The organism is Methyloversatilis sp., assembly GCF_051861465.1.
Taxonomy (GTDB): Bacteria; Pseudomonadota; Gammaproteobacteria; order Burkholderiales; family Rhodocyclaceae; genus Methyloversatilis.
Window position 1 is genome coordinate 1 of sequence record NZ_JBHYCQ010000015.1, and the last position, 47,320, is coordinate 47,320.

Consider the following 47,320-nt stretch of genomic DNA (forward strand, 5'->3'; position numbering starts at 1 on the left):
GCGATAGTGCCGTGATGGTCGCATTGCAAAGTGCCTATCGCGGCGAGGCCGCCGCTCCCACAAGAGTCGCTCCCGCAGGGGCTGCCGCGTGCGTCGTCATTGTTAATCCTTGCGCCGCTGCGCCCGCGCGCGCCAGCTGCGCAACAGGTGCCAGCGCCACAGGCCCAGCACTGTGACGTAACCGATCGCGGCCAGCGTCACCGCCAGCAGCGGCAGGCCGATCAGCAGCGGTTCGCCGAGTGCCATCACCCAATCGAACAAGGCGCGGATCCAGCCACCGAATCCGGCACCGTCCGGGATGTGCGGTGCGTGGAAGGTCGCGCCCGGTGGCATCGTCAGCCCCAGCAGCGGCATCACCAGCCGGCCGTAGCCCCACGCGAAGGCGTACAGCGGCACGATGGTCAGCGGGTTGCTGTAGAAGGTGACGGCCATCGACAGCGGCAGGTTCACGCGCAGCAGTACCGCCAGCCCGGCGGCCCCCAGCATCTGCAGCGGCCCGGGAATCAGTCCGGCGAACAGCCCGACCGCGACGCCGCCGGCGCAGCTGTGGCGATTCAGGTGCCACAGCCGGGGATGGCCGAGCCAGTCGGCAAAGGGTGCCAGCCAGCGATTGCGGCGCAGGGTTTCGGTGTCGGGGATGTACTTCCGGAAGATTTTTTTCATCGGAGCGGATTATCCGCTGCCGTCGTGACGGCATGGCAATGGTGTGGTTCGAATGACTTTCGGGACGCGTGACGGGATAATCGATCGTCATGATCCTGCCCGTCGCGCTGTCGCTTGTTGCCGGTACCTGGCTCGCTCAGCAGCAGGCCGAGCTGCCCGCGCCTGCAACGCTGTACGGCCTGTCGGCCCTTGCGCTGCTGCTGGCGCTGTCTGCTTCGAGGCCGTGTGCACGCGCAGCCTGTGACACCGCGGTATGTGGCGCGGTTGCACTGGCCGCTTTCGTCTGGGCCAGTGCCGCCGGGCACGCCGCGCTGGCAGACCGCCTGCCGCACGGCCTCGAAGGGCTGGACATCGACCTGATTGGCGTGATCGCGGGGCTGCCGCAGCGGGTGGAACGCGGCCAGCGCTTCGATCTTGCGGTCGAGCAGGCGCCGTCCGGCGTGCCGCGGCGCATCGCCCTCACCTGGTACGACAGTCGCGACGCGGACTCGCCGGCATCCGGAGCGGCGCCGCAGCTGCAGGCTGGCAGCCGCTGGCAGCTGCGGGTGCGCCTCAAGCGGCCGCACGGCAACATGAATCCGCACGGCTTCGACTACGAAGCCTGGCTGTTCGAGCGGGGCATCGGTGCGACCGGCCATGTGCGGGCCGGCGGCGAAAGACGACAGGCGCAGCGGCTGATCGCCGAACGGGCGGGCGGCCTCACCGCATGGATCGACGCGCAGCGCGACGCGGTGCGGTCGCGCTTCACGGCGGTGATGCACGACGACGCGCAGGCCGAAGTGCGCACGTGGCAGTGGGCCGGTGTGCTGATCGCGCTGGCGATCGGCGACCAGCGGGCGATCCCGCCGGCACACTGGGACTTGTTCGAACGCGCCGGCCTGACGCATCTGGTGTCGATCTCCGGGCTGCACGTCACGATGGTCGCCGCACTGTCCGGTCTTTTGCTGTCCGCGCTCTGGCGCCGGGTGCCCGCGCTGGCGCTGCGCTGTGCCGCACAGCGCGCCGGCCTCGTCGCCGGACTGATGGCCGCCACCGCCTACTGCGCGCTGGCCGGCTTCGGCATCCCCGCGCAGCGCACGCTGATCATGCTGGCGGTCGCCGGGGTGGCGTTGCTGGCCGGGCGCTTCTCGTCACTCTTCAATGCGCTCGCGCTGGCGGTGTGCATCCTGTTGCCGCTGCACCCGATGGCGGTGATGAACCCCGGCTTCTGGCTGTCGTTCGGCGCGGTGGCGCTGCTGTTCTACGCGGCCGCCGGCCATCTGGGATCGCCGCATCCGGTGCGCAGCTGGCTCGGCGCGCAGGCCGCGATCACGCTCGGCCTGGCGCCGCCGATGATGGCGCTGTTCGGTCAGGTGTCGCTCGTGTCGCCGCTGATCAACCTGTTCGCCATTCCGCTGGTCAGCGTGCTCATCACGCCACTGGTGCTGATCGCCATCGTGCTGCCGCTCGATGCGCTGCTGTGGCTGGCGCATGCGCTGACCGCCGGGCTGATGTGGGCGGTGCAGTGGCTGGTCGCGCCCGACTGGGTGCTGTGGCATGCCGCGGCACCGGCCGGCTGGGCGGTCGCGTGCGGGGTGCTCGGTGCGGCGAATCTGCTGGCGCCGCGCGGCTGGCCCGGACGTGCGCTGGCCGTGCCGCTGATGCTGCCGCTGTTCATGACGCCGGACACCCGACCGGCCGTTCGCGACATGCGGGTGGTCGTGCTCGATGTCGGTCAGGGGCTGGCCGTGCATGTGCAGACCGCGCAGCACGACCTGCTGTTCGACACCGGCCCGCGCTATGGCGCCGAAGCCGATGCCGGCGGCCGGCTCGTGCTGCCCTACCTGCGGGCGATCGGTGTGCGGCGCCTCGACACCCTGATCGTCAGCCACGCCGACAGCGATCATTCAGGCGGCGTCGCATCGCTGCTCGCCGGCCTGCCGGTGGGCGAGGTGCTGTCGTCGGTTCCCGCGCACGATGGGCTGCGTCTGGTGCGGCCCGACACGCGGGACTGCGCCGCCGGCCAGCGTTGGACGGTGGATGGGGTGCGCTTTGCGATGCTGCATCCGCCGCCCGGCGCCGTTGCACTTGGCGCGCGCAGCAGCAACGCGCTGTCCTGCGTGCTGCGCATCGACAGCGCCCACGGGTCGGCAATGATCACCGGCGATGTGCTGGCCGATGGTGAAGCGGCGCTGCTTGAGGCGGCTGCGCCGCTGGCCGCCGATCTGCTGGTGAGCCCGCATCACGGCAGCCGCACGTCGTCGACGCAAGCCTTCGTGGAGGCGGTCGACGCCAGCGATGTCGTGCACGCCGTCGGCTACCGCAACCGCTTCAATCATCCGCATCCGAAGGTGCAGGCACGCTATGCCGACCAGGGAACTGCCCAGTGGCGCAGCGACCTCCACGGTGCCGTGGCATTCGATTTCACCGCAGACGGCATCCACCGCAGGCTCAGCCGCGAGATCGACGCGCGCTACTGGCACAATCGGTTTCCTGTTCAACCCGAAGGACCGTGATGGGACTGTTCGACCGGATATCGGCGTGGTTAGGCGGCGCGCCGCCTGCACCACGCGACACGGAGCCGCGTCTGCACCGCGTGCAGTGCGCCAATCCGAAGGGGCTGCATCACATGGCCTATGCGGAATGGGGCGACCCGGCGAATCCGCGCGTGCTCGTTTGCGTGCATGGACTGACGCGGGTCGGACGAGACTTCGACTTCCTCGCGCAGCAACTCGCCCGGCACTACCGCGTGGTGTGCCCTGACGTGGCCGGGCGCGGTCGCAGCGACTGGTTGCCGGACGCCGCGAACTACGGCGTGCCGCAGTACGTTGGCGACATGGTGACCCTGATTGCCCGCCTCGGCGTCGAAGAGGTGCATTGGTTCGGCACCTCGATGGGCGGCCTGATCGGCATGGCGCTCGCCGCGCTGCCGCAGTCGCCGATCACCCGCATGGTGCTGAACGATGTCGGACCGGTGGTCACCTCGGTCAGCCTTCGGCGTATCGCGGAGTACGTCGGCAAGGCGCCGAAGTTTGTCAGCCTGGACGAGGCCGACCGCTACATCCGTTCAGTCAGTGCGCCGTTCGGGCCGCTGAATGACGCTCAGTGGCGCCACCTCACCGTGCATTCGACGCGCCCGATGCCCGAAGGCGGCTTCGAAATGGGCTACGACCCGGATATCGCCAAGCCGATGCAGGCCATGCTGTTTCTCGGCGACATCGAACTGTGGAATCTGTATGAGGCGATCCGTTGCCCGACGCTGTGCGTGCGCGGCGCCGATTCGGACCTGCTGACGCGCGACACGCTGGCGCAGATGGCGGCACGCGGACCGAAGGCGCGCACGCTCGAGATTGCCGGCGTCGGGCACGCGCCGATGTTCATGGACACCGCGCAGACTGCGCCGATCGAACAATTCCTGATCGAAGGTTTCACCGCATGACGAAGAACAAAATTACGGACGAAATAACGGACGAGACAACGGACCGAACAAAGGGTGAAACGACGAAGCCGTCTGCGGACGAAGTGATTGCCGCGACGCGCGACTGGCTGGAGAAGGCCGTGATCGGCCTCAACCTGTGCCCGTTCGCCAAGGCGGTGTATGTGAAGGAACAGGTGCGCTATGTGGTCAGCGAAGCGACACATCTCGACGGCTATCTGGAGGATATCGACCGCGAGATCGAATTTCTCGCCGCAGCCGATCCGCAACGTGTGGACACCACCCTGATCATGCATGCGTCGCTGCTCGAGGATTTTCTCGACTTCAATGACGTACTCGATCTGGTCGACGACGCGGTGACCGAGCATGGGCACGAGGGCGTGCTGCAGGTCGCTGCCTTCCATCCGCTGTGGCAGTTCGCCGACACCGAACCGGACGACATCGGCAACTTCACCAATCGGGCGCCGTTCCCGACCATCCACCTGCTGCGCGAAGCGAGTGTCACGCGCGCGGTCGATGCCTTCCCGGAAGCGGAAAGCATTTACGAGCGCAACATCGACACGCTGGAAAAGCTGGGTCTCGACGGTTGGCGCGCACTCGGCCTGCCGGTCGGGCTCCGGTCCGCGCCAGATTCGAAGTCCTGAGCCGCGGCGGCCGGGCCGTCAGCGACGGGCCGGCCAAGTGCGGCGCAACCGCGTGTGGTCCAGTCGGAGGCGGCTCAATCGACTTCCGAAAAGTTCGCCAGTTCGGCGCTCAGTTCCGGCCAGTTGTGCGATAGCCGATGCACGCCGGCTGGCGTGACGACATCGATCGAAAACACCTTCTCGTCGGCACTGACCAGACCGGCGCCGTGGATGGCCGGCTGAGACGCATCCCGGGCGTGGCGCAGCACCACCTTCATCTGGCGGCCCGGCACGGCCGACTCGAGACGCAGCCGGTTCGAGTGATTGGTCAGATCGACGATGTACTGATTGACGTCTACGTCGTTCATGGCAGTCCTCCTGGCGGGTGAAGCATTAGGAAGTCACAGCTTCAATCTAGCACCGCTCGAACACCCGCTCTCCCCAATCGATGCTGCAGTGCAATCGCATGCGATGATGCGCCGCCTCTCCGACGACCCGAACAGACCTGTCCGTGACTGTCTCCCTGCCCGACATTCCGCTTGAAATCATCTATCGCGACGACGTCATGGTCGCGATCAACAAGCCGTCCGGCCTTCTGGTGCACCGCACTGCGCTGGACCGGCACGAAACCGAATTTGCGGTGCAGCGGCTGCGCGACCAGATCGGCCGGCGGGTGTGGCCGGTGCACCGGCTGGATCGCGGCACGTCGGGGGTGCTGGTGTTCGCGCTCGACGCGGTGTCGGCGCATGCGCTGGCGGATCAGTTCGCGCAACACACGCCGGACAAGCGCTACCTCGTGCTGGTGCGTGGCCATCCGTCGGAGGCGGGCGTGATCGACCATCCGCTGCGTCGCTTAATCGACGCGATCGACCCGCGCGCGGCGCGCGAGGGCGCCGAACCCGTCGAGGTGCAGCCGGCGCTGACCCGCTACCGCCGGCTGGAGACGGTCGAACTGCCGGTCATGGTCGATCGCTACCCGAGCAGCCGCTATGCGCTGGTCGAAGCGCTGCCGCTGACCGGCCGCACGCACCAGATCCGGCGCCATATGAACCACATCGCGCATCCGGTGATCGGCGATTCGACCCACGGCAAGGGCGTGCACAACCGCTATTTTGCGTCCGCTTGGGGCGTGAGCCGGTTGATGCTCGCCTGTGTACATATGCAGGTGCGGCATCCGGTCAGCGGTGATCCGATCACGCTGCAATGCGACCCGGGAGAAGCGTTCGGGCGGCTGGCCGAGGCATTCGGCTGGAATCCGCTGCCGAAGTAGCCGGCGGCTGTCCACTTTGGAGCAGAACCTGTTGAAGCGGCGGCCTTGGGGAGCGACGGCCTTTGAGGTTGACCGCTGTGGGAGCGGCGGCCTCGCCGCGATCAGTGCAGCGGTGGTCGATGATCAGCGCGCCGATCGCGGCGAGGCCGCCGCTCCCACAGAAAGCTCCCACAGCAGCCAAACATCAGTCGCAACCCACCTCTGGCCTTCAAGGCTGGCAAACCTGCAGCCGTCATGCATCCAGCCCGCGACATATCCCGGATCCGCGTGATTTCGTGGGTTGATCCACCCTCGAAATGGCGCGGTTGAAAAGTTTTTAGAAAACAAGTTATTGTTTTTAATAACGAAAAAATTAGGGAGCTGAACTGGCACGCAAGCTGCTGAGAGGAAAGCGTCGAGAGCACACCGCTCAACCCGAAACCGGGCGACTGCCTACCCAACCTCAAAGGAGCTTTGCCATGAACAAGATGATCGCTGTCCTGATGTTTGCCGGCCTGACCGTTTCTTCCGCCTCGTTCGCCGGCAGCACGACCACCCATGAGTCCATCTACGAACCCGGTTACCTGAGCAGCCTGTCGGACAAGGGCGCGCTGGGCGGGCGTGCCGAGTCGGGTGATGTACTGGCTCACGAGTCGACGTATGACCCGGCTTATCTTCGGGCGCTGAGCCAGGCGCCGGCCGGCAAGTCGTTTGACGGCATGGTGCTCAACCACGAGTCAACCTATGCGCCCGGCGTGCTGCACAGCTTCACGTCGGCGCGTACGGCGCCGATGCGCAGCGCGCAGGCGTCGACAGATCGCTCCGCCATCTGATGAGGCCTGCGACACCGGGTCGCCGACCGGGCGATCCGGTGTGCAGCGCAACCGCGCTTCAGTGGCGCGTCTTGTCACGGGCCGTCATCGGCGCGTATTTCTTTCCCGGCGACGCGGCGCCGGTGCGCCAGCCGTGATGCGATGCAGCACGAATCGGTGCCCCGGATAGTCCGAACGGACTATGAATGCCCATATTTCATGTCACGGCATGGACATGTTTCGCCCCGACAATCGGCGCTGAACTTATCCCCGCCTGCCATGAAAACCCTGATTGCTCTCGGCGCCTTCGCGGCGCTCATCCCCTCTTTTGCCAACGCCTGGTGGGACGAAGCGTGGACGGCCCGCCGCACCGTTACGCTCGATACCAGCGCCGCGGGCGTGCCGATCGGCGCGCCGCAGAACTCGATTCCGGTGGCGATTCGCCTGCACAGCGGGAATTTCGACTTCCTGAGTGCGAAGGATGATGGCTCGGACATCCGCTTCGTCACCGCCGACGACAAGACGGTGCTGAAGCACCACATCGAACGCTATGACGCGCTGAACGAACTGGCCGTGGTGTGGGTGCAGGTACCGCTGGTGGCGCCGGGTGACACGCCGGCCACGCTGTACGCCTACTTCGGCAATGCAGCCGTCGGCGGCGCACAGGACAGCAAGGCGACGTATGACGCCTCGACCGTCGGCGTGTGGCACTTCTCAGAAGCCGCGCCGCTGGCCGATGCATCCGCCAGTGCGTTGGTGGCGCAGGGCGCGGTGCAGATCCAGAAGGCGGCACTGCTCGGCGACGCGGCCATCTTCGGCGGCACGGCGATCACCGTGGCGGCCGTGGCCCCGCTGGCGACGACCGCCGGCGGCGCCTGGACGATGTCGGCCTGGGTCAAGCCGGCCGCGCTGCCGCAGCAGGCGACGCTGTACGGCCAGGGCGCACTGACCGTAAAGATCGAAGACAGCGCGCTGGCACTGAACATCGGCGCCACGCGCCTGGCCGGCGGCACGCTGCAGCCGGGCGTGTGGCAGCACGTCGCGGCAACGGTCGGCGGCGGCAAGGCCACCCTCTACATCAATGGTCAGCCGGCCGGCAGCGCCGACGTTGCGCTGACCGCGGAGCAGGCCGACGTCGTCATCGGCGACGGCTACACCGGCGAGCTCGACGAAGTGCAACTGGCGAACACGGTGCGCAGCCCGGACTGGATCAAGCTGGCCGCGCTGGGGCAGGGCGCCGACGCGACCTTCGTCGCGGTGCGCGAAGAGGTGGCCGAGGCGGAAGGCGGCCACAGCCACTTCGCCGTGCTGGTCGACAACCTGACCGTCGATGCCTGGGTCGTCATCATCATCCTCGGCGTCATGTTCCTCATCAGTGCGTGGGTCATGGTGGACAAGGCAATGCAGGTGATGCGCATCGACAAGGCCAACCGCGGCTTCATCAATCGCTTCCGCACGGCTGCCAATGACTTCCTGCTGCTCGACAAGGGTGAAACATATGGCGACTCGTCGCTGTTCCGCCTGTATGGCGCCGGCCTGCGCGAAATCCGCAAGCGCTTCGACAGCCAGGGCGAAGCCGCCGGGCTGACCGGTGCATCGATGGACGCGATCAAGGCCGCCATCGATGCCGATCTGGTGCGCGAATCGCACAAGCTCAACGCGCGTATGGTGTTGCTGACCATCGCGATTTCCGGCGGACCCTTCCTCGGCCTGCTCGGTACCGTGGTCGGCGTGATGATCGTGTTCGCGGCCATCGCGGCGGCGGGCGACGTGAACGTCACGGCCATCGCGCCTGGCATTGCCGCGGCACTGCTCGCCACCGTCGCCGGTCTGGCGGTCGCGATCCCGGCGCTGTTCGGCTACAACTACCTCGCGTCGCGCATCAAGAACATCAGCGCGGACATGCAGATCTTCGTCGACGAATTCATCACCCGCGTCGCCGAAGTGCACGGCCGCTGAGGCAGATGATGCGACTTCCACGCTCACTTCGTTCGCTGCCCCCCACGGGGGCTGCTCAGCGCCTTCGGGCGGCCGGGCGACGCTGACATGTCCGCCGACGTCAAGGACGACAACCAGCCGTACGACGAAATCAACGTCACGCCGATGCTCGATCTGGCGTACGTGCTGCTGGTGGTGTTCATCATCATGACCACGGCGTCGGTGCAGGGCATCAAGGTCGAGGCGCCGGTGACCGAGACGGTCGTCAGCCTGGCCAAACCGCAGACGCGAGCCATCACGATCACGGCCGCCGGCGACGTTTTCCTCGACGCCTACCCGGTCGATCTGGCGATGCTCGAAACGCGCCTCGCTCAGCACAAGAGCGCCAACCCGGCGCTGCCCGTGGTGCTCAAGGGCGACGCCGCCGCGCACTTCGAGAAGGTGTCGGCCGTGCTGGAAATCTGCAAGCGGCTGGACATCACCGAAGTCGGGCTGGTGACCAAGAAAGCGGCAGGCTAGGCATGGAGCGGAGCGCGTAATGCAGGTCAATACCGAAGCCAAGCCGTACGACTCGATCAACGTCACGCCGATGCTCGACCTGGCGTATGTGCTGCTGGTCGTGTTCATCCTGATGACCACGGCCGGCGTACAGGGCTTGACGATGACGCTGCCCAAGCCGTCGAACAAGCCGAGCACCGAACAGCACGAAATCAAGATCGTGCAGGTGATGGAAAGCGGCGCGCTGATGGTCAATGGGGTCGGCGTGACGCTCGGTCAGCTCGAAGGCCAGCTCAATGCGGTGCGGGCGCGCGATCCCAAGTTCAGCGTGATGATCCGCGGGGAAGCGCGTGCGCCCTACAGCGGCGTGATCGAAGTGATCGATCTGGTCAATCGCATGGGCATCGAAAACGTCGGCCTCATCACGTCCAGGATCGGTACCTGATGGGCGCGCTGGCCGAAGATTCGCTCGAGGGCGTCAGCACCGGCCGTCGGGTGCGCAACATCCTGCTCGCGCTGGCCGGCATGGGCGTGGTGGGTTATGCCGGCTACTGGCTGAAGTCGCAGTTTTCGACGCCGTCGGCACCGACCCGCCAGGTGACGAAGATTTCCATCATTCCGGATACGCCGCCGCCCCCGCCGCCGCCGCCGCGGGAAGAGAAGCGGCCGGAGCCCAAGGAACAGAAGGACGTCAAGGTCGAGCAGCCCAAGCCGGTCGAGGCGCCGCCGCAGCAGGCCGAGCAGCTGAAGATGGAAGGTGCGGCCGGTGACGGCCCGAGTGCATTCGCGTCGGGTGACGTGACCGATGAATACAAGGGCGGCGACATCGGCAGCACGATAGGCGGCGGCCCGGCCAAGCCCAATCGCATGCAGTACGCCTTCTTCACCAATGCACTGCAGCGCCACATCCAGGACGAACTGGCGCGCAACCGCAATGTGAAGCAGATCGATTACCGCGTCGTGGTGAAGGTGTGGCTCGGCCGTGACGGCAGCATCCAGCGCGCCGTGCTCGACGACAGCACCGGTGACGACAAGGCCGACAGCGCGCTGTCGGCCGCGCTGGCCGACATGCGCGCCTTTCGCGACGCACCGCCGGCCGACATGCCGCAGCCGATCCGCCTGCGCATCACCAACCGACTGACCGGCTGAGCGCGCGCGCACTGCCCAAAGATTCCAGACAGATCCCGGACCGATGTCATGAAGAAATCCCTCCTCCCCGTTGCCCTGGCCGCGCTGTGCGCGCTGCCGGCGCCCGCCAGTGAAGCGGAAACGCTGGACACGCTGCGCCAGACCACGCTCAACCTGATCGATGCCCTGGTCGACACCGGCGTGCTGACGCGCGAAAAGGCCGATGCACTGGTCAAGGCCGCCGAAGCGAAAACCGCCAAGGCGGTGGCCAAGGCCAAGAAGGACACCACGGTGCGCGTGCAGTACGTGCCCGAGTCGGTGAAGGCGGAAATCCGCGACCAGTTGAAGCAGGAAGTGCTGGCGCAGGCACGCAGCGAAGGCTGGGCCACGCCGAATGCCATCCCGGAATGGACCGAGCGTATCAAGATCGAAGGTGATCTGCGGGTGCGTTACCAGAACGATCGCTTCCCCGCCGGCAACACGCCGATCGGCGGTTTCGCGCCCGGCGCCATCGGCAACCCGGCTGCCACCAATGATGACTTTCCGCTCGGCACGCGCTTTCCGCCCGGCGTCGACCTCGATGGAAACGGCTTCCCGAACGGCAATGCCAGCGACGACGTCAACCGTCTGCGGCTGCGCGCGCGTCTGGGCGTGCTGGCCAAGATCAATGACTCCGTCAGCGCCGGCCTGCGCTTCACCACCGGCAACGTGACCGACCGCGTGTCGACCAACCAGACGCTGGGCAGCGGCTTCAACAAGTACAGCTTCCTGGTGGATCGCGCCTACATCAAGATCGATCCGGTCGAATGGGCGTCGTTCACCGGTGGCCGCGTGCCCAATCCGTGGTTCGCCACCGATCTGGTGTGGGACGAAGACCTGAACTTCGACGGTATCGCGGTCAATCTGCGCAACGTCACGCCGACCGCGACACTGCGGCCGTTCGCCACCGCCGGCTGGTTCCCGCTGCGCGCCGACAACCCGCCGAACGCCGACAAGCAATGGCTGGCGGGTGCGCAGATTGGCACCGAATTCGATCTGAATTCGTCGATCAAGCTGCGCTTCGGACTGGCGAAATACCACTACAGCCGTATCGAGGCGCGCACCGACAACAATTACGATGCGCTCAACGGGCCGCTGCAGGGCTACGGACGCTACGAGCACTCGTCCGCATTGCGCGCCAAGGGCAATACGCTGGTGCAGACCAACAGCCCGATCGACAACACCGAAGCGCCGATCTACGGCCTTGCGTCGAAGTTCGAACCCTGGGTGCTCACCGCCACGGCCGACCTGGCGCACTTCGATCCTGTACACGTGCTGCTGTCGGCCGAATACGTGAAGAACACCGGCTTCGACCGCGGCGATATCCAGCGGCGCACCGGTCTGGCGCTGACAGACGGCAAGGACACCGCCTATCACCTGCGCGCGGCCGTCGGCATGCCGTCCGTGCGCCTGGCCAATGACTGGCAGGTGTTTGCGTCCTACAAGTACATCGGCTCCGACGCGGTGCTCGACGGCTTCACCGATTCCGACTTCGGCGCCGGCGGCACCAATCTGAAGGGCTTCGTGCTCGGCGGCAGCTACGGCGTGTATCGCGATACCGCGGTTGGCCTGCGCTGGTACTCGGCAAAGAACATCCAGACCATGACCTACGACCCCACCGCCATCACCGCCCAGCGCTACGAAGTCGACACGCTGATGATGGACATGAACGTGAGGTTCTGATCGTGAAGACCCTGAGCTTCCTTCTGGTGGCGCTGCTCGGCGCCACGTCTGTCCATGCGCAGCAGGCCTCGCGCGAGCAGGAACAGTTGCGTCGTCTGCGCGCCCAGGCGCAGCAGATGCAGCAGGCACTGTCGGCCGAACAGCAGGCGCGCCAGCAGGCGGCCGCCGAAGCCGACCGGCTGAAGCAGGCGGCCGAAGTTGAACTGCCGAAGCTGGAAGAAGAGGCGGCAAGTGCCAAGCGCCGCGCCAGCGGTGCGCAGCGCAAGGCCGATCGGCTCGCGAGCGAACTGGAAGAAGCGCGTGTCGCCGCAGCAGCACAGGCGCAGCAGCTCGACGCGACCCGCAAGCAGCTCGCCGAACGCGAGCGCGATCTGGCGCAGACGCGAAACACCTTGCAGAAGACCGAGCGCGAGCTCGAGGGCGCGCGTACCCAGGGTGAATCGCTGACCGGCAAGCTGGCCCAGTGCACCAAGGACAACGTCGCCCTGTACCAGACCGGCATCGACATGCTCGACCGCTGGCGCGATCGAACAATGGGCGAACGCATTGGCCAGGCCGAGCCCTTCACCCAGATCGGCCGCGTCAAGCTGGAAAACCTCGTCGAAGGCTATCGCGACCGCCTCGAAGACAGTCTGTCCCGGCCGGAGAAGTAAAGGCGGGCTGCGAGTGACCCCCTGGCTGCGCCTCGCCTTTGGAGAGCGTCGACCTGCAGGAGCGGTCCTGTGGATACGGCCGCCTGTGGGAGGGACGACCTGTGGGAGCGGCGGCCTCGCCGCGATCGTCCCGTGACCATCGTTGTGCGGGGTGCGCATCGCGGTAAGGGCGGAGCGGGGGTTTCGGCGAGCACTGCTCGCCGCCCGCGGAGCCGGCTGGCCATGCAGGGCCAGCAGTGGATCGCCGCTCCCATAGTGCTCCCCACCCCGTTCCGCCGCTGCCGCCGATACCGGCCTGCGGTGACTCGGCGTTACACAAATCCTCTGGTGCGCCGCCGCATTTTGCCGGCCTGCTTTACAGCTTTCGGACTACCCACAGCGGCCCTTGCACCCATGCGAGTTGTAACAAACCGACGTTTTCAGGCGATTTTTCGCCTTTACGGACCATTCTCGAAAAGCTTTCCCACAAACGATCTCAGGGCGTCGGATCATTTTAGATGAGCCGTTCGGACTACGGTATGCCACATCGCCTGAAACGGTTTCGTCATCTGCACTCGCTAACGTCGCGTCCAGGTCAACGGACGGAATTCTTTACAGCCAATAGTCCGAACGGCTCATTCATTGGCACTACCCACTTCGGTCGGGTGTAACGCGAGCCCGCCATTCTCGAATCGCTTCCTCGTGGAGCAGGGCGATCCAGCGCAAGCCGGATACCACCCACGAACTTTCCTAGGAGATTTATATGTTCAAAACCAAACTGATGGTTGCTGCTCTGGCTGCCGGTCTGTCGGGCATGGCGAATGCCGCCATCACCCCGACGTCATCCGGCAACGCCGAGTTTGCATTTTCGGCTTTCGTTGGTGATGTCGGCTACACGTACGATCTGGCGGACATCGGTTTCAACAGCGTGTTCGGGTCTGATGTTCGCATGAACAGCCTGATTGGCTCGGGTAACCAGACCCCGGGTAATGCTGCCCAGCTCGCATTGACGTCGATCTCGCTGACGCAGTCAGTAGCCAACGGCATCGTGTTTGACCTCGCGCTGCCCGGCTTCAGTGATTTCATCACACTTGCGGGTGGTGCTGCCGGTGTGCAGTGGAGTCTGTTCAACGGCGAATCGTCTGGTGTTCGTCGCATCATTCAGACCGTCAGTACCACGCCTACGACTCGACTCGTGACGAGCGGAATCAACACCGCAGTCGAAAACGTTGGCAACTATTACGCCGCCAATAATGCCGGTGGTACCCACACGGGCGACTTTGCAGTTGATGGTTACAGAATTACCCAGCGTACCGATCAACTCGCCTTTGCAGGAAATATCGTACCTGCTGCTGCTGCAACTTACGGATCGGTTGGTGCTCTCGACGAAGCCCTCGATATCTACGTCGTTCGCGGCAACACGGCGACGCCAAATACGGGACTTGGTGGTTTTGCGCAGCTCGTAGGTGCCAATGGCGGGGATGTGGTTGCCAAGGTTTACGTCGGCGACGCAGGTGAATACCGCTTCCAGATCGCCGTCGTTCCGGAGCCGGAAACCTACGCAATGCTGCTGGCCGGTCTTGGTCTGATTGGCGTCGCAGCCCGTCGCGCCCGCCGCGCCTGATCCCATTCATAAATGTCGACGCCTGCGCCTCTTGTGCCCGGGCGCGATGACACACGGAGAATACCCATGAAACTGAAGTCGATTGCTGCTGCCTGCGCGCTGATGGCCGCTGGTTCTTCCTTCGCTGCCGGCACCGTCAACATCGGTGGTGTGCCGCATGAAGTCGTCTACCTCGCCGGCGCCTCGGCACCGGACAACTTCCTGGCCGACATCGCCCAGGGCATGCTGACCGGCGTCACGTTCTACACCGCATCCGGCACCAACTACCGTGCTTTCGCGGGTGCAGCCAACGCTGTGCCGGGCATCGCCAACGGCACTCGCGTGCTGTTCATCAAGCGCTCGGCCGGTGGTTCGGTGTTCGGCGTGAATCCGGTTGCCCGCGCCCAGCGCGTGATCACGATTGACGTGAACAACTGCAATGGCGGTGCCGGCACCCAGGCCAGCCCCTTCACCTGCGCTGTGGTGGGTGTCGATCCGGGCGAACAGAATCACGCCCTGCCGACCAATGGCGGCTTGGTGCCTGACTTCGGCGTGTCCGACGTTGAACCGGCTATGTTTCAGGATCCGCTGAATACGGAAAATGACGCACCGGCGCTGGCGCCGGGTGAAGTGGCCCGCCTGTCGGTGACGCCGCTGAATCAGATCATGATGGGTATTGCTGCCACGAATCAGGTTCCCGCGACGACAACGCTGATCCGCTCGGCCTACGGTGCGATGCTGAACGGCCAGATCACTACGTGGGATCAGGTCGATCCGACGCTGTCGGGTGACGTGGCGGTGTGCCGCCGTGTTGAAGGTTCGGGCACGCAGACCTCGTACAACTGGTTTTTCGGCAACTTCCCTTGCGCGGCGAACGAGTTTGGCGCGATTGCTCCGGCTCGCATGACCGACAGTTTCGGCTGGAAGGCAAGCGGTTCGGGCACGTCGGCCGACCCGTACGAAATCGATCCGTCGGCCGGCTACACCGTGGTTGAAAACTCGTCGTCGGGCAATGTCCGGTCCTGCCTGGCTGCCGCCAACGCCGGTACCGATTACAACTTCTCGGCCTTCGATCCGGAAGAAGGCAAGACCAACAACTTCCGCGCAACCTTCTCGAAGTCGGGTCCGATGAAGGCCATTGGCGTCGTGTCGCTGGATTCCTACACGAGCGCCAGCGGCTGGAGCTTCCGTCACCTCGATGGCGCCGGCACCTTCACGGGCGCCACCCAGACCTCGTCGGCCGGTGCAACGGGTATCGCCCCGTCGAAGGCCAACCTGATCAACGGCCGCTACGACTTCGTCGTGGAACTGTCGATCCAGGGCCGCAACGTTGCGGTGACCAACGAACAGGGTGATGTGGTGCCCGCCGCCTCTGGCGTGCAGCAGGCTTTCGCGACGGAATTCACGCGCCGCGCCGGCTCGCCGCAATTCACCGGCAACTTTGAAAACTCGGGTGTTCAGGTCAGCACCCCGTTTGCCTTCGCCTCGCTGCCGCAGAACTTCGCCGGCTTGACGGACAGCAACGGTTCGCCGACCAACAATGAAGGTGTGCGTTACGCCGACCTGTACGTGTCGAAGTACTCGCGCAACGCCAACACCTGCTCGCCGCTGCGTTACATCGGCAACTGAGTGTGATGTACGCCGGGCAGCGCTTTGCGATGCTGTCCGGTTCGTCCTGACGAACGGCCCGCCCCACGGCGGGCCGTTCCCTTGTTTGACCCCGTACTTGTGCCTACATCCTTCGCGGCTTTCATGATCGATACATTCCGGCGCCTTGCCGGCCTGACGGCAGCCACGGTGCTTGCATTCCTGCTCGCCTCGTCCTTGCCTGCGACAGCGCAGGACGCCTCCCGCTTCGACATCTTCGAATTCGAGATCGAAGGCAATACGGTATTGCCGGCCGAAGCGATCGAACGCGCGGTCTATCCCTTCCTGGGCGAAGGGCGCGACGCAGAAGACGTGAACAATGCCGTCGCAGCACTCGAAAAGGCATATCAGGACGCCGGCTATCTGACGGTGGCTGTCGGCATCCCCGAACAGGCGGTGACGACCGGTGTCGTGAAGCTCGAAGTGACCGAAGGCAAGGTCGAGCGCCTGCGCGTGACCGGTGCCGAATACACGTTGCCCAGCCGCGTGCGCGAAGGCGCGCCGTCGCTGGCCGAAGGCGGTGTGCCGCACTTCCCCGAGGTGCAGGAAGACCTGGGCCGGCTGGGTCGCAACGGTGACCTGCAGGTGACCCCGCTGCTGCAACCCGGCCGCGTGCCCGGTTCCGTGGCGGTCGAACTGCGACTCGATGACAAGTCGCCGCTGCATGGCAGCGTCGAAGTCAACAACAAGCGCAGCGCCGACACCGATGCCGGACGGCTCGAGGCGACGGTGCGCTACGACAATCTGTGGCAACGCAGGCATTCCATCGGCGTGACCTATTTCGTGTCGCCGCGCGACCGCGAGCAGGTCGAAGTGTGGGGGCTGAATTATTCGGCGCCGCTGGGCGACGCGATTCTGGCCGCCTACTACGCGCGCTCGAACAGCAATGTGCCGACGCTGTTCGACACTGCGACACTGGGTCGCGGCGATACGGCCGGCGTCCGCTATGTGCGGCCGCTGCCCGACCGCGGTCGCGGCTTCTTCCACTCGATCAGCCTCGGTCTGGATTACAAGGACAACAAGCAGGACACGCTGGGCATCGGCGGTACGCCGTTCACGATCAGCCAGCCGGTGCGCTACTGGGTGTGGTCGGGCCAGTACGGGCTGACCGTACCGCTGCAGTCGGGCGCCCGACTGCGTTTCGGTACCACGCTCAGTGCCGGGTCGAACGCGATGAATGAACGTGAAATCGACTGCGTCGGCACGCGTGTCGAGCAGTTCGAGTGCCGACGTTTCGGCGCCCGCCCGGGTTTCTTCGTGTCGCGCTTCGAATTCGAAGGCGCCTTCCCGCTGCCCGGTGGCTGGGCCGCCAGTGCGCGGCTCGACCTGCAGCGCAGCAGCGATCCGCTGATCAACAGCGAACAGTTCTCGGCCGGTGGTTTCGATTCGGTGCGCGGCTATCTCGAATCGGAGCGGCTGGCTGACGAAGGCGAGCGGGTGCGGCTGGAACTGGCCACGCCCGGCAAGCAGCTGTTCGACAGTGCCGTCGGCCTGTCCGGCCTGCTGTTCTACGACTGGGCCGGGCTGCGCATCCGGCAAGCCTTCCCGGGACAGGACTCACAGTCTTCGCTGGAAAGCGTCGGTTTGGGTTTGCGCGTGAACAGCCCGCGCGGCATCCGGCTGGATGCCGACTGGGCGTATGCGCTGCGCGATGGCGCACCGCTGCCGGGTCGCACGCGCGAAGGCGATCAGCGCCTGCTGGTCCGTGTCGGTTACGAGTTCTAGGCGGCCACCACCGCAGCGGCGCTGCCCGACACCCGTTGAGTGAATTTTTGCATCGGCGCGGCGGCTTTCGCCGCGCCGTCATCGCCGCATCACATCCGGTCGCGAAGCTGCTTCTTCGGGCCCGAGTGACGTGGCCGGCAGGAGATGAACATGAATACGAACCGCTATCGCCTGATCTTCAATGAACTGACCGCAACCTGGGTGCCGGTGGCCGAATGCGTGGCCGCGCGCGGCAAGCGCAGCGCGGGCCGGCTGCAGCGTCGTGTGCTGGCGGCCGCCTGCGCACTGGCCTTCGCCACGCCTCTGAAGGCGGCTGGCGACCTGCCGGTGGCCGCACCCAACTTCGTCGACGGCCGCCTGCCGGGCACCGCCACGATGACGCAGACGGCGAACCAGATGGTGATCCAGCAGACCGGCAATGCGGTCATGCTGAACTGGAACAGTTTCAATATCGGCCGCGGCAATGCCGTGCATTTCGATCAGGCATCGGCGGCGATGCGTGCCATCAACGTGGTGGTGCCGGGTGGGCCGCGCAGCGAGATCGACGGCTCGCTGACCGCACGTGGCCAAGTGTTCATCTTCAATCAGGCCGGCATCCTGTTCGGGCCGGGCGCCAACATCGACGTGGGGGGTCTGGTCGGGTCGTCGCTCAAGCTCAATGACGAACTGCTGCAGCGCGCGCTCAATTCCCTCGGGTCGACCGGTGCAGCGCTGACGCCGTTTGCCGACGGCGACTACGCCGGTCGCGCGACAGGTGACATCACGGTGGCGCGCGGCGCCCGCATTCTGGCGGCGAAGAACGGCCGCGTGCTGCTGGCCGCCCCCAATGTGCGCGTCGGAGCCGATGTCGACACCACGATCGATACGCCGCTGACGCCGGCCCAGCGGGCCGCGCTGCCGGACGCCCGCATCGAAGCCGACGAGGGCCAGGTGGTGCTGGCGGCCGGCGAGCGCATCTACATCGCCGACCCGCTCGACAGCCGGCTGCGCGGCTTTCTGGTCGAGGTGGACAATGGCGGCACGGTGACCACAGACAGCGCCTCGGAATTGCTGTCCGACCGCGGCAACATCACGCTGGTCGGTCTGAACATCCGCCATGCGGGTGCAGCGCGTGCGACGACGTCGGTCACGCTGAACGGCACCGTGTTCCTGAAGGCGCGCGACAGTGTCGCCGCGCGTCAGGTGGATGCCATGTTCCCGGACGCCGAGCCGCTGGCGACCGGCGTCAATGTACCGATCGGCCAGCGCACCGGCAGCATCGAACTGGCCGCCGGGGCGGTCATCGACATCAGCCCGGATGAGGCGTCGCGTACGCAGACTGCGCGCGACGACGCACTGTTCCGCCGCTCTGAAATCAATCTGTACGGCCACACCATCGTGCTGGCCGATGCAGGGGCCGATGGGGTCGGCGTGACACTGCGCGCACCGTCGGGCCTGCTGCGCGTGACAGCCGAAGCGACCGCCCTGTCGTCGACGCAACCGGTGCCGCAGCGCGACGCCGCATCGCGCGTCTACATTGGCTCGGGCAGTGTCATCGATCTGGCGGGCCTCGACGCATTCGCCGACGCCGATCGCGAAATCTTGCGTGTCGAACTGCGCGGCGATGAAGTCAAGGACGCGCCGTTGCTGCGCGACGAGGCATTCGGCCGCGCGCTGTTCGGCAAGCAGGTGTGGGTGGATCTGCGCGAAGGCACTGAACTGTTCGACATCGCCGGCTATCTGGGCAGCGTCGAACGCACGCTGGACGAAAAGCTCACCACCGGCGGCCAGTTCGTCGCCTATTCGCAGGGTGACGTGCTGACCCATTCGGGAAGTTCGATCGACCTGTCCGGCGGCACGGTGACCTACCGCGCCGGCGACGTGGGCTACACGCTGGTGCAGTCGGCAGACGGCCGCTCGCAGTCGGTGGCCGACGCGCGTGCAGACCGCATCTATACCGGCACGCAGGACCGCACGCGCACGGTGGCGGAGCGCATTGAAGGTCGCGACGCCGGCGAACTGACGGTCACTTCCTTCGGCATGGCGCTCGACGGAGCGGTGAATGCACAGCGCACGGTGGGCGCCACGCAGCGTGAGCTGGTCACGCGCGCACTCGGCCCCGGCAAGTCGGATGTGCTCGGCTCGCCGCAGGCCGGCCGCATCGACCTGAACCTGCGCCTGGTCAATGGTCTCGCCGCCCAGGACACCCGCTTCGTCAATTCGACCGGCACGCGAACGCTGTCGGCAATGGTCGCGCTGCCGACCGAGCTGTGGCTGCGCAGCGACTGGTTCTCGTCTGGCGTGGGCAGCTTCGAACTGACCGGTGCCGGCGACGTTGTGCTGCCGGAGAACGTGAGCCTCACGCTCGGCCCGACTGCGCTGTACAACACCGCCACGGACACCTGGTCCGATGGCAGCCGGTTCGCGGTGACCGGCACGACGCTGACGATCGATGGCGACATCACGGCGGCCGGCGGTGACATCTCGTTGCGCACCGGTGGTCTGGCCGACGACGCACCGCGCGCCACGCGCACGATTTCGGTCGGTGCCAACGCGCAGCTGTCCGCGGCCGGCCAGTGGCAGCGTGACACGCGCAGCAGCGCGCCGGGATACGTCGCCATGGATGGCGGCTCGGTCACGCTGGACGCCGACAGCCATGTCGACCTGGCTCAAGGTTCGCGGATCGATGTGTCGGCGGGGGCCTGGCAGACACTGGATGGCACGCGCGAACTGGGCGATGCAGGCGCCATTTCGATCGGCGCCGGTTTCGAGGTCACCGGCGGCGATCCGGGTACCGGCGCGCCGGTCGGCAGCTTTTTCGGCAACCTGAATATGGGTGCGCGCCTGAGCGCCTTTGCCGCCAGCCTCAATGGTCGGGCATCGACCGGTGGCACGCTGGTGCTGCGCAGCGCGGCACTCGCGATTGATGGCGTGCGCAACGGTCTTCAGGGCGACACGCTTTATCTTTCGCCGACGCTGTTTTCCGACGCGGGTTTTTCCGACTTGACGCTTATCGGCGGCAATCGGGTGGACATCGGCGGCGCGTCGGCGCTGACGCTGACGCCCGTGGTGCAGGCACGTGCGATCGATGGCATCCGCGGTGGCTCGGCCGGCTCGCTGGCCGGGCTGGGCAGCATTGCGGCGGTGCCGCGTGCGCTGCGTGACGACGGCGTGCAACTCGCCTTTGCCGCGACCTCGGAATCGACCGGCACGCTGACGGTGGCGGACAACGCGACGATCAATGTCGATGCCGGTGGCGCCATCGACCTGTCGGCGAATCGCAGCCTGGAACTGGCTGGCAAGTTGAACGCGCCGGGCGGGCGCATCGCGCTGGGCATGGACGAAGTGCAGCAGGACGACATCTATTTCGGTGCTTCGCTGTTCATCGCATCGACCGCGCGATTGAATACCAGCGGCACTTTCCTGCAGACACCCGGCCTGAGCTATGTCGATGGCACGCTGTTCGATGGCGGCTCGATCGACATCGCGGCACGCCGCGGCTATCTGGTGATCCAGGACGGCGCGCAGCTGCGTGCCGATGGCACGAGCGCAGTACTCGCGCAACGCACCGGCACGCTGGGTGCGCTGTCGGCCGTGCGCATCGACAGTTCCGGCGGCCGCATTTCGCTGAATGCACGCGAAGGGCTGTATGCCGATCCAGTGTTGTCGGCACGCGCCGGCGGCTCGAATGCACTCGGTGGCCAGTTGTCGGTCACGCTCGATCAAGGCTCGAACAACTGGGGCGATCCGCTGTCTCTGCCGGCCGCATTGACCGGTCCGCGCACACTGGACATCCTGCAGGGCGGCAGCAGCGGCTCGGCCGCCTTCGTGCCGGGCGCAGCACCCGACGCGCCGACCTATGCCGGACGCGGCGTGTTCGCGCTCGACGCACTCGACGGCAGCGGCATTTCGGACCTGACGCTGGCAGTGCTCGGCAATGGCGGCAACTTCGGCACGCTGCGCTTCAGCGAGGACGTGGACGCATCGGTCGCCGGCCGCATGGTGCTGAACGCCGCCAACATTCGTGGCACCGGCGGTGCCGACGTGCGCCTGGGTGCAGCCGTGCTCGACTGGACCAATGTCGGACGCGTCCAGCAGAACCACGCGCAGCCGACCGCCGTGGCCGCCGGTGATGGCAGCCTCGTGCTGGCTGCGGATCTCGTTCAGGTGTCCGGCAACCTGGCGGCGAGCGGCTTCGCTGACGTCACGCTCGATGCCCGCGGCGACCTGCGTGCCAGTGCTTCGCCCGGCTATGTCGCCGATGGGGCCAGCCTGGTGACCAGTGGCGACCTCACGTTGCGCGCGGCGCAGGTGTACCCGACCTCGGCGTCCCGCTACGCCTTCGAAATCCACAACAATCCTGTCGGCACGCTGCGCATCGAATCGTCGGGCGCAGCGGCCGGACCGGTCTACTCGGCGCTCGGTTCGCTGACCTTCGCCGCACCGGACATCGTGCAGGCCGGTCGCGTGGTGGCTCCCTTCGGCGACATCGTGCTCCGTTCGGAAACGATCACCCGCACCAGCGCCGGCACGACGCGTACCGAAGCGGTCGGCGGTTCGATCGAACTGGCGGCCGGCAGCGTCACGTCGGTTTCGGCCGACGGGCTGCTGCTGCCCTACGGCCAGACCGCACTCAGCGGACGCGACTGGCTGTATCTGGTCGGTACCGATGCGCGGATCGAGCTCGACGGTACGCCGCAGAAGCGCATCACGCTCAACGCCGACAATGTGGTGTTGCAGGGTGCGCAGGGCGATCAGGCGGCGGCACGGGTCGACCTGTCGGGTGGCGGCGATCTGCAGGCCTGGGAATGGATCGCCGGCAGCGGCGGCTCACGCGACATTCTCGCCGCGCCGCAGGACAGCTATGCCATCGTGCCGACGCTGGGCAGCGGCTACGCGGCCTATGACCTGTCGATGTGGGCGGAAGAGGGCAACGGCCTGCGCATCGGCGAGGCGGTGCAAGTATTGGCATCGGCCAACGGGCTGGCCGCCGGCACCTACACCTTGCTGCCGGCGCGCTACGCGCTGCTGCCGGGCGCCTTCCTGATCAGTCTGTCGCCCGATGACCGCTCGCTGGCTGCGGGTCAGGCGCAGGCAAATGTCGATGGCAGTGCGCGCGTCAGCGTGCGCACCGCGCAGGCGCTGGGCGGGGCGAACACGTCGACCGGCAAGGCCTTCACGGCCGAATTGCTGACCTCCGAACAGGTGCGTATCCGCGCCGAATACCTGATTTCGAACACCGCGGATGTGTTCGACGACGGACGCAGCACCGCCGATGCCGGCCGCCTGTCGCTGCAGGTCGGCCGCGCGCTGACGCTGGAGGGCGTGCTGGATACCAGCCGCGGCGCGGCGGCCCGCGGTGCGCAGGTGGACATCACCGCACAGGCCCTGGCGCTGCTCGGGCAGGGCGCTGTGGCGCGTACCGGCGAAGTCGGCGTGTCGGTGGCCAGCCTGAATGCGCTCGATGCCGAAAGCCTGTTGCTGGGCGGCACGCGCAACGATACCAATGAAGACAGCGGTGAAACCCTGGTCGATGTGCGCGCCACCGACGACACCGGCCGCCTGATCCGCGGTGCGTCGACGGTGCGTCTGGACAATGCGGCCGGCCCGGCGCTGAGCGCACCCGACGTGGTACTGGTGGCGCGCGACAGCGTGCTCATCGAAGCCGGCAGCCAGATTGCGGCGGTCGGCACGGCGGATCCGGAGGCGCTGCGCATCGCCGGCAGCGGTGCCGACGCCGATGGCGCAGCACTGCGCGTCAGTGCGGCCGATGCGGCGCCGATCTCGCGCGATGCGCCGTCCGGCGTACGCGGCGAACTGACGCTGGGCGCCGGTTCGCGCATCGCGGGCCGCGGCGTCGTACTCGACAGCACGCTGGAAACGCGCAATCTCGGTGCGACCATCGCGCTGCCGCAGAGCGGCGGCGCACTGGCGCTGACCGCATCGACCATCAATGTCGGTGACGTGCCGACTGACGCACCGGGGCTGCGCTTCGACAACAGTCAGCTGGCGGCGCTGGGCGATCCGTCGCGCCTTACGCTGCGCGCCTACGGCGCCCTCAACCTGTACGGCGAGGTGACGCTGGGCAGTGCCTCGCTCGACCTGCTGCGCATCGACGCGGCCGGTATCGGGGGCGTCGACAACGCCGGCCTGACGCAGCAGATCGTCGCCGGCGAGGTGCAGTTTGCGAACGCTTCGCCCACGGCTGGGCCACTGGCGCCCGCTGCAGGCACGGGCACGCTGTCGGTCACCGCAGATCGCATCGTGCTTGATGGCACGCCGGTCGCAGCGGCCGGGCAGGCCGGGTTTGCAATCAGCGGCTTCGACGCGGTGACGCTCGCGGCCGCAAACGAGGTGTGCGTGTCGGGCGACGGCAACTATCGCGTGATGGCCGATACCGTCCGCATCGCCACGCCGCAGATCGTGGCCGACACCGGGGCGAACACCCGCGTCGCGGTCGATGGCGCGCTGTCGATATCCGGCGGCGCCACACCGGCAGGTACGGTGCAGGCCGGCATCGGCGCCGCGCTGGCGCTCGATGCCCAGACCATCGATCTGGCGTCGCGCATCGCGTTGCCGTCAGGCCGGGTCAGTCTCACCGCGACGCAGGACGTACGCGTGGCAGAGGGTGGCACGATCGACGTGTCCGGTACGGCGAAGAACTATCTGGGCAAGACCGTCACCACTCCGGGCGGCGACGTGGTGCTGGCGTCGCGCACCGGCAATGTCACGCTGGCGCAGGGCGCCCTGATAGACGTGTCGGCGGCTTCCGCAGCGGCCGCCGGTGGCAATGCAGGCTCGATCACGCTGTCGGCCGCGCAGGGTGAGCTGTCGGTCGCCGACGGTGCGCTGCGCGCGCAGTCCGCCGGTGGCAGCGCGGGTGGCGCACTGTCGGTCGACGTGCGCTCGGCGGCCAGTCTGGACGGCTTGGCCGCACAGGGCAGCGACTTCACGCGCAGCTGGTCGGCACGCGTGCGCACCGGCGACACCCGGCTCGACACCGACCTGAAGGCAAGCGACATCGCGATCGCAACCGACGCGGGTTCATTGACCATCGGCAGTACGCTGGACGCGTCGGGCGCCGAGCAGGGCGGCCGCATCGAGCTGTCGGCGCGGCGTGCGCTCGATCATGTCGAGGGCATGACGACAGGCGCCGGTGATCTGGTGCTCGAATCGGGGGCACGGCTCGATGCGCACGCCACCGAATTCGTCGCTGACGCAAGCGGCACGCGCGGCGAAGGTGGCAGCGTGATTCTGGAGGCGAGCCCGCGCAGCGCGGGCGGTGAAAGCGGGCCTGCCCAGGGCGGTCGCATCCGCATCGCCGACGGTGCCGTCATCGATGTCGGTACCACACCGGGTGCGGTCAATGGCGTTGCGCAGGCCAGTGCGGCACAACAGGGCGACGTCTGGCTGCGCGCCGAGCGCACCGGCAATACGGCGGTGGCCATCGACGGCAATCTGTCGGATGCCATCGACGGCGCGCGCCACGTGTTCATCGAAGGCACGCGCATTTATGGCGGCAGCACGCTCAACATGAGCGCTGCGCACGCCGATGCAGCGGCGATGACCAGCGCGGCCAATGTGGCGGCAACGCGCGCAGCACTGGGGCTGCCGGCGCAGGATGCCGTGGGTGGTACGCGCTTCCACGTGCGGCCGCACATCGAATTCCGCGCCGACGGCAACTTCACGATCAATGCGACCGATCTTGCCGCGAATACCTACCAGGGCGGTACGGAAGCCGGTTCGCTGACCGTGCGCGCAGCCGGAAATATGAATGTGAATGGTGCGCTGTCGGATGGCTTCGGCCGCCTGAACGCGAGCAGCCAGACCATCGTGCTGGGCGCACTCACGAGCGCGGGCCTGACGCAGAGTCGCTTCGATCTGGGGCAGCGCGATACGGCCTGGTCGATGCGCCTGGTATCGGGCGCCGATCTGGCCGGCGCCGGTGCGTTGTCGCTGCAGGCGCTCGACACGCTGGTGGCCGCCAATCGTGGCGACCTCATTCTGGCGCCCAACGCACAGGTGCGCACTGGCGCTGGCGACATCGACGTCGCGGTCGGTCGCGATCTGGTGCTGGGCGCGCGCGCGGCAATCTATACCGCAGGCTACCAGGTGGCACGCGGTGCGGAGTTCGGTACGCAGACCCTGCTCAATCTGAATGGCTCGGGCAACCGACAGGCCGAATATGCCACCGATGGTGGCGATGTCATGATCCGCGCACAGCGCTCCATCGTCGCGACCGAATCGCCCGGCATCGTCGGCGACTGGCTGCTGCGCCAGGGCGCGCTGAGCCCGACCGGCGAATTCCTGTCCGGATCGAACCAGCGCAACGCCACGTGGTACGCCCGCATCGATCAGTTCAGCCAGGGCGTGGCCACCTTCGGCGGCGGAGATATCCGCGTCACGGCGGGCAACGATATCCGCAATCTGGGCGTGTTCACAGTGACCAACGGTCGCCTGTCCGGTGCGGCGGGTACCACGCCCGACGCCGCCAACCTGCAGGTGCTGGGTGGAGGCGACGTGACGGTGCGGGCGGGCGGCGACATCGGCAGCGCCATCCTGATGGTGGATCGCGGCGTACTCGACGCGGAGGCGGCGGGTGATTTCGGCAGCGCGCGCAACAGTGGCGCGGGGTCGGTGCTGCTGCTCGGCGAAGCGTCGGCAAAGCTGGGTGCCGCCGGGTCGATCGATCTGGAAACCATCGCGTCATCGACTGCGGTGCGTCAGGCGACGAATACAACGACGTCCAACCGCAGCAGCTACTTCTTCCGCTATGGCGAGGAGAGCCGGGTGGATGTTCTGAGTTACGGCGGCAGCGTCAGTCTGGACAACGCCGCGACGCCCTGGGGCGCGCTGGCGCTGTGGGAAGGACTGAACCCGCTGCTGCCGAGTTCGCTCAACGCGGTCGCCATGGGCGGTGACCTGAACCTGCGCAATGGCATGGTGCTGCTGCCGGCGACCTATAACGACCTGCTGCTCGCGGCGTCGGGCAACCTCAATCTGGCCACCGCGACTGGCGGCGTCGCCAGCATCAAGATTGCCGACAGCGCGCCCGGTCTGGTGCCATCGGCGCTGCGTCCGGCGGCGAACTTCAACAATGTGTTCTGGGCCGATCTGGCCAATCCCAACGTCGTTTCAGGTGTGCGCGCGCACGACGCCGATCTGAACGCAAACCGCGTTGTCGAGCCGGTCAGGCTGGTGGCGGAGGCCGGCAACATCACGGTACCGGCGCCCACCGCCAGTCTGGCGCTGGTGGTCAATTCGCCGCAGCCGGTGCAGGTCGAGGCCGGCGGCGACATCAGCAATCTGACCATCCGTTCGCAACATTTCAGCGACAGCGACATCACGCGCGTGCGTGCCGGCGGAAACATCACGTTCGGCACCGTGTTCGAAAGTGACGGTGTGACACCATCGGGCAGCATCGCCGAAGGCATACAGACCGGCGGCCGCGGCAAGCTCGAAGTGGTGGCCGGCGGCAGCATCGATCTGGCCAATTCCTTCGGCCTCGTCACCCGCGGCAATTTCGACAACCCTTGGCTGGACGAGGTCGGTGCGTCGATTCTCGTGCAGGCCGGCAGCGCCGGCTTCGACGGGCGCGCGCTGTGGTCGTCGCTGCGACCCGTACGCAGCGCCGCTGGAGAGGACAGTTACGACAAGGTGCTGTTGTCGGTCAGCGGTGCGACGTCGATCGATGAGCTGCTGGCCGGGCCGGCCGGCAGCACGCTGGCCAGGGTGCGCAGCGAAGGGCGCACGCTGCTGGCCCAGAGACTGGGCGCGATCGATGCGGCGATCATCGGCTTCATGCGCGCCGGGGGCGCAGCGCCGGGTACACCGGACGCACAACTGCTGCAGGCCTTCGATGCGCTGCCCGCGGCGGCGCAGCAGGACTTCTTCGCATCGCAGCAGCCATTGATGTCGGCATTGCTGAACGCCGGCCTGAACTATGCCGGCAAGCTGGGCGACGCGATTGGTGCGGGCGAGACGGGTTATGCCCCGGGTGTGGCACTGGTTGGTACCGCATTCCCGGAAGCCACCGAAGGCGGCAACATCAACCTGTTCTTCAGTCAGGTGAAATCGGAGCAGGGCGGCGACGTCAATCTGTTCGCGCCGGGTGGCAGCATCAACGTGGGTGTTGCCGGAGCGGGCGCCAGTGCAGCCAGCGCGTCACGGCAGGGTGTATTCGCGATCGGCGAGGGCGAAATCAACGCCGTCGCCGGCGAGGATTTCCAGCTCGGACCGTCCCGCGTGTTCACGCTCGGCGGCGGAGACATCCAGCTCTGGTCGACGGCGGGCAATATCGACGCCGGTCGCGGCTCGCGCACGGCATCGGCCACACCGCCGCCGCAGGTGCGCATCCGGGGCGACCTGGTGGTGCTGGACATCAGTGACTCGGTGTCCGGTTCGGGCATCGGCACGCTGAAGCGCTCCGACGAGGTGCGCGATGCCGACATCCGGCTGTTCGCACCGTCGGGCGCCATCATCGCGCTCGATGCCGCGATCCGATCGTCGGGCAATCTGACCATCGGCGCGCAGCAGGTGATCGGCAATTCGATCAGCGTCGGGGGCAGCCTGAGCGGTTCGGCGACGGTCGCCGCCGCCGCGCCGGCTGCGGCACCGTCGGCACCGCCGCCGAGCGAAGCCAACAAGGCGGTCGATCAGGGCCAGAAAGCGGCGGCCGCCGGACAGAAGGATGCGCGCGATCCGAACTCCATCCTGACCGTCGAACTGGTCGGGCTGGGCGAAGAGACGACTGCCGCCGGCTGCGAAGAGGACGACGAGGACGAGCGCTGCAAGGAACGCGCGAAGCGCGCCAACTGACGCGAACGGCCGCCCGGCTTGCTGCGAGGGCGGTATGCGGGAGGGCGCCCTTGCGGCGGCCGGTGTTGGGCATCGCTGCGCTCACCCCAACCTGCGGGTTGATCACGTGGCTTCACCTGTCGGTTGGGCATCGCTGTGCTCACCCCGACCTGCGGGCTGATCACGTCGCCTCACTTGTAGGTTGGGGTGAGCGCAGCGATGCCCAACAGCAGCGGTTCACCCCGCCTCGGTTGCCGCCGCGCGGAGTTTTCCGAGTGGCGCCAGGTCGTAGCCGCCCAGCCGGGCGGCGAGGTCGGTGCTGTCGGCGCTGGCCAGTTCGGCCAGCAACTGCTGCAGCAATGCGCGGAAGTACAGCGTGCGCGGCATGACGAGGTCGAGCGCCTCGCGGCCGAGCGACAGGAAGGGCAGGCCGAATTCGCCGGCGGCGGCGCGCGTGCCGGGTGCGCAGTCGCCGGCGCCGCTGGCCACCATGAAAGCGGCTTCGCGTTCGGTGGCGGCGGACTGCGTCAGTACCGGCAGCGCAAGGCCGGCGGCGGTGCAGGCCTGCACGAAGAAGTGCTGCGATCCGGCGCCGCTGCCGCGCTGGATGAGGGTCGGCTGGCGAGCGAGCAGATCGGTGAGCGTGGCGACCGGGGCGCTTGTGCGCGACAGCATCACCCCCTGTTCGCGCAGCGCGAGCTGCACCGTGACCCAGCCGGAACTGCCGGTGTATTCGCGCAGCAGCAGCGCGTGCCGGCGCGTCGCGTGCTGCGCGTCGCCCCAGTGGATCGGACAGGCGTTGGCGCGCCGCTGCGCCAGCAGCGCCAGGCCGCGGCGCGTGCCGCACGGGCTGTAGGCGATCAGCGTGCCGTCGTCGGCACGCTGGGCCAGCCGCGCGATGCTGTGCGCCAGCCAGGGGTCGTCGCTGCCGGCGATCAGCAGGCGGTCGGCCAGCACGCCGCCATGCGTCGATTCGAGCAGCCAGTCGTCGAGCAGCGCGCGCGGGAACAGCCATTTTCCGGTCACCTTGGTGGCCGGAATGCCGCCCTCCTGGATCATCGCGTACAGCGTCTTTTCGTTCAGGTGCAGATAGGCGGCCGCTTCGCGCGCCGTGAGATAGGGCGACGCCTCGCCTGGCTGATCTTCGTCGGCCGACACCGTCAGATCAGGCCTTCGAACGGAATGACATTCACCGCGTCGCCGACCGCGACGTTGCCGCAGTCGTCACCGAGCACGATGATGCAGTGGGCGTCGCACATCGAACGCAGGATGCCCGAGCCCTGGGCGCCGGTCACTGCGACATGCCACTGCCCCTCGCGCAAATCGAGTATGCCGCGCTGGTATTCGGTGCGGCCCGGCTGCTTCTTCATCGCTGTGTCACTCAGCGCAGCGAAGTGGATGGGCGCGGCGACCGGCGACACGCCCATCAGCGTCAGCAGCGCGTCACGCGCGAAGAAATGGAAGGTGACCATGGTGGCGACCGGATTGCCGGGCAGGCCGAACAGCAATGTGCTGCGTTCGCCCCTGCCAAGCTTTCCGAAAGCCATCGGCCGGCCCGGCTTCATGGCGATCTTCCAGAACGTGACTTCACCCAGGCTGGCGAGGATTTCGCGCACGAAATCCGCCTCGCCGACCGACACGCCACCGCTGGTGATGATCGCATCCACCTCGCCGACGGCCGATTCGAGCGCGGCCGACAGCGCCTCGCGCGTGTCGCGGGCGACGCCCAGATCGACCACTTCGCAGCCCAGCCGCGTCAGCATGCCGGTCAGCGTGTACCGGTTGCTGTCGTAAATGCCGCCTTCGCGCGCCGGGTCACCGATCGACATCACTTCGTCGCCGGTGGACAGCACGCCGACCCGCACGCGCCGGCGCACGGTCAGTTCCGGAATGCCGAGCGACGCGGCCAGACCGATGTCGGCCGGGCGCAGCAGGCGGCCGGCACGCAGTGCGGGCTCGCCCGCGCGCAGGTCTTCGCCGGCGCGGCGTCGGTGCTGGCCGGCTTTCTGGCCCGGCGGCACGATGACCGTGCCGCCGTCGAGGCGCGCGGTTTCCTGGATGACGATGGTGTCGGCACCGGCCGGCATGACCGCACCGGTCATGATGCGCACCGCCTGCCCGGCGGCGACTTCGCCCGCCCAGCCATGTCCGGCGTACGCCTGACCGACGATGGCCAGCCGCGTGTCGCCGTCGGCCGACAGGTCGGCGTGGCGCACCGCGTAGCCGTCCATCGCCGAGTTGTCGTGCGGCGGCACGCTGACCGGTGAAATGACGTCGGCGGCCAGCACGCGGCCGAGCGCGTCGCGCAGCGGCACACGTTGCGTGCCGCGCACCGGCGCGCAGGCGGCGAGAATGTGGGCGCGGGCGTCCGCGACCGGGGTGAAGCGATCTGTCATGGCGTGTCGGGGCGCACGGCGAGTGCGGCCAGTTCGTTCAGCGTGTTGATGTTGGCGAAGGCATCGGGCTGGTCGTCGAAGCTGACTTCGACCACCTTCAATGCCGAATACCAGAGGTCGACCTTGCGCCCGCCGCCGTCGAGAAAATCGGTCAGACCGGGCAGGACGTGGCGCCGCACCAGGCTGAACACCGGATGCGACTGCTCGCCGGTGCGCGCCACCGCGAGGTCGGCGCCTTCGCGCTCCAGTGCTTCATGCAGGCGGGCTACCAGATCGAGCGGCAGGAAGGGCGAGTCGCACGGGCTGGTGACCAGCAGCGGTGTGCGGCAGGCATTCAGGCCGGCATGCAGGCCCGCCAGCGGGCCTGCATAACCGGTGATGACGTCGGGCACGACCGGGTGGCCGAAGGCGGCGTAGCGCTCGATGTTCTGGTTGGCGTTGACGATCAGTGCATCGACCTGCGGCGCGAACCGGCGGATGACCTGAGCGACCATGGGTTCGCCGCGGAATTCCTGCAGCCCCTTGTCGATGCCGCCCATGCGACGGCCGAGCCCTCCGGCAAGCACCAGTCCGGTGATGCCCGCGCTCATATGGCCGCTCCGTCGCGCACGAAGCGCTCCATGCCGGTCAGCAGAAGATAATGTTTGCCTTGCGAGCGGCCGATCATCGTGATGCCGACCTGGCGCGCGATGTCATAACCCATCTGCGTGAGCCCGGAGCGAGACACCAGGAAGGGGATGCCCATCTGCGCCGCCTTGATCACCATCTCGGACGTGAGCCGGCCGGTGGTGTAGAAAATCTTGTCGTCGCCGTCGACGCCGTCCAGCCACATGTGGCCGGCGATGGCGTCGACCGCATTGTGGCGCCCGACGTCCTCGACGAAGTACAGCAGTTCGGCGCCTCGGAACAGCGCACAGCCGTGCACCGCGCCGGCCTGCTTGTAGATGGTTTCATGCTTGCGCACCACGTCGAGCATCGCGTACAGCGCGCTTTCGGTCAGGCGGGCGTCGGCCGGCAGGCGGATTTTCTCGATGTCGTCCATCAGATCGCCGAACACCGTGCCCTGGCCGCAGCCGGTGGTCACCGTGCGTGTGGCCATGCGGGCGTCGAGATCGGTCACGCCATGACGCGTCGTGATGGCGGCGGCATTGACTTCCCAGTCCACCTGCACCGACACGATGTCGTCGATCGACGCCAGCATGCGCTGGTTGCGCAGCCAGCCGATCACCAGCGCCTCGGGGGCGCCGCCCAGTGTCATCAGCGTCACCAGTTCGCGCTTGTCCAGATAAAGGGTCAGTGGGTGCTCGCCTGCGATGGCGGTCGGCACCGTTTCTCCGCGCTCGTTGATCGCCGGAATTTCGATCGTGGCCGGGCGGGCCGCATCGGTGAGCAGGGGTCTGGGCATGGGGAGGCTGACCACATCAGCCACCGATGTAGGACATTTCGATCTTGCGCCGGGCAGCCGTGTCGGCAGTGCGGATTTCGGAATAGCGGTCGCCGCGCGCCTGCCAGATCGCGCCGATGGCCGACGTGATGTCCGCGTCGCTGCGACCTGCCCGCAGCAGTGCGCGCAGGTCGTGACCTTCGGTGGCGAACAGGCAGGTGTAGATCTTTCCTTCGGTCGACAGCCGCACCCGTGTGCAGCTTGAACAGAAGGCCTGGGTGACCGAGGAAATGACACCGATTTCGCCGCTGCCATCGACATGGCGCCAGCGCTGCGCGACCTCGCCGGGATAGTTCGCACCGATCGGCTCGAGCGGCATGTGGGCGTGGATGCGCGCGATGACCTCGGCACTCGGCACCACTTCATCCATCTTCCAGCCGTTGCTGGAGCCCACGTCCATGAATTCGATGAAGCGCACGATGTGGCCGCTGCCCCTGAAATGGCGCGCCATCGGCACGATGGCGTGGTCATTGGTGCCGCGCTTGACCACCATGTTCACCTTGATCGGCGTGAGCCCTGCGGCATGCGCCGCGTCGATGCCTTCGAGCACCTGGCTGACCGGGAAGTCGACATCGTTCATGCGGCGGAAGGTGTCGTCGTCCATCGCGTCCAGGCTCACCGTCACGCGCGTCAGCCCGGCATCGCGCAGCGCGCGCGCCTTCTGCGGCAGCAGGGTGCCGTTGGTGGTGAGCGTGATTTCGACCGGCAGCCGCGCCAGGCGCTCGATCAGCTGTTCGATGTTCTTGCGCAGCAGCGGCTCGCCGCCGGTGATGCGCAGCTTGTTCACGCCGTGTGCGACGAACAGCGTGGCGATGCGTTCGATCTCTTCGAAACTGAGCAGCTCGGCGCGGGCCAGATACGGGTAATCCTTGTCGAACACGCTTTTCGGCATGCAATAGACGCAGCGGAAATTGCAGCGGTCGGTGACCGATATCCGCAGGTCGCGCACTGCGCGGCCGCGCGTGTCGTCCAGCCGGCCGGTGGCCGGTATCGGATGTTCGGGCACGACCGCCGCGGCGCGTGCGGCAGTGCGGGTGTCCAGCAGATGTATGATCTTTTCGCTCATGGGCAACGCGGCGTGAAGTTCGGGGTCGCGAACCCGTTCGACAGGAAGGCAGGAAAAAGATTGTGCATGGCGAGAGGATGGAACACGAACCGGTCACCCTCAGGCTGGCAGTGATTATGGAGCGCAGGGTGCTGCACAACAAGTGGGCGGACCACGCGTGGGAGGCTTGCGCGCTGCAGCCCGAAGGCCCGCAAAGCCCTGCGGCGCCTGTGGTTTTCGCCGATTCCGGAGCGGCGACGCAGTGGCTGTTCCCGCCGCTCGACTTCACGCTCTACACCGATGAAGCCGACAACTACCTGCTCAACGTGACCGCGGCCGAGCCGCGCATCTTCGTCATGTGGCGGCCGGACGAAGAGGCCGAGCCACCGGTACGGCCGATGCAGCTCAGCGCCAGCTACGGCGAGGCGGCGCGCTGGATGGATTCCGGCGAGAAGGTCGACGGACTGCCGATGCTGCCGGACATCCGCGACTGGATCGAAGCCTTTGCCCGCCGATTCCAGAAGGCGCCCGAGCCGCGCCGGCAGAAACGCTTCGCGCGCACCGGGGACGGCAACACCCACTACGGGGGCGGCGGCCATGGCCGATGATCCGGTGCGTGGCTTTCTCGGTCGCTGGTCGCGGCTCAAGCAGGCTGCGGCAGATTCTGCGTCGGCCGACCCCGTGCCTGTCGTGGTACCCGCCGCCGACGCCACCGCGCCAAACACCGAACCCGACGCGCCGTTGCCGCCCGTCGATTCGCTCGACTTCGATTCCGACTTCCGCGGCTTTCTGGGCGACAAGGTGGACGAGGGCGTCAAGCGCGCGGCGCTGAAGAAGCTTTTCCACACCGGCCCCTTCAACACCATGGACGGGCTGGACGTGTACATCGAAGACTTCAGCGTGTTCGAGCCGCTGCCGGCGTCGATGGTTGCCCAGCTTGCGCATGCCCGGGAAACGCTGTCGCCGACGCTGCCGGCCGACTGGTTCGGTCCGGTGGTCGATGCCGAACCGTCGGTCGAACTGCTGGAACCGGAGCTGGTGCCTGATGTGCCGCCCGCGACGAACACGCTTCCGGAGACGCCTGACGAGCCCGAGCACGAGTCTCTGCACTTGGCACACGCTGACGCGCTGCCCGGCGTGCCCGATGATCTGACGCCAGCTGACCCGGAGGAAAGTCGTTCCCGGTCGGAATAGGTCATTTCTTTCGCCGTTTCTTTGGCACAAAGCCTGCAAAAGCTTTGCCGGAGGAGCGACAAACAATGAATAACGCCGACAAGGCGATCCACCTGTGCAACTGCAACGGCACGGTGCCATTCGACATCACACGCCTGACCGATGCGCTTGCGCTCGATGCGCCGCTCGAGGTTGGGCAACAGCTGTGCCGGCGCGACGCGCATACGTTCGCGCAGCGGCTCGGCAAGGCGCCCGAAGCCATCGTCGGCTGTACGCAGGAATCGGCCCTGTTGCGCGAGCTGGCGGACGACGCCGGGAGCGCATCCGGCGTCACCTTCATCAACCTGCGGGACATCGCCGGACGCAGCGCACGTGGCGCCGACGTGCAGCCCGCGCTGGCGGCGCAGCTCGCGATGGCGCGTCTGGCGGAACCGGCGCCGGTACCCGCAGTGAGTTACGAATCCGCCGGCCAGCTGCTGATCATCGGCCCGGCCGGCGCCGCGCTGGGCTGGGCGCAGCGCGCGCAGCAACAGTACGGCGAGCGCCTTGCGATCAACGTGCTCATCACCGCCAACGACCGCAGCGAGCTGCCGGTGCGCCGCGACTATCCGGTGGCCAGCGGCCGCAACGTGTCGGTCGCCGGCTGGCTCGGCGCCTTCGAAGTGAGCTGGCAGCGCGCCAATGCGATCGACCTCGACGCCTGTGTGCGCTGCAATGCCTGCATCGACGCCTGTCCGGAGGGCGCCATCGGCTACGACTATCAGGTCGATGCCGCGCGCTGCACCGGTCATCGGGCCTGCGCGAGCGCCTGCAGCGACATCGGTGCCATCGATTTCGCCGCCATCGGCGCGCCGCGCAGCGAAACCTACGATTTGGTGCTCGACCTGTCCGAGCCGGCGCTGATCCGCAAGCCGCACCCGCCGCAAGGCTATCTGTCACCCGGGCGCGATCCGCTCGAGCAGTCGCTGGCGCTGCAGCAGATCGCCGCCCTGGTTGGCGAATTCGAAAAGCCGAAATTCTTCACCTACAAGCCGTCGATCTGCGCGCACAGCCGCAACAGCAAGCAGGGGTGCAACCAGTGCATCGATGTCTGTTCGACCTCGGCCATCCGCGCCGATGGCGACGGTGTGTTCGTCGAGCCACATCTGTGCATGGGGTGCGGTGCGTGTGCGACAGTTTGTCCCACGGGCGCGATGCGCTATGCCTACCCGTCCGCAAGTGATGTTGCACTGCGCATCAAGACGGCGCTGAAGGCCTGGCGCGCCGCTGGCGGCCACGCACCGCGCATTCTGTTCCACAGCGAAACGCAGGGCGAAGCGCTGATTGCGCTGGCTGGACGTCATCGCGGCCTGCCGGCCGACGTGCTGCCGGTGGCCGTGCATGACGTCGCCTCGGTGGGTCTGGAGCTGATGTTCGCGGCGCTGTCCTACGGCGCTGCACAATGCGTCATTCTGTCTCAAGGCGACCAGCCGGAAGCCTATGCCGCGGCCACCGCGGCGCAGATCGGCATCGGTCGCCGCGTGCTTGCGGCGCTGGGCTACCCCGCGTCGGCGCTGGTGGCCGTCACGGCAGATGACGCGGCGACGCTGACGCATTCGCTGGGCGCACATCCTGCAGCCGGCGTGTCCTGTCCGCCGGCGTCCTTTGCGCTGCCGGCCGAAAAACGCGGCGCACTCGAGTTCTGTCTCGAACACCTGGCGCGCCACGCGCCGGTGAAGGCAGACACGATCGCGCTGCCGGCCGGCGCCCCCTTTGGTAGGGTGAATATCGACCGGACGGCCTGCACGCTCTGCATGAGCTGTGTCGGCGCCTGTCCGGCGTCGGCGTTGATGGATGGCGGCGAGCGGCCGGCGTTGCGCTTTCTCGAACGCAACTGCGTGCAGTGCGGCCTGTGCGTGAACACCTGCCCCGAACATGCGCTGTCGCTCGAGCCGCGTCTGCTGATCGGTGACGTCGCGCGACGCGAACGCCTGCTGAACGAAGCCGAACCCTTCCACTGCATCCGCTGCAGCGCGCCCTTCGGCACGAAACAGATGATTGATGCGATGACCGGCAAGTTGGCGGCGCACTCGATGTTCGCCGGCGGCGATGCGCTGCGCCGGCTGCAGATGTGTGCCGATTGCCGCGTGATCGACATGATGCAGAGCCCCGGCCGCGAAACTTCGGTGTTCGATCTATGACCACCGAAACGCAACGTCGCCCGATGGCTTTCGTCCGCGAGCCGGTCAGCGACGAAGACATGGCGCGCGCCAATCACTACGCGCTGATTTCGCGGCTGTTTCACGCGGCACCCGACGGCACGCTGCTGAACACGCTCGCGGCCTCGGGCGACTGGCCGGTCGATGACGATGCGCCCTCGGCGGAAGCCATGCTGATGGCGCGCGCGTGGAACGCACTGTGCGCCGCGTCGTCAGCGATGGACGCCGCGGCGGCACAGGACGAATTCGATGCGCTGTTCGGCGGTGTCGGCCGCCCGCAGGTCGTACCGTTTGCGTCATTCCATCTCGCCGGCTTCGTCAACGAAAAGCCGCTGGCCAGACTGCGCGACGACCTGGTCGCACTCGGGCTGCAGCGCGCCGCGGGGGAATCCGACCCGGAAGACCACATCGCAGCACTGGCCGACGTGATGCGCCTGCTGCTGACCGACACGACGCGCAACGAAGCGGACCGCACAGCGGCTCAGGACCGCTTCTTCGCGACCCACATCGAGCCCTGGTACGGCGCACTCATCGATGCACTCGACGCCGCACCGGAAGCGAATTTCTACCGGTGCGCCGGCCGGTACCTGCGCTGCTTTTTCGATATTGAGGCCGCAGCGCGGCAGATCGAAGCCTGACGCCATGCCCGAACGACGCACCCCCGCACCACCCGCAGCGACCACGACAGGAGGACTTCACGATGACTGACAAAGCAAACCTCAACGCCAACCTCAAACGCAGGCATTTCCTGCTGACCGCAGGTGTCGGTGGCGTGGGCGCCGCAGCCGCCGTGGTGGCGGTGCGCTCGACCGGTGAAGCGGAGCCAGCGACCGACCTCACGGCAAAGAACGAAAAGGGCGGCTATCGCATGACCGAGCACATCGCCAACTACTACCGTACCGCACGCGTCTGACCGGAGGAGACCGACCATGACCCTGACCCGTAAATCCGCCAGCGCCCCGCGCGGCACCTCGCGCCTCGCGCGCGCCGTGTCGGCTGCCGCGCCGCGCACGATGGACCGGCGCACCTTTCTGAAGCGCTCCGGCATGACAGCCGGTGCCGGCGCGTTCGCGTCGGCACTGCCGTTCTCGATGGTCGAGCGCGCCCGGGCAGCCGATGCGCCGGCGGCCGGTGGCAAGGTCGAAATCAAGCGCACGATCTGTACCCACTGTTCGGTTGGCTGCGCCATCGATGCCGAAGTCGTGAATGGCGTGTGGGTCGGGCAGGAGCCGGTTTTCGACAGCCCGATCAATATGGGTGCGAACTGCGCCAAGGGCGCGTCGATCCGCGAGCACGGCCACGGAGAGCACCGCCTGCGCTACCCGATGAAGCTGGTCGATGGCAAATGGGTGCGCATGTCGTGGGACGATGCACTGACCGAACTGTCGGCCCGGTTGCTGAAGCTGCGCGAAGAAAGCGGCCCGGACAGCGTGTACTGGATAGGCTCGTCGAAGCACAACAACGAGCAGGCTTACATGATGCGCAAGTTCGTGTCGATGTGGGGCACCAACAACTGCGACCACCAGGCGCGCATCTGCCACTCGACCACGGTGGCCGGCGTCGCGAATACGTGGGGGTATGGTGCGATGACCAACTCCTACAACGACATGCAGAACTCGAAGGCCATCCTGTTCATGGGATCGAATGCCGCCGAGGCGCATCCGGTGTCGCTGCTGCACATCCTGCATGCCAAGGAGAACGGCGCGAAGATCGTCGTCGCCGACCCGCGCTTCACCCGCACTGCGGCCAAGGCCGACCACTTCGTGCGCATCCGTTCGGGCTCCGACATCGCCATCCTGTATGGCGTGATGCGCCACATCTTCGAGAACGGCTGGGAAGACAAGCAGTACATCGAAGACCGCGTGTACGGCATGGACAAGATCCGCGACGAGGCGATGAAGTGGACGCCGGAGAAGGTCGAGGAAGTCAGCGGCGTGCCGGACGACCAGGTGAAGTTGATCGCTGAAACGATGGCGAAGAACAAGCCCTCGACCGTGGTGTGGTGCATGGGTCAGACCCAGCACACCACCGGCAACGCGATCGTGCGGATGATGTGCAATCTTCAGTTGGCGCTCGGCAATGTCGGCGTATCGGGTGGCGGCACCAACATCTTCCGCGGCCACGACAACGTGCAGGGCGCGACCGACGTCGGCCCGAACCCGGATTCGCTGCCCGGCTACTACGGCATTGCGACCGGCTCGTGGAAGCACTGGGCCAATGTTTGGGGCGTCGACTACGAGTGGCTGAAGGGCCGCTTCGCGTCGCAAGCGCTGATGGAGAAGTCGGGCATCACGGTGTCGCGCTGGATCGACGGCGTCACCGAGAAGAACGAGTTCATCGACCAGGACCCGAACCTGCGTGCCGTGGTGTTCTGGGGCCATGCGCCGAATTCGCAGACGCGCGGCAAGGACATGCTGGAGGCCATGAAGGCGCTCGATACGCTGGTGGTCATCGATCCGTATCCATCGGCCACTGCTGCGATGGCGGCCAGCGGCCGGAAGGACGGTGTCTATCTGCTGCCGGCGGCAACGCAGTTCGAGTGCGTCGGGTCCTGCACCGCGTCGAACCGTTCGATCCAGTGGCGCGAGAAGGTGATCGAGCCGCTGTGGGAATCGAAGCCCGATCACACCATCATGTATCTGTTCGCGCAGAAATTCGGTTTCGCCGACGAGTTCACGAAGAACGTGAAGGTGACGAACAACGAGCCCAGCGTCGAAGACATCCTGCGCGAGATCAACCGCGGTACCTGGACGATCGGTTACAGCGGCCAGTCGCCGGAGCGCCTGAAGGCGCACATGCGCAACATGCAGGTGTTCGACCCGAAGACGCTGCGCGCCAAGGGCGGCATCGACAAGGAAACCGGCTACCAGCTCGACGGCGAGTACTTCGGTCTGCCCTGGCCGTGTTACGGCACGCCGGAAATGAAGCACCCCGGTACGCCCAATCTGTACGATACGTCGAAGCACGTGATGGACGGCGGTGGCAATTTCCGCGCGAATTTCGGCGTCGAGAAGGACGGCGTGAGCCTGCTCGCCAACGATGGCTCTGCATCGAAGGGAGCCGATCTGCAGTTCGGCTACCCGGAATTCGACCACGTGCTGCTGAAGAAGCTTGGCTGGTGGGACGAGCTGACCGACGACGAGAAGAAGAAGGCGGAAGGCAAGAACTGGAAGACCGACTCGTCCGGCGGCATCATCCGCGTCGCGATGAAGGAACACGGCTGCCATCCGTTCGGCAACGCCAAGGCGCGCGCCGTGGTGTGGAATTTCCCGGACGCCGTTCCGCTGCACCGCGAACCGCTGTTCTCGCCGCGTGCCGACCTGGTCGCCAAGTACCCGACGCACGACGACAAGAAGGCCTTCTGGCGTCTGCCCACGCTCTACAAGAGCGTGCAGGACCAGTTCGCCAACGTCGGCAAGGATTACCCGCTGATCATGACCTCCGGCCGACTGGTCGAGTACGAGGGCGGCGGCGACGAGACGCGATCCAACCCCTGGCTCGCCGAACTGCAGCAGGACATGTTCGTCGAGATCAACCCGCGTGCAGCCAATGATCGCGGCATCCGCGACAAGGACATGGTGTGGGTGAGGTCGCCGACCGGGGCCCAGATCAAGGTGATGGCGATGGTGACCGAGCGGGTCGGCGCTGACACGGTGTTCCTGCCCTTCCACTTCGCCGGACACTGGATGGGCAAGGACCTGATCGACAGCTATCCGGAGGGTGCGGCCCCGGTGGTGCGCGGCGAGGCGGTGAACACCGCCACCACCTACGGTTACGACTCGGTGACGATGATGCAGGAAACCAAGACCACGGTCTGCCAGATCGTCAAGGCCTGAAACGCGCGACGCAACCCACGCGGCGGGCGCCTGGCAAGGCCCGCCGCGGAGAACGGAGGACAACATGGCAAGAATGAAATTCATCTGTGACGCAGAGCGCTGCATCGAGTGCAACGGTTGCGTCACCGCGTGCAAGAACGAACACGAAGTGCCCTGGGGCGTGAATCGCAGGCGCGTCGTGACCATCAACGACGGCGTGCCGGGCGAGCGATCGATGTCGGTTGCCTGCATGCACTGTTCCGACGCGCCCTGCATGGCGGTGTGTCCGGTCGATTGCTTCTACCGCACGGATGAGGGCGTCGTGCTGCATGACAAGGACCTGTGCATCGGGTGCGGCTACTGCTTCTACGCCTGCCCGTTCGGCGCACCGCAGTTCCCGCAGGCGGGGGCATTCGGTCTGCGCGGCAAGATGGACAAATGCACCTTCTGCGCCGGCGGCCCGGAGAAGAATGCGTCGGAGGACGAATTCCGCAAGTACGGCCGCAACCGCCTGGCTGAAGGCAAGCTGCCGCTGTGCGCCGAAGTCTGTTCGACCAAGGCGCTGCTCGGTGGCGACGCCGACGTGCTGGCCGACATCTATCGTCAGCGCGTCACCACGCGCGGCAAGGGCGCCGACATCTGGGGCTGGTCGACCGCCTACGGCAAGCCGGACGTACCGGCCCAGCAACCTGACGCGGGGGGCAAATCATGAGACGACTGAAGGGATCGGTTCTTGTTGCCGCCGTGGTGGTGGCGCTCGTCGGCTGCGGCGAGCACGAACAGGTGGTGGTCTACAAGCAGGGCCAGTATCAGGGCAAGCCCGACACCAAACCGTGGGACAACGAATCGTTCGCGGGTGACCGTGCGCAATGGGAAGCCAGCATCAAGGCGCGCAACCAGAGCCAGAACGAATACCGCCGCATCAACGGTTAGGAGGCTGCGATGACTCATCACTTCTCATGGCTCGTCCGTCTGCTGTGCTGCATCGGTGCGCTGATGGCGCTGCCGTTACAGCCGGCGCTGGCGGCCGATGCGGCCGAGCAGGCGACCAGCCAGCAGTTCCAGCCGCTGAACAACGCACCGGTGTGGCGCGAAGTGCGCTCGGGTGATGCGCATTACACATCGGTCAAGGGGGTCGAGACCGGTGTGCTGATCCAGTCGGGTGGCCAGACCTGGCGCGCGTTGCGCAACGGGCCGTTGATGTTGTACGGCGGCATCGCCTTCTGCGCCATGGCGTTACTGCTGGCGGTGTTCTTCAAGCTGCGGGGGCCGATCATGCTCTCCGGCGCGAAGACCGGCCGTCTGATCCATCGCTTCAATTCGCTGGAGCGTGCATCACACTGGGCGATGGCAATTTCGTTCTGCGTGCTCGCCGTCAGCGGTATGGTGATGCTGTTCGGGAAGCATGTGCTGCTGCCGGTGTTCGGCTACTCGCTGTTCGCCACGGTGGCCGTGGTGTGCAAGAACGTGCACAACTTCATCGGACCGCTTTTCATCCTGTCGGTGGTCGTGTTCATCGTGCTGTTCATCAAGGACAACATCTGGCAGTCGATCGACGCTCTGTGGATACGCAAGGCGGGCGGCTTGCTGACAGGTGAGCATGTGCCGTCGCATCGCTTCAACTTCGGCGAGAAGACCTGGTTCTGGCTGGGCGTGGTGTTCCTGTCACTGACGGTCGGCATCAGCGGGCTGGTACTCAATTTCCCGAACTTCGAGCAGGGACGCTGGGTGATGCAGACCGCCAACATCGTTCATCTGATCGGCTCACTCGTTGTGATGACGCTGTCGCTCGCGCATATATATATAGGCAGCATCGGCATGGAGAGCGCGCTCGACGGGATGAGGACTGGTTACGTCGACGAGACCTGGGCAAGGGAACACCACGAGCTCTGGTACGACGAGGCGATGAAAACTCAACCCGCGACACAGCCGGCAGGTGGAATGCCCGTCACGGCCCGCGTCTGATCGGAGGACTACGCATGAACAGGATAGTGGTGTTGATGATCGGCGCGCTGCTCACCACCGGAGCGCTGGCCAAACTGCCGGAAATGACGGAAGAACAGAAGGCTGCCGCGGCCGAGAAGAAGGCAAAGGCGGCTGATGGCGACAAGAAGGCAGCCGAATTGCTGGCCGCCTCGCAGGATGCGGTGGCAGGAAAGTACATTGAACGGATGAAGGCGCAGGGCATTACCGTGACGCCGACGCCTATTGCACCCCCCGCGGCAACCCCCGCGCCTCCTGCCGCGGAGCCTGCACAGGCGCCTGCACAGGCGCCTGCACAGGCGCCGGCCGCCCGGTAAGCCAACCCACGGAAACGACAAAGGCACCGCAAGGTGCCTTTGTCGTTGTGGTCGCAGTGGCCCCGGCACTGCGGGGCACCGCCACTTACCCGCCGAAGCGGTAACGCACACCGATCCAGCCGGCACGCGGGGCACCCGGCGCATAGAAGGTTTCATCGCGCCAGTTGTTGTCGTCCGGATCGAAACTGTTGTTCGGTCCGACGAAGGGGTTTTCGCCGATCTGGCCAGCGGTGAAATAGTGTTTGTCGAACACATTGTTCATGCGGGCGAAAGCCGACCATCCTGCGCCCAGCTGAGCCGTTGCCACCAGGTTGACCACGCTGAAGCCGGCCGTCTTGCCGCCTTCGTCGTGCTGGTTGTTTTCGTTGCCGCGCACATAGACGCCGGAGTGCGTCACGATGTCGGAACCGAGCGTCAGCCATTGCGTCGGGCGCCAATCCAGACCCAGCTTGAAACTGTGCTCGGCGATGCCCGGAATGCGGTCACCGGACGTGATGCGGATATTGTCGGCGCCGCACGAGGCGTCCTGCGCCGAATTTTCCGGCGAGACGACGCACTCACCGGAGCGGTAGGTCGCATCCACCCAGGTGTAGCCGGCGCGCCAGGCCATCTGGCCGTACTCGCCCCCCATGCCCAGTTCGACGCCGTGGCGCTGCGTCTTGCCGAAGTTCTTGAAATAGCCCTGGCCAACCGTGTTGCTGGACACGAACAGGATGTCGTCCCGACTCACTGAACCGAAAGCGGCCGCGTTCCAGCGGATCGGACCTGCGACGCCACGGATGCCGAACTCGATGCCCCGGGTGACCACCTGGTCGAGTCGCGGATCGGCCTGCATCGCGTTGGGCAGCTTGCATGGCTCGTTGGGATCGGAACAGCCCAGTTCGATCGGGCTGGGCGCCCGATTTCCCTGCTGCGCGTTGGCGTAAATCGTGACGGCCGGAGTCAGCGCATAGGTGGCGCCGAGCGCCGGGTTGATCTTGCTGTAGGTGTAATCGCTGTTCAGGCTGGACGTGGCATCCAGCTGGTCGGTCGTCTTCACGCTGGTGTGGTTGTAGCGTGCCGAGAGCGACACGGCCGCTTCCGGCACCGGCTTCCAGGTACCGGTGGTGAATAGGCTCCAGGTCTGCGTACGGCCGCGCAGCTTGGGGTCTGGATCCTCTTCAGTGTCGGTCGGGTTCACCGAGCGGTCTGGATTGAAGTCACCCTCCTGTTCGGTCTGCTGGAAGCGGGTACGACTGTGGTCATAGGTCGTACCGACAGCCAATTGACGGTCTTCCAGAATCTTTGCCCACTGCGCGCTGAAACCGTAGCCCTGCTGGCGCGTGCGCGTGCGGTTGAGTACGCCTTCCGGGTCGCCCGGGGCGGCGAATTCGTCATTGGCATCGCCGTTGAGCGTGCGTACGTTGTTCGTGCGGACATAGACCGTGCCTGACAGTTTGTGCACGTCGTCCAGCCAGTAGCCGCCATTCAGCGACAGCATGGTCATCCGGTTTCGGGTGTTGTCGGGTGACGTGAAGATCGATTTCCGCCGTTGCTCGTAGAACGAGCGTGGCGTCAGGCCGTTGCCGATCAGATCGCTGTTGGCGTGAGTGAGGTTCAGGTCGAGCTCGTGTTTTGCGGAACGATGCGAAATCTTGCCGAAGAACTGGTTCACGTCCGACGGCGACGAATCACGCCAGCCGTCTTCCTTGAAGCGCGTGGCGGTGAAGTACCAGCCCAGTTCGCCGTTGTTGCCGCCGTGTTCGGCGGTGACCGCGTGGCGTCCGAAGCTGCCTGTGTAGGCTTCCAGCCCGGAGCCGGCGTGGCTGAAGCCGTCCTTCGTGCGGATCGCCAGCGCGCCGCCAAGCGTATTCAGGCCGAACAGCGGGTTCGAGCCCGGTATCAGGTCCATCGATGCAATCGCGTTGCGCGGGATCAGATCCCAATTCACCACGTCGCCGAAAGGCTCGTTGATGCGCACCCCGTCCTGATACACCGACAGGCCTTGGGGAGTGCCGAGCAACGGGCTTGCCGTGAAGCCACGGTAATTGACGTCGGCTTGGTAAGGGTTACCCTGGATTTCATTGACATTGACGCTCTGCAGCTGGCTGCCGAGCAGTTCCGGCAATCCCGCTGCCCCGGTGTCGCGCAGTCGATCGCGTCGGATCGACTGTACGTTCGACGGAATCTCGTCCTTCGGCCGATCGAGACCGGGGATCGGCGATGTGCCGACGACTTCGACGGTGGGGGCAACGGTCCGAACTTCCGCGGCAATGGTGGCCGAACTGCCAAGCAGGCTGGCAATGGCTATTGCAATCGGCGTCAGACGCAGTCGTGCTGCGCCGTGGTGTGCGTTCAACTGAAATCTCCTCGGGTTGCGTCGCGCGCCACTCTGCGAGGCGCTGCGTCTGCAGTCGCAGGGCGCGACCGCAGCGGACGATAGCGAACGCTCTCCGGGAAAGATAGGGAAAAATTCCCGACATCGGGAGTTCTTCCCGATGGTTTGCGAACGAAGTTCAGTCCTGCTTTGGCCCGAGTTGAGGCACAACGCCTAGCCGGAGCGCAAGATGAACCAATGCAGCCGAGGTGCCGACACCGAGCTTCTCCTTGATGAGTGCTTGATAGTTGGCGACCGTCTTCTGACTCAGGTTGAGCATCGTGGCGCACTCGGCTGCCGACAGGCCCTGTGCAAGCAGCCGGAATACCTCGAACTCGCGCGGCGAAAGATCATTGATGATGGAGCGTTCGGCATCGGGCGAACGAAGCTCGAATGCCTTCCTGACGTCCGTACTCAAGTAACGCTCACCGCGCGCAACGTGGCGAACTGCTTCGAGCAGCACCTCTGGCGCGCTGCGTTTGCTGATGAAGCCACTGGCCCCGCTCTGCAGCGCTTTCTCCACGACCACGGCTTCATCGTGGACGCTGAACACCAGTACCCTTGCACCCGCATCACGGGCTCTGATCCTCCGTATCAGGTCGATGCCGCTTGACCCCGGCAGCGAAAGGTCGGTCACTGTCACCTTGGGCGCATGCGCCGTGTAGGCCAGATATCCTGAATCGGCATCCTCGGCTTCGGCGACAACGTGAATATCGCGGCCCGCTTCAAGCAATCTGGCATAGCCCGAGCGCACGATGGGGTGGTCGTCGACGAGCAATACTTCAATCATGGTCAGTGGCCTTGAGGGATTCGATCGCGCCTGCGCGCGCAGGATGTTGGAAGCTGCAACTCACGAGGACACCGCCCAGTGAGCTCTTGTCAATTTTCAGTGAGCCACCGAGCATCGATGCCCGCTCGCCCATGCCCAGCCAACCCAGACCGGGACGCACTCTGGCTGCGTGATAACCGCTGCCGTCATCTTCGATGGCGAGTTCGACGGTATCGGTGTCGGCATCATGACTGAGGACAATCCGGACATGACTGGCATTGGCGTGCTTCATCACGTTGGAAAGAGACTCCTGGATGATGCGAAAGATCGCGATATTTGCGTCTTCTCCGAGATCCTCCAGATTTCCGCGTGGAAGCAGCGCACAGTTTATCGTTGAACGCTCTTCCCACGATTCGCACAGCGACTGCACTGCTCCGAGCAAGCCGAGGCTGTCCAGACTTGCCGGACGCAACTCGTAGAGCAATCCCCGCACGGTCTGATATAGGTCGTCTGCTGATTCCGCGATACGGTCAGCCGCGCGTTTCTCCGCTGAACGGTCTTCAAGGTGGTCGCGTAAAAAGACGGCGTCGATGCGTATCGCGTTGCAGCACTGCCCGAAATGGTCGTGAAGCTCATGCGCAAACCGCCGTCGCTCGGCCTCCTGGAGGCCAATCAATGCCTGCGCCAGATCGCGGTTGCGCGCCGCAAGCCTCTTCAACCGTCTTTCGGCGGCAACGCGTGATGCCAGTTCATGCCTCGCATCGCGCCACCGCATCACTGAAAAAAGCGTCAGGGCAACCGTCAAACCGAGTAACGCAATGAACAACTCGTCCGCCTGCACGACTTCATATCGCAAGAGCAGCGTATGAAAACGCTCATAAAGCTCTGCTCGCGAGCTTGCGACGAATGTAATGGCGGCCGTGGCCACGATGAGCGCAAGCTCGATCCGGTGCCTGTGTTTCCTTAGGTAGCTTCTTTTCATTCGCCTATATATATGTGTGTCTGGGTGGCCAGACGTCCGTATCTGTACCCGTGATGTCTTATGCGGCTCCGCCGGATCACTGCGGTTGCGCCTGGCCCCGTCATCCATCGCAAATCTATCAGACGGGGTTGACGTTACTGATTCGAACAGTCATAATCTTTTTCTCTCGAACGCGGGGTGGAGCAGTCTGGCAGCTCGTCGGGCTCATAACCCGAAGGTCACAGGTTCAAATCCTGTCCCCGCAACCACCGAATCACGAGTGGTGAGAACCAGAGAATAAGTTGTCGCAGAATCGAAGTTGTGTTACAGTCTCGTTTCTGTGCTGCACGGAAATGCAGCGAAGCTCTTTAAAAACACAAACAGCCGATAGGTGTGGGCACGGCATGGTTGTAACGGCGTGTGGATGTCGTT

35 protein-coding genes and 1 tRNA gene are annotated in these 47,320 nt (G+C 66.0%); 26 read left to right on the forward strand and 10 right to left on the reverse strand.

Translation table 11 applies throughout. The features are described from left to right. Window positions 1-102: 102 nt before the first annotated feature. Entirely contained in the window at window positions 103-663 is a 561-nt protein-coding gene (locus ACTIFF_RS16865; RefSeq protein WP_439537884.1) for a DUF2062 domain-containing protein, read from the reverse strand. A gap of 89 nt (window positions 664-752) precedes the next feature. Between ACTIFF_RS16865 and ACTIFF_RS16870 the strand changes: the two genes are divergently transcribed. Genes ACTIFF_RS16870 through ACTIFF_RS16880 form a run of 3 tightly spaced genes read left to right on the forward strand, consistent with a single transcriptional unit; the run spans window position 753 to window position 4,722 of the window. Continuing rightward, entirely contained in the window at window positions 753-3,158 is a 2,406-nt protein-coding gene (locus ACTIFF_RS16870) for a DNA internalization-related competence protein ComEC/Rec2 (RefSeq protein WP_439537885.1), read from the forward strand. Next, a complete protein-coding gene (locus ACTIFF_RS16875; protein ID WP_439537886.1) occupies window positions 3,158-4,081 on the forward strand; it encodes an alpha/beta fold hydrolase in 924 nt (307 codons plus the stop codon). The genes ACTIFF_RS16870 and ACTIFF_RS16875 overlap by 1 nt, the downstream gene beginning before the upstream one ends. Beyond that, window positions 4,078-4,722, forward strand: coding sequence for a DUF1415 domain-containing protein (locus ACTIFF_RS16880; RefSeq protein ID WP_439537887.1), 645 nt, complete (start codon window positions 4,078-4,080; stop codon window positions 4,720-4,722). The genes ACTIFF_RS16875 and ACTIFF_RS16880 overlap by 4 nt, the downstream gene beginning before the upstream one ends. A 74-nt stretch (window positions 4,723-4,796) precedes the next feature. On the opposite strand, the gene ACTIFF_RS16885 is transcribed toward ACTIFF_RS16880, so the two are convergent. Continuing rightward, window positions 4,797-5,069 carry a hypothetical protein gene (locus ACTIFF_RS16885; RefSeq protein WP_439537888.1) on the reverse strand — a complete coding sequence of 91 codons (273 nt, stop codon included), beginning with the start codon at window positions 5,067-5,069 and terminating at the stop codon, window positions 4,797-4,799. Between the two features lie 143 nt (window positions 5,070-5,212). On the opposite strand from ACTIFF_RS16885, the gene ACTIFF_RS16890 reads away from it, so the two are divergent. From ACTIFF_RS16890 to ACTIFF_RS16945, 12 genes are all read left to right on the forward strand, one after another. Next, window positions 5,213-5,971, forward strand: a complete 759-nt coding sequence (locus tag ACTIFF_RS16890) for a pseudouridine synthase (protein WP_439537889.1) — start codon at window positions 5,213-5,215, stop codon at window positions 5,969-5,971. A 458-nt stretch (window positions 5,972-6,429) separates the two neighbouring features. After that, window positions 6,430-6,783 carry a hypothetical protein gene (locus ACTIFF_RS16895; RefSeq protein WP_439537890.1) on the forward strand — a complete coding sequence of 118 codons (354 nt, stop codon included), beginning with the start codon at window positions 6,430-6,432 and terminating at the stop codon, window positions 6,781-6,783. A 258-nt stretch (window positions 6,784-7,041) separates the two neighbouring features. Further along, window positions 7,042-8,721 (forward strand): DUF2341 domain-containing protein, encoded by a 1,680-nt coding sequence (locus tag ACTIFF_RS16900; protein ID WP_439537891.1) that lies wholly within the window; start codon window positions 7,042-7,044, stop codon window positions 8,719-8,721. A gap of 87 nt (window positions 8,722-8,808) precedes the next feature. Continuing rightward, complete coding sequence (locus ACTIFF_RS16905) at window positions 8,809-9,219, forward strand: ExbD/TolR family protein (RefSeq protein ID WP_069038000.1); 411 nt, start codon at window positions 8,809-8,811, stop codon at window positions 9,217-9,219. A 19-nt stretch (window positions 9,220-9,238) separates the two neighbouring features. Further along, window positions 9,239-9,643 (forward strand): ExbD/TolR family protein, encoded by a 405-nt coding sequence (locus tag ACTIFF_RS16910; RefSeq protein WP_257079601.1) that lies wholly within the window; start codon window positions 9,239-9,241, stop codon window positions 9,641-9,643. After that, a complete protein-coding gene (locus tag ACTIFF_RS16915) occupies window positions 9,643-10,347 on the forward strand; it encodes a TonB C-terminal domain-containing protein (RefSeq protein WP_439537892.1) in 705 nt (234 codons plus the stop codon). Before ACTIFF_RS16910 ends, ACTIFF_RS16915 begins: the two co-directional genes overlap by 1 nt. 48 nt (window positions 10,348-10,395) lie before the next feature. Continuing rightward, window positions 10,396-12,048: a putative porin gene (locus ACTIFF_RS16920; RefSeq protein ID WP_439537893.1), complete on the forward strand. Its 1,653-nt coding sequence runs from the start codon at window positions 10,396-10,398 to the stop codon at window positions 12,046-12,048. A gap of 2 nt (window positions 12,049-12,050) precedes the next feature. Then, a complete protein-coding gene (locus ACTIFF_RS16925; protein WP_439537894.1) occupies window positions 12,051-12,701 on the forward strand; it encodes a hypothetical protein in 651 nt (216 codons plus the stop codon). 742 nt (window positions 12,702-13,443) lie between these two features. Further along, window positions 13,444-14,304: a PEP-CTERM sorting domain-containing protein gene (locus ACTIFF_RS16930; RefSeq protein ID WP_439537895.1), complete on the forward strand. Its 861-nt coding sequence runs from the start codon at window positions 13,444-13,446 to the stop codon at window positions 14,302-14,304. A 66-nt stretch (window positions 14,305-14,370) separates the two neighbouring features. Next, window positions 14,371-15,912, forward strand: a complete 1,542-nt coding sequence (locus tag ACTIFF_RS16935) for a hypothetical protein (protein WP_439537896.1) — start codon at window positions 14,371-14,373, stop codon at window positions 15,910-15,912. 123 nt (window positions 15,913-16,035) lie between these two features. After that, entirely contained in the window at window positions 16,036-17,655 is a 1,620-nt protein-coding gene (locus tag ACTIFF_RS16940; protein WP_439537897.1) for a ShlB/FhaC/HecB family hemolysin secretion/activation protein, read from the forward strand. Between the two features lie 150 nt (window positions 17,656-17,805). Continuing rightward, window positions 17,806-28,452 carry a filamentous haemagglutinin family protein gene (locus ACTIFF_RS16945; RefSeq protein ID WP_439537898.1) on the forward strand — a complete coding sequence of 3,549 codons (10,647 nt, stop codon included), beginning with the start codon at window positions 17,806-17,808 and terminating at the stop codon, window positions 28,450-28,452. Window positions 28,453-28,668: 216 nt separating this feature from the next. On the opposite strand, the gene ACTIFF_RS16950 is transcribed toward ACTIFF_RS16945, so the two are convergent. The 5 genes from ACTIFF_RS16950 to moaA are packed head-to-tail and all read right to left on the reverse strand — an operon-like array spanning window position 28,669 to window position 33,337. Continuing rightward, entirely contained in the window at window positions 28,669-29,589 is a 921-nt protein-coding gene (locus ACTIFF_RS16950) for a substrate-binding domain-containing protein (RefSeq protein WP_439537899.1), read from the reverse strand. A 2-nt stretch (window positions 29,590-29,591) separates the two neighbouring features. Continuing rightward, window positions 29,592-30,827: a molybdopterin molybdotransferase MoeA gene (moeA, locus tag ACTIFF_RS16955; protein ID WP_439537900.1), complete on the reverse strand. Its 1,236-nt coding sequence runs from the start codon at window positions 30,825-30,827 to the stop codon at window positions 29,592-29,594. Then, window positions 30,824-31,417 carry a molybdenum cofactor guanylyltransferase MobA gene (gene mobA, locus ACTIFF_RS16960; protein WP_305633861.1) on the reverse strand — a complete coding sequence of 198 codons (594 nt, stop codon included), beginning with the start codon at window positions 31,415-31,417 and terminating at the stop codon, window positions 30,824-30,826. Before mobA ends, moeA begins: the two co-directional genes overlap by 4 nt. Next, a complete protein-coding gene (locus ACTIFF_RS16965) occupies window positions 31,414-32,232 on the reverse strand; it encodes a formate dehydrogenase accessory sulfurtransferase FdhD (protein ID WP_439537901.1) in 819 nt (272 codons plus the stop codon). Before ACTIFF_RS16965 ends, mobA begins: the two co-directional genes overlap by 4 nt. A 16-nt stretch (window positions 32,233-32,248) precedes the next feature. Then, window positions 32,249-33,337, reverse strand: coding sequence for a GTP 3',8-cyclase MoaA (moaA, locus tag ACTIFF_RS16970; RefSeq protein ID WP_439537902.1), 1,089 nt, complete (start codon window positions 33,335-33,337; stop codon window positions 32,249-32,251). A 77-nt stretch (window positions 33,338-33,414) separates the two neighbouring features. Between moaA and ACTIFF_RS16975 the strand changes: the two genes are divergently transcribed. From ACTIFF_RS16975 to ACTIFF_RS17020, 10 genes are all read left to right on the forward strand, one after another. Continuing rightward, window positions 33,415-33,924, forward strand: coding sequence for a DUF3305 domain-containing protein (locus ACTIFF_RS16975; RefSeq protein WP_439537903.1), 510 nt, complete (start codon window positions 33,415-33,417; stop codon window positions 33,922-33,924). Beyond that, the gene (locus ACTIFF_RS16980) at window positions 33,914-34,510 is read left to right on the forward strand and encodes a DUF3306 domain-containing protein (protein ID WP_439537904.1); all 597 of its coding nucleotides are present in this window, start codon (window positions 33,914-33,916) and stop codon (window positions 34,508-34,510) included. The genes ACTIFF_RS16975 and ACTIFF_RS16980 overlap by 11 nt, the downstream gene beginning before the upstream one ends. A gap of 65 nt (window positions 34,511-34,575) precedes the next feature. Continuing rightward, window positions 34,576-36,669 (forward strand): 4Fe-4S binding protein, encoded by a 2,094-nt coding sequence (locus tag ACTIFF_RS16985; protein WP_439537905.1) that lies wholly within the window; start codon window positions 34,576-34,578, stop codon window positions 36,667-36,669. 23 nt (window positions 36,670-36,692) lie between these two features. Then, window positions 36,693-37,325 carry a TorD/DmsD family molecular chaperone gene (locus ACTIFF_RS16990; RefSeq protein WP_439537906.1) on the forward strand — a complete coding sequence of 211 codons (633 nt, stop codon included), beginning with the start codon at window positions 36,693-36,695 and terminating at the stop codon, window positions 37,323-37,325. A 62-nt stretch (window positions 37,326-37,387) separates the two neighbouring features. Continuing rightward, the gene (locus ACTIFF_RS16995) at window positions 37,388-37,600 is read left to right on the forward strand and encodes a formate dehydrogenase (RefSeq protein ID WP_439537907.1); all 213 of its coding nucleotides are present in this window, start codon (window positions 37,388-37,390) and stop codon (window positions 37,598-37,600) included. A gap of 16 nt (window positions 37,601-37,616) precedes the next feature. Next, window positions 37,617-40,523, forward strand: a complete 2,907-nt coding sequence (locus ACTIFF_RS17000) for a formate dehydrogenase subunit alpha (protein WP_439537908.1) — start codon at window positions 37,617-37,619, stop codon at window positions 40,521-40,523. 64 nt (window positions 40,524-40,587) lie between these two features. Beyond that, complete coding sequence (gene fdh3B, locus ACTIFF_RS17005) at window positions 40,588-41,214, forward strand: formate dehydrogenase FDH3 subunit beta (RefSeq protein ID WP_439537909.1); 627 nt, start codon at window positions 40,588-40,590, stop codon at window positions 41,212-41,214. Then, window positions 41,211-41,435, forward strand: a complete 225-nt coding sequence (locus ACTIFF_RS17010) for a hypothetical protein (protein ID WP_439537910.1) — start codon at window positions 41,211-41,213, stop codon at window positions 41,433-41,435. The genes fdh3B and ACTIFF_RS17010 overlap by 4 nt, the downstream gene beginning before the upstream one ends. 9 nt (window positions 41,436-41,444) lie before the next feature. Further along, complete coding sequence (locus ACTIFF_RS17015; protein ID WP_439537911.1) at window positions 41,445-42,467, forward strand: formate dehydrogenase subunit gamma; 1,023 nt, start codon at window positions 41,445-41,447, stop codon at window positions 42,465-42,467. Window positions 42,468-42,502: 35 nt separating this feature from the next. Beyond that, window positions 42,503-42,802: a formate dehydrogenase gene (locus ACTIFF_RS17020; RefSeq protein WP_439537912.1), complete on the forward strand. Its 300-nt coding sequence runs from the start codon at window positions 42,503-42,505 to the stop codon at window positions 42,800-42,802. Window positions 42,803-42,887: 85 nt separating this feature from the next. Here the strand turns inward: ACTIFF_RS17020 and ACTIFF_RS17025 are convergent, their stop codons facing one another. The 3 genes from ACTIFF_RS17025 to ACTIFF_RS17035 all read right to left on the reverse strand — a co-directional run bounded on the left by ACTIFF_RS17025 (window position 42,888) and on the right by ACTIFF_RS17035 (window position 46,909). Next, window positions 42,888-45,140, reverse strand: a complete 2,253-nt coding sequence (locus ACTIFF_RS17025; protein WP_439537913.1) for a TonB-dependent receptor — start codon at window positions 45,138-45,140, stop codon at window positions 42,888-42,890. 157 nt (window positions 45,141-45,297) lie between these two features. Then, entirely contained in the window at window positions 45,298-45,948 is a 651-nt protein-coding gene (locus ACTIFF_RS17030) for a response regulator (RefSeq protein WP_439537914.1), read from the reverse strand. Next, window positions 45,941-46,909, reverse strand: a complete 969-nt coding sequence (locus ACTIFF_RS17035; protein WP_439537915.1) for a histidine kinase — start codon at window positions 46,907-46,909, stop codon at window positions 45,941-45,943. The genes ACTIFF_RS17030 and ACTIFF_RS17035 overlap by 8 nt, the downstream gene beginning before the upstream one ends. 171 nt (window positions 46,910-47,080) lie before the next feature. Here ACTIFF_RS17035 and ACTIFF_RS17040 point away from each other — a divergent pair. Continuing rightward, a tRNA-Met gene (locus ACTIFF_RS17040) sits at window positions 47,081-47,157 on the forward strand. The last annotated feature ends 163 nt before the right edge of the window (window positions 47,158-47,320 follow it).

What these genes read in the sequence shown, in the direction of transcription:
- fdh3B (WP_439537909.1), top strand. Translation starts at nt 40,588, where the DNA reads ATGGCAAGAATGAAATTCATCTGTGACGCAGAGCGCTGCATCGAGTGC.
- ACTIFF_RS17015 (WP_439537911.1), top strand. Translation starts at nt 41,445, where the DNA reads ATGACTCATCACTTCTCATGGCTCGTCCGTCTGCTGTGCTGCATCGGT.
- ACTIFF_RS17035 (WP_439537915.1), bottom strand. Translation starts at nt 46,909, where the DNA reads ATGAAAAGAAGCTACCTAAGGAAACACAGGCACCGGATCGAGCTTGCG.
- moeA (WP_439537900.1), bottom strand. Translation starts at nt 30,827, where the DNA reads ATGACAGATCGCTTCACCCCGGTCGCGGACGCCCGCGCCCACATTCTC.
- ACTIFF_RS16875 (WP_439537886.1), top strand. Translation starts at nt 3,158, where the DNA reads ATGGGACTGTTCGACCGGATATCGGCGTGGTTAGGCGGCGCGCCGCCT.
- ACTIFF_RS16885 (WP_439537888.1), bottom strand. Translation starts at nt 5,069, where the DNA reads ATGAACGACGTAGACGTCAATCAGTACATCGTCGATCTGACCAATCAC.
- ACTIFF_RS16965 (WP_439537901.1), bottom strand. Translation starts at nt 32,232, where the DNA reads ATGCCCAGACCCCTGCTCACCGATGCGGCCCGCCCGGCCACGATCGAA.
- ACTIFF_RS16865 (WP_439537884.1), bottom strand. Translation starts at nt 663, where the DNA reads ATGAAAAAAATCTTCCGGAAGTACATCCCCGACACCGAAACCCTGCGC.
- ACTIFF_RS16930 (WP_439537895.1), top strand. Translation starts at nt 13,444, where the DNA reads ATGTTCAAAACCAAACTGATGGTTGCTGCTCTGGCTGCCGGTCTGTCG.
- ACTIFF_RS16915 (WP_439537892.1), top strand. Translation starts at nt 9,643, where the DNA reads ATGGGCGCGCTGGCCGAAGATTCGCTCGAGGGCGTCAGCACCGGCCGT.
- ACTIFF_RS16935 (WP_439537896.1), top strand. Translation starts at nt 14,371, where the DNA reads ATGAAACTGAAGTCGATTGCTGCTGCCTGCGCGCTGATGGCCGCTGGT.
- ACTIFF_RS16905 (WP_069038000.1), top strand. Translation starts at nt 8,809, where the DNA reads ATGTCCGCCGACGTCAAGGACGACAACCAGCCGTACGACGAAATCAAC.
- ACTIFF_RS16870 (WP_439537885.1), top strand. Translation starts at nt 753, where the DNA reads ATGATCCTGCCCGTCGCGCTGTCGCTTGTTGCCGGTACCTGGCTCGCT.
- ACTIFF_RS16940 (WP_439537897.1), top strand. Translation starts at nt 16,036, where the DNA reads ATGATCGATACATTCCGGCGCCTTGCCGGCCTGACGGCAGCCACGGTG.
- ACTIFF_RS16995 (WP_439537907.1), top strand. Translation starts at nt 37,388, where the DNA reads ATGACTGACAAAGCAAACCTCAACGCCAACCTCAAACGCAGGCATTTC.
- ACTIFF_RS17020 (WP_439537912.1), top strand. Translation starts at nt 42,503, where the DNA reads ATGATCGGCGCGCTGCTCACCACCGGAGCGCTGGCCAAACTGCCGGAA.
- ACTIFF_RS16880 (WP_439537887.1), top strand. Translation starts at nt 4,078, where the DNA reads ATGACGAAGAACAAAATTACGGACGAAATAACGGACGAGACAACGGAC.
- ACTIFF_RS16900 (WP_439537891.1), top strand. Translation starts at nt 7,042, where the DNA reads ATGAAAACCCTGATTGCTCTCGGCGCCTTCGCGGCGCTCATCCCCTCT.
- ACTIFF_RS16975 (WP_439537903.1), top strand. Translation starts at nt 33,415, where the DNA reads ATGGAACACGAACCGGTCACCCTCAGGCTGGCAGTGATTATGGAGCGC.
- moaA (WP_439537902.1), bottom strand. Translation starts at nt 33,337, where the DNA reads ATGAGCGAAAAGATCATACATCTGCTGGACACCCGCACTGCCGCACGC.
- ACTIFF_RS16945 (WP_439537898.1), top strand. Translation starts at nt 17,806, where the DNA reads ATGAATACGAACCGCTATCGCCTGATCTTCAATGAACTGACCGCAACC.
- ACTIFF_RS17010 (WP_439537910.1), top strand. Translation starts at nt 41,211, where the DNA reads ATGAGACGACTGAAGGGATCGGTTCTTGTTGCCGCCGTGGTGGTGGCG.
- ACTIFF_RS16980 (WP_439537904.1), top strand. Translation starts at nt 33,914, where the DNA reads ATGGCCGATGATCCGGTGCGTGGCTTTCTCGGTCGCTGGTCGCGGCTC.
- ACTIFF_RS16895 (WP_439537890.1), top strand. Translation starts at nt 6,430, where the DNA reads ATGAACAAGATGATCGCTGTCCTGATGTTTGCCGGCCTGACCGTTTCT.
- ACTIFF_RS16990 (WP_439537906.1), top strand. Translation starts at nt 36,693, where the DNA reads ATGGCTTTCGTCCGCGAGCCGGTCAGCGACGAAGACATGGCGCGCGCC.
- mobA (WP_305633861.1), bottom strand. Translation starts at nt 31,417, where the DNA reads ATGAGCGCGGGCATCACCGGACTGGTGCTTGCCGGAGGGCTCGGCCGT.
- ACTIFF_RS16920 (WP_439537893.1), top strand. Translation starts at nt 10,396, where the DNA reads ATGAAGAAATCCCTCCTCCCCGTTGCCCTGGCCGCGCTGTGCGCGCTG.
- ACTIFF_RS17000 (WP_439537908.1), top strand. Translation starts at nt 37,617, where the DNA reads ATGACCCTGACCCGTAAATCCGCCAGCGCCCCGCGCGGCACCTCGCGC.
- ACTIFF_RS17030 (WP_439537914.1), bottom strand. Translation starts at nt 45,948, where the DNA reads ATGATTGAAGTATTGCTCGTCGACGACCACCCCATCGTGCGCTCGGGC.
- ACTIFF_RS16985 (WP_439537905.1), top strand. Translation starts at nt 34,576, where the DNA reads ATGAATAACGCCGACAAGGCGATCCACCTGTGCAACTGCAACGGCACG.
- ACTIFF_RS16910 (WP_257079601.1), top strand. Translation starts at nt 9,239, where the DNA reads ATGCAGGTCAATACCGAAGCCAAGCCGTACGACTCGATCAACGTCACG.